At 61.0% G+C, this 55,929-nt stretch carries 55 protein-coding genes and 1 tRNA gene (1 of these 56 running past the window's edge); 18 read left to right on the forward strand and 38 right to left on the reverse strand.

Annotated features, from left to right (window positions below; genetic code table 11):
- The 7 genes from fhuF to I3J13_RS11455 form a co-directional block, all read right to left on the reverse strand.
- On the reverse strand, positions 1-164 hold the start of the coding sequence (fhuF, locus tag I3J13_RS11425; protein WP_236000886.1) for a siderophore-iron reductase FhuF. It extends 682 nt beyond the left edge of the window; only the first 164 of its 846 coding nucleotides appear in the window; its start codon is at positions 162-164; the stop codon falls past the left edge of the window.
- A complete protein-coding gene (locus I3J13_RS11430; protein WP_196378866.1) occupies positions 110-2,515 on the reverse strand; it encodes a TonB-dependent siderophore receptor in 2,406 nt (801 codons plus the stop codon). The genes fhuF and I3J13_RS11430 overlap by 55 nt, the downstream gene beginning before the upstream one ends.
- Positions 2,516-2,697: 182 nt before the next feature.
- Complete coding sequence (locus I3J13_RS11435) at positions 2,698-3,675, reverse strand: FecR family protein (RefSeq protein WP_196378867.1); 978 nt, start codon at positions 3,673-3,675, stop codon at positions 2,698-2,700.
- Positions 3,672-4,190 carry an RNA polymerase sigma factor gene (locus I3J13_RS11440; RefSeq protein ID WP_035264557.1) on the reverse strand — a complete coding sequence of 173 codons (519 nt, stop codon included), beginning with the start codon at positions 4,188-4,190 and terminating at the stop codon, positions 3,672-3,674. Before I3J13_RS11440 ends, I3J13_RS11435 begins: the two co-directional genes overlap by 4 nt.
- A gap of 170 nt (positions 4,191-4,360) precedes the next feature.
- On the reverse strand, positions 4,361-5,314 hold the full coding sequence (locus I3J13_RS11445; protein WP_196378868.1) for a DUF535 family protein: 954 nt from the start codon (positions 5,312-5,314) through the stop codon (positions 4,361-4,363).
- Positions 5,315-5,444: 130 nt separating this feature from the next.
- On the reverse strand, positions 5,445-6,602 hold the full coding sequence (locus I3J13_RS11450; protein ID WP_196378869.1) for an ATP-binding protein: 1,158 nt from the start codon (positions 6,600-6,602) through the stop codon (positions 5,445-5,447).
- Positions 6,599-7,297: a response regulator gene (locus I3J13_RS11455; RefSeq protein WP_137453453.1), complete on the reverse strand. Its 699-nt coding sequence runs from the start codon at positions 7,295-7,297 to the stop codon at positions 6,599-6,601. The genes I3J13_RS11450 and I3J13_RS11455 overlap by 4 nt, the downstream gene beginning before the upstream one ends.
- 445 nt (positions 7,298-7,742) lie before the next feature.
- On the opposite strand from I3J13_RS11455, the gene I3J13_RS11460 reads away from it, so the two are divergent.
- Positions 7,743-8,306 carry a phosphatase PAP2 family protein gene (locus I3J13_RS11460; protein ID WP_236000889.1) on the forward strand — a complete coding sequence of 188 codons (564 nt, stop codon included), beginning with the start codon at positions 7,743-7,745 and terminating at the stop codon, positions 8,304-8,306.
- Between the two features lie 87 nt (positions 8,307-8,393).
- Here I3J13_RS11460 and I3J13_RS11465 read toward each other — a convergent pair whose 3' ends face one another.
- From I3J13_RS11465 to I3J13_RS11505, 9 genes are all read right to left on the reverse strand, one after another.
- On the reverse strand, positions 8,394-8,678 hold the full coding sequence (locus I3J13_RS11465) for a copper-binding protein (RefSeq protein WP_003522073.1): 285 nt from the start codon (positions 8,676-8,678) through the stop codon (positions 8,394-8,396).
- Positions 8,679-8,701: 23 nt separating this feature from the next.
- Complete coding sequence (locus tag I3J13_RS11470) at positions 8,702-9,178, reverse strand: cupredoxin domain-containing protein (RefSeq protein ID WP_174058368.1); 477 nt, start codon at positions 9,176-9,178, stop codon at positions 8,702-8,704.
- Positions 9,179-9,220: 42 nt separating this feature from the next.
- On the reverse strand, positions 9,221-10,570 hold the full coding sequence (locus tag I3J13_RS11475) for a multicopper oxidase family protein (RefSeq protein ID WP_196378871.1): 1,350 nt from the start codon (positions 10,568-10,570) through the stop codon (positions 9,221-9,223).
- 14 nt (positions 10,571-10,584) lie between these two features.
- On the reverse strand, positions 10,585-12,063 hold the full coding sequence (locus I3J13_RS11480; RefSeq protein WP_196378872.1) for a TolC family protein: 1,479 nt from the start codon (positions 12,061-12,063) through the stop codon (positions 10,585-10,587).
- On the reverse strand, positions 12,060-12,290 hold the full coding sequence (locus tag I3J13_RS11485; protein WP_080853909.1) for a hypothetical protein: 231 nt from the start codon (positions 12,288-12,290) through the stop codon (positions 12,060-12,062). Before I3J13_RS11485 ends, I3J13_RS11480 begins: the two co-directional genes overlap by 4 nt.
- 87 nt (positions 12,291-12,377) lie before the next feature.
- A complete protein-coding gene (locus I3J13_RS11490; RefSeq protein ID WP_196378969.1) occupies positions 12,378-12,788 on the reverse strand; it encodes a hypothetical protein in 411 nt (136 codons plus the stop codon).
- 134 nt (positions 12,789-12,922) lie between these two features.
- Complete coding sequence (locus tag I3J13_RS11495; RefSeq protein ID WP_196378873.1) at positions 12,923-13,843, reverse strand: hypothetical protein; 921 nt, start codon at positions 13,841-13,843, stop codon at positions 12,923-12,925.
- Between the two features lie 85 nt (positions 13,844-13,928).
- The gene (locus I3J13_RS11500) at positions 13,929-14,828 is read right to left on the reverse strand and encodes a helix-turn-helix domain-containing protein (protein ID WP_196378874.1); all 900 of its coding nucleotides are present in this window, start codon (positions 14,826-14,828) and stop codon (positions 13,929-13,931) included.
- A 99-nt stretch (positions 14,829-14,927) separates the two neighbouring features.
- Positions 14,928-15,374 carry an acetyltransferase gene (locus tag I3J13_RS11505; protein ID WP_196378875.1) on the reverse strand — a complete coding sequence of 149 codons (447 nt, stop codon included), beginning with the start codon at positions 15,372-15,374 and terminating at the stop codon, positions 14,928-14,930.
- A 234-nt stretch (positions 15,375-15,608) separates the two neighbouring features.
- Here I3J13_RS11505 and bioB point away from each other — a divergent pair, with 234 nt between their 5' ends.
- Genes bioB through I3J13_RS11530 form a run of 5 tightly spaced genes read left to right on the forward strand, consistent with a single transcriptional unit; the run spans position 15,609 to position 20,755 of the window.
- The gene (bioB, locus tag I3J13_RS11510; protein ID WP_196378876.1) at positions 15,609-16,643 is read left to right on the forward strand and encodes a biotin synthase BioB; all 1,035 of its coding nucleotides are present in this window, start codon (positions 15,609-15,611) and stop codon (positions 16,641-16,643) included.
- Positions 16,640-17,785 (forward strand): aminotransferase class I/II-fold pyridoxal phosphate-dependent enzyme, encoded by a 1,146-nt coding sequence (locus I3J13_RS11515; protein WP_196378970.1) that lies wholly within the window; start codon positions 16,640-16,642, stop codon positions 17,783-17,785. The genes bioB and I3J13_RS11515 overlap by 4 nt, the downstream gene beginning before the upstream one ends.
- On the forward strand, positions 17,782-18,420 hold the full coding sequence (gene bioD / locus I3J13_RS11520) for a dethiobiotin synthase (protein ID WP_196378877.1): 639 nt from the start codon (positions 17,782-17,784) through the stop codon (positions 18,418-18,420). Before I3J13_RS11515 ends, bioD begins: the two co-directional genes overlap by 4 nt.
- Complete coding sequence (locus I3J13_RS11525; RefSeq protein WP_196378878.1) at positions 18,417-19,712, forward strand: adenosylmethionine--8-amino-7-oxononanoate transaminase; 1,296 nt, start codon at positions 18,417-18,419, stop codon at positions 19,710-19,712. The genes bioD and I3J13_RS11525 overlap by 4 nt, the downstream gene beginning before the upstream one ends.
- Before the next feature lie 56 nt (positions 19,713-19,768).
- Positions 19,769-20,755 carry a beta-ketoacyl-ACP synthase III gene (locus tag I3J13_RS11530; protein ID WP_196378879.1) on the forward strand — a complete coding sequence of 329 codons (987 nt, stop codon included), beginning with the start codon at positions 19,769-19,771 and terminating at the stop codon, positions 20,753-20,755.
- A gap of 75 nt (positions 20,756-20,830) precedes the next feature.
- Here the strand turns inward: I3J13_RS11530 and I3J13_RS11535 are convergent.
- Positions 20,831-20,904 (reverse strand) — tRNA-Gln (locus I3J13_RS11535).
- A gap of 123 nt (positions 20,905-21,027) precedes the next feature.
- Positions 21,028-21,465, reverse strand: a complete 438-nt coding sequence (locus tag I3J13_RS11540; protein ID WP_196378880.1) for an Lrp/AsnC family transcriptional regulator — start codon at positions 21,463-21,465, stop codon at positions 21,028-21,030.
- 129 nt (positions 21,466-21,594) lie between these two features.
- On the opposite strand from I3J13_RS11540, the gene rocF reads away from it, so the two are divergent.
- Both rocF and I3J13_RS11550 read left to right on the forward strand, forming a co-directional pair.
- Positions 21,595-22,515 carry an arginase gene (rocF, locus tag I3J13_RS11545; RefSeq protein ID WP_035264543.1) on the forward strand — a complete coding sequence of 307 codons (921 nt, stop codon included), beginning with the start codon at positions 21,595-21,597 and terminating at the stop codon, positions 22,513-22,515.
- A 13-nt stretch (positions 22,516-22,528) separates the two neighbouring features.
- Positions 22,529-23,584: an ornithine cyclodeaminase gene (locus tag I3J13_RS11550; RefSeq protein WP_196378881.1), complete on the forward strand. Its 1,056-nt coding sequence runs from the start codon at positions 22,529-22,531 to the stop codon at positions 23,582-23,584.
- A gap of 21 nt (positions 23,585-23,605) precedes the next feature.
- On the opposite strand, the gene I3J13_RS11555 is transcribed toward I3J13_RS11550, so the two are convergent.
- The 5 genes from I3J13_RS11555 to I3J13_RS11575 all read right to left on the reverse strand — a co-directional run bounded on the left by I3J13_RS11555 (position 23,606) and on the right by I3J13_RS11575 (position 29,146).
- Positions 23,606-24,490 carry a DMT family transporter gene (locus tag I3J13_RS11555; protein ID WP_196378882.1) on the reverse strand — a complete coding sequence of 295 codons (885 nt, stop codon included), beginning with the start codon at positions 24,488-24,490 and terminating at the stop codon, positions 23,606-23,608.
- A 371-nt stretch (positions 24,491-24,861) separates the two neighbouring features.
- Positions 24,862-25,854 (reverse strand): inositol 2-dehydrogenase, encoded by a 993-nt coding sequence (iolG, locus tag I3J13_RS11560; RefSeq protein WP_196378883.1) that lies wholly within the window; start codon positions 25,852-25,854, stop codon positions 24,862-24,864.
- 213 nt (positions 25,855-26,067) lie between these two features.
- Complete coding sequence (locus tag I3J13_RS11565) at positions 26,068-27,318, reverse strand: adenylate/guanylate cyclase domain-containing protein (RefSeq protein WP_196378884.1); 1,251 nt, start codon at positions 27,316-27,318, stop codon at positions 26,068-26,070.
- Between the two features lie 232 nt (positions 27,319-27,550).
- On the reverse strand, positions 27,551-27,781 hold the full coding sequence (locus I3J13_RS11570; protein WP_003522093.1) for a helix-turn-helix domain-containing protein: 231 nt from the start codon (positions 27,779-27,781) through the stop codon (positions 27,551-27,553).
- 255 nt (positions 27,782-28,036) lie between these two features.
- Positions 28,037-29,146 carry an RHE_PE00001 family protein gene (locus I3J13_RS11575; RefSeq protein WP_196378885.1) on the reverse strand — a complete coding sequence of 370 codons (1,110 nt, stop codon included), beginning with the start codon at positions 29,144-29,146 and terminating at the stop codon, positions 28,037-28,039.
- Positions 29,147-29,436: 290 nt separating this feature from the next.
- Here I3J13_RS11575 and I3J13_RS11580 point away from each other — a divergent pair, with 290 nt between their 5' ends.
- A complete protein-coding gene (locus I3J13_RS11580) occupies positions 29,437-30,741 on the forward strand; it encodes an MFS transporter (RefSeq protein ID WP_003522096.1) in 1,305 nt (434 codons plus the stop codon).
- A 62-nt stretch (positions 30,742-30,803) separates the two neighbouring features.
- Here the strand turns inward: I3J13_RS11580 and I3J13_RS11585 are convergent, their stop codons facing one another.
- The 5 genes from I3J13_RS11585 to I3J13_RS11605 all read right to left on the reverse strand — a co-directional run bounded on the left by I3J13_RS11585 (position 30,804) and on the right by I3J13_RS11605 (position 36,156).
- The gene (locus I3J13_RS11585) at positions 30,804-32,141 is read right to left on the reverse strand and encodes a sensor histidine kinase (RefSeq protein WP_196378886.1); all 1,338 of its coding nucleotides are present in this window, start codon (positions 32,139-32,141) and stop codon (positions 30,804-30,806) included.
- A 22-nt stretch (positions 32,142-32,163) separates the two neighbouring features.
- Positions 32,164-32,817, reverse strand: coding sequence for a response regulator transcription factor (locus tag I3J13_RS11590; RefSeq protein WP_020010073.1), 654 nt, complete (start codon positions 32,815-32,817; stop codon positions 32,164-32,166).
- 65 nt (positions 32,818-32,882) lie between these two features.
- Positions 32,883-34,550 (reverse strand): phosphoethanolamine--lipid A transferase, encoded by a 1,668-nt coding sequence (locus I3J13_RS11595; RefSeq protein ID WP_196378887.1) that lies wholly within the window; start codon positions 34,548-34,550, stop codon positions 32,883-32,885.
- Between the two features lie 187 nt (positions 34,551-34,737).
- Complete coding sequence (locus I3J13_RS11600) at positions 34,738-35,001, reverse strand: spike base protein, RCAP_Rcc01079 family (RefSeq protein ID WP_059755951.1); 264 nt, start codon at positions 34,999-35,001, stop codon at positions 34,738-34,740.
- 243 nt (positions 35,002-35,244) lie between these two features.
- Positions 35,245-36,156 carry a LysR family transcriptional regulator gene (locus tag I3J13_RS11605; protein ID WP_196378971.1) on the reverse strand — a complete coding sequence of 304 codons (912 nt, stop codon included), beginning with the start codon at positions 36,154-36,156 and terminating at the stop codon, positions 35,245-35,247.
- A gap of 157 nt (positions 36,157-36,313) precedes the next feature.
- Between I3J13_RS11605 and I3J13_RS11610 the strand changes: the two genes are divergently transcribed.
- The 6 genes from I3J13_RS11610 to I3J13_RS11635 all read left to right on the forward strand — a co-directional run bounded on the left by I3J13_RS11610 (position 36,314) and on the right by I3J13_RS11635 (position 43,482).
- On the forward strand, positions 36,314-38,476 hold the full coding sequence (locus I3J13_RS11610) for a TonB-dependent siderophore receptor (protein ID WP_196378888.1): 2,163 nt from the start codon (positions 36,314-36,316) through the stop codon (positions 38,474-38,476).
- 28 nt (positions 38,477-38,504) lie between these two features.
- On the forward strand, positions 38,505-39,407 hold the full coding sequence (locus tag I3J13_RS11615; RefSeq protein ID WP_196378889.1) for an iron-siderophore ABC transporter substrate-binding protein: 903 nt from the start codon (positions 38,505-38,507) through the stop codon (positions 39,405-39,407).
- Complete coding sequence (gene fhuB, locus I3J13_RS11620; protein ID WP_196378890.1) at positions 39,404-41,368, forward strand: Fe(3+)-hydroxamate ABC transporter permease FhuB; 1,965 nt, start codon at positions 39,404-39,406, stop codon at positions 41,366-41,368. The genes I3J13_RS11615 and fhuB overlap by 4 nt, the downstream gene beginning before the upstream one ends.
- Before the next feature lie 34 nt (positions 41,369-41,402).
- Positions 41,403-42,212, forward strand: a complete 810-nt coding sequence (locus I3J13_RS11625; protein ID WP_035263594.1) for an ATP-binding cassette domain-containing protein — start codon at positions 41,403-41,405, stop codon at positions 42,210-42,212.
- A gap of 248 nt (positions 42,213-42,460) precedes the next feature.
- A complete protein-coding gene (locus I3J13_RS11630) occupies positions 42,461-42,988 on the forward strand; it encodes a DUF992 domain-containing protein (protein WP_003522107.1) in 528 nt (175 codons plus the stop codon).
- Positions 42,989-43,083: 95 nt separating this feature from the next.
- The gene (locus I3J13_RS11635) at positions 43,084-43,482 is read left to right on the forward strand and encodes a c-type cytochrome (protein WP_196378891.1); all 399 of its coding nucleotides are present in this window, start codon (positions 43,084-43,086) and stop codon (positions 43,480-43,482) included.
- 18 nt (positions 43,483-43,500) lie between these two features.
- Here the strand turns inward: I3J13_RS11635 and recX are convergent, their stop codons facing one another.
- From recX to I3J13_RS11665, 6 genes are all read right to left on the reverse strand, one after another.
- Entirely contained in the window at positions 43,501-44,091 is a 591-nt protein-coding gene (recX, locus tag I3J13_RS11640; RefSeq protein WP_196378892.1) for a recombination regulator RecX, read from the reverse strand.
- Positions 44,092-44,163: 72 nt separating this feature from the next.
- Complete coding sequence (locus I3J13_RS11645) at positions 44,164-45,084, reverse strand: SMP-30/gluconolactonase/LRE family protein (RefSeq protein WP_196378893.1); 921 nt, start codon at positions 45,082-45,084, stop codon at positions 44,164-44,166.
- 35 nt (positions 45,085-45,119) lie between these two features.
- On the reverse strand, positions 45,120-46,067 hold the full coding sequence (locus I3J13_RS11650) for an ABC transporter permease (RefSeq protein WP_003522111.1): 948 nt from the start codon (positions 46,065-46,067) through the stop codon (positions 45,120-45,122).
- Positions 46,064-47,005, reverse strand: coding sequence for an ABC transporter permease (locus I3J13_RS11655; protein WP_196378894.1), 942 nt, complete (start codon positions 47,003-47,005; stop codon positions 46,064-46,066). Before I3J13_RS11655 ends, I3J13_RS11650 begins: the two co-directional genes overlap by 4 nt.
- The gene (locus I3J13_RS11660) at positions 47,002-48,465 is read right to left on the reverse strand and encodes an ATP-binding cassette domain-containing protein (RefSeq protein WP_196378895.1); all 1,464 of its coding nucleotides are present in this window, start codon (positions 48,463-48,465) and stop codon (positions 47,002-47,004) included. Before I3J13_RS11660 ends, I3J13_RS11655 begins: the two co-directional genes overlap by 4 nt.
- 99 nt (positions 48,466-48,564) lie before the next feature.
- The gene (locus tag I3J13_RS11665; protein ID WP_003522114.1) at positions 48,565-49,581 is read right to left on the reverse strand and encodes an ABC transporter substrate-binding protein; all 1,017 of its coding nucleotides are present in this window, start codon (positions 49,579-49,581) and stop codon (positions 48,565-48,567) included.
- A 304-nt stretch (positions 49,582-49,885) separates the two neighbouring features.
- Between I3J13_RS11665 and I3J13_RS11670 the strand changes: the two genes are divergently transcribed.
- Positions 49,886-51,121, forward strand: a complete 1,236-nt coding sequence (locus I3J13_RS11670) for a GAF domain-containing sensor histidine kinase (RefSeq protein ID WP_196378896.1) — start codon at positions 49,886-49,888, stop codon at positions 51,119-51,121.
- A 1-nt stretch (position 51,122) separates the two neighbouring features.
- The gene (locus I3J13_RS11675) at positions 51,123-51,845 is read left to right on the forward strand and encodes a response regulator transcription factor (RefSeq protein ID WP_196378897.1); all 723 of its coding nucleotides are present in this window, start codon (positions 51,123-51,125) and stop codon (positions 51,843-51,845) included.
- A 3-nt stretch (positions 51,846-51,848) separates the two neighbouring features.
- Here the strand turns inward: I3J13_RS11675 and I3J13_RS11680 are convergent, their stop codons facing one another.
- Positions 51,849-52,865 carry a DNA topoisomerase IB gene (locus I3J13_RS11680; protein ID WP_196378898.1) on the reverse strand — a complete coding sequence of 339 codons (1,017 nt, stop codon included), beginning with the start codon at positions 52,863-52,865 and terminating at the stop codon, positions 51,849-51,851.
- A gap of 104 nt (positions 52,866-52,969) precedes the next feature.
- Positions 52,970-54,196, reverse strand: a complete 1,227-nt coding sequence (locus I3J13_RS11685) for a PQQ-dependent sugar dehydrogenase (protein WP_196378899.1) — start codon at positions 54,194-54,196, stop codon at positions 52,970-52,972.
- A gap of 185 nt (positions 54,197-54,381) precedes the next feature.
- Here I3J13_RS11685 and I3J13_RS11690 point away from each other — a divergent pair, with 185 nt between their 5' ends.
- The gene (locus I3J13_RS11690; RefSeq protein WP_003508485.1) at positions 54,382-54,567 is read left to right on the forward strand and encodes a hypothetical protein; all 186 of its coding nucleotides are present in this window, start codon (positions 54,382-54,384) and stop codon (positions 54,565-54,567) included.
- Here the strand turns inward: I3J13_RS11690 and I3J13_RS11695 are convergent, their stop codons facing one another.
- Together I3J13_RS11695 and I3J13_RS11700 are read right to left on the reverse strand one after the other, a co-directional pair.
- A complete protein-coding gene (locus I3J13_RS11695) occupies positions 54,568-55,194 on the reverse strand; it encodes a class I SAM-dependent methyltransferase (protein ID WP_080853887.1) in 627 nt (208 codons plus the stop codon).
- A gap of 8 nt (positions 55,195-55,202) precedes the next feature.
- Positions 55,203-55,871 (reverse strand): pseudouridine synthase, encoded by a 669-nt coding sequence (locus I3J13_RS11700; RefSeq protein ID WP_196378900.1) that lies wholly within the window; start codon positions 55,869-55,871, stop codon positions 55,203-55,205.
- Positions 55,872-55,929: the final 58 nt, after the last annotated feature.

Genomic DNA, 55,929 nt, shown 5'->3' on the forward strand with positions numbered 1-55,929 from the left:
GAGCCGACGGACGCGAAGTCCGGCAGCTCTTCATGCGCGGATTGCGGGCAGGGCGCAATGGTCTTCGCCATGCGCCCCGCCACCGGGTTGCGGCCTGCGGTCGCCACGGTTACCAGCGATATTTCAGGGACGCCGTGATGTTCCTGCCCTGTCCGAGATAGCAATAACCGTCCGTGCAGGCGACATTGCGGTCGTCGGCGATGTTGCGGACGTTGAAGGACGCGACGAGGCCGTCATAGTCCTTGTCGAGCGCGCCGAAATCGTAGGAAAGAGCGGCGTCGAGATAGATGGCGGCATCGTTCTTCGCGATGTTTTTGGTGCTGGTATAGCTTTCACCGACATAGCGCAGGCCTGCTCCGGCCGAGAGGCCATGGAGAGGCGTATCTTCCTGGAAGGTATAGTTCGCCCAGAGAGAGGCCACATGGGTCGGCACCGAAGAAGGCGTATTGCCGGCATCGTCGCCCGCCGTGATCCTGGAGTGCGTGTAGCTATAGGCGGCGATCACATCCCAGCCGGTGGCGATATTGGCCTTCGCCTCCAGTTCGAAGCCCTTGTTGGTCACCTCGCCGAGCGAGCGGAATATCAGGCCGGCGGGATCGATGGCCACGGGCTTGTTCTTTTCTGCCAGATGATAGGCGACCGCCGAAAGCATGATGTCGGTTCCGGGCGGCTGATATTTCACGCCCAGTTCGAACTGTTCGCCTTCGGTGGGCTTCAGCGTTTCGCCGGTGGCGGAAAGCTTGGTAACCGGATCGAAGGAGGTGGCATAGCTGAAGAAGGGCGAAACGCCGTTGTCAAAGGCATAGAGTGCGCCTGCCTGAACGGTGAAGGCGTCCTTCTGCACGTCTTCGGTCACAGGCCCCTGCCGGGTCTGGTCCACCCAGGTCTGCCGTCCGCCGAGGGTGAAACGCCATTTGTCCAGCTCCATCTGGTCGAGCGCATAAAGCCCGACCTGCCGCAGATCGGCTTCCGACTGATAGGCGCTGTAGGCGGGCGTTGGCCCGGAGAAACCGTAGCGCGGATTGGCGATATCGAAATCGAAGGCGGAGCCGCCGGATGCATAACCATAGGCGAATGAAGACTTCACATTGCTGTAGTCGAGGCCGGTCAGCAGCGTATGGGAAACGGGGCCGGTGTCGAAGCTCCATTCAAGCTGGTTGTCGGCCTGGAAGGCCTTCATGTCGTCGCGGATCGCCCAGGGATCGCGATGGGCGACGGTGCCGGTCCAGCTCGATACGCTGAGATAACGGCTGCGCAGATCCATATGCGAATAACGAAGATTCTGCCTGAAGGTCAGGGTATCGTTGAATTCGTGCTCGAAATTATAACCCACCTGCTGCTGGCGGATTTTCTGATAATCGTAATCGGGATCGCTTCCACGCAGCGGCCGGACATTGCCGGCGGGGTCGGTCAGTGCCGCGACCGAAGCGTCGGTTTCGGTGGACTGGATGAGCCCGTAAACGGTGAGGCTGGTCTGGTCGGACGGCTTCCAGGTAAAGGACGGCTGAAGGAAATAACGGTCGTCGGCAATATCGAAATTGGTGTCGCCGGCGCGCGCCAGTCCGACCACGCGGTATGACAATGTGCCGTCAGCGTCTATCGTGTCGCCGATATCGAAGGCGGCCTGCTTGCGGGTTTCCGTGCCGTAAAGCGCCTCAACCTCGCGAATGCGCGTGCCGTTTGCGAGCTTCGATGTCTTGTTGACGATGCCGGCGGGCGTGCCTGCGCCATAAAGCACCGAGATCGGGCCACGGACGATTTCCACACGCTCCAGCGAATAGGGATCGGTGCGGAACATGCCATAGTTCAAATAGGGCTGACGCAGCCCGTCCTTGTAGTCGCCCATGGTGGTGGCGTCGTAACCGCGAATATAGATCTGGTCGAAGCGCGGGTCGAAGCCGGCGGCGGTGCCGGTGGTGACACCGGCGGAGTAGCGCACGGCCTCGATGATGTCCTGCACGCCGCGCTGCTGCATTTCCTTTTTGGTGACGACCGCGACCGAGCGGGGCGTCTCGATGAGCGGCGTATCGAGCTTGGTGGCGCCGGAGCTGTTCTTGGCCGCCACGGTGGCGTTGTCACCGCCGCCCCTGTTGCCTGTCAGTTCGATGGGCTGGAGCAGGGTGGAGCCCGCAACCGGCGCTGCGGCGGCGCCAGGGTTGCTGAGCCGCACGGTGTTGGCGCTGGTGAAGGTGTAGGAAAGGCCGGTTCCGGCAAGCAGGCGCGTGAGGGCATCCTTGCGGCTGAACGCGCCTGTGACACCCGCCGTCCTTACCGTCGCCGGAATTTCGCCGTTGAACACGACGTCGACGCCGGTGATGGAGGAATAACGCACCAGCGCGCTCGAGAGCGGCTGCGGCGCGATTGAAAATTGCAGCGCGCTTGCCTGCGTCGCCGTCTGTGCGGCCGCCGGCAGAGGGCCGGTCAGGACAAGGCCGGCGACGGTGGCAAGAAGGAGGATACGAAATGATCCGACTGCTGAATGACGGTGGCTGAAATGATTTTTACGCTTAGACACGGTAATATACCTTCCCCTGCTCCTGTTGCCGCAATGACGGCCTCAAAACACGAGTACGATTCCGTTTGCGCAAAACCTCGGTCCCCGGGCAAATTTTTTTTAGCGCGTGTGGAGGCAAATGCCCCTGGAGTGTTTTTGCATTTCCGGACGCAGGCCCGCGCGCCGCTTTTCCTTGAAATGCTCTAGCGCTGGCGGATGACCGACAGCCAGGGGGAATAATCGGTGACCGTGACGGGCAGGCCCTCTTCGAGGATTTGCCCGATTTTTTCCCGGCGTCTGACATCGACGATCATCGTCACCGGCTGTCTGCCGAGCGCATCGCCCAGAACGATCATGCGGCCGCGACGCCATTGCTCCAGTCGCGCTACGACTTCTTTGAGGGGCGTCGAGATGAAGACCAGCTTGCCCTGCCGCCACGCAAGCCGCGTCTCGATATCGGTTGCTTCGGGTCGCGAGAGAACACCGTCGCGGTAGGAGATGCTGTAACCGGCCTCCACCGCCTGCCGCGACTGTCTGGCGGCGACCTCGACGGCATGTTCGGCCACTGAAACCGAGACGGAGGAACCTGCGCGACAGACGGAAAAGGCGGTGCCGAGCGCCGTGGTCACCAGGTCTTCCGTAATGACGGAAAATGGCCGGTTCCGATCCGGCGCGACCCGGAAGAACGCCTCACCCGACAGCAGCGTGATCTGCCGGCGTTGCGGGGTGAAATTCACGGAAATGGCGCTCGATGTGGAAAGCTCGACGGTCGAACCGTCGGAAAGTGCGATGCTGCGGGTCTCGCCAATCGCGGTTTCATAGTCTCCGGCCGGGCGTGTCGCCTGCCAGGCTGCGGCTCCGACGCCGCCTATCAGCAGAAGTCCCGCTGCGCCGTTTTTCAGCAACCGACGGCGGCCAAGCGGCTGCGCCTGTGCAAGCTGCGGCGCCATGCCGGCGCCAAGCCATATGCGCTCGATATCGGCATAGGCGCGTGCATGCCGCTCGTCGGCCTCGATCCAGCGACGGAATTCGCTTTCGTCGGCTGCGGTGGCGCCGGGTTCCAGAAAATGCGCAAACCAGCTTGCCGCCGCATGCGCTATTGCGGCTTCGTCACCTTGGGCTGCGATTTCGCTGCCGGCCGGCGTCTCCGCGGTCGCATCCTTGCCCGCGGCGATCTTCATCTCTCGCCCGGCGGTGTCATGCCGGTCTTCAGCTTTTCAAGAGCGGTGACCATATGGCCGAAAGCGGTTTTCGGCGAAATATGCAGCCGCTGGCCGATTTCCACGAAGGTCAGGCCTTCGATGCGCGAAAGCAGAAACACGTCCCGGCATCGCGGCGGCAGGGCATCGACAAGCATTTGCAGGCGTTCCAGCTCCTGCCGCCCGATCATGCAGGTTTCCTGCGTGGGCGAGGGATCGGCGACGAAAGCAAGATGTTCGATGCCGGTAAAGACCGGGGCGATACGCTTGCGCCGCTCATGGTCTATGGCAAGGTTTCTGCCGGTGATGATGACATAACCGCAAAGATCGCCCGTGAGGCCAAGCAGTTTCCGCCGCTCCCACAATCGCAGGAACGTGTCCTGCACGAGATCGAAGGTGGTCGCATGGCAACGCACGCGGTGATAGATCGCCGCGGCAAGCTTGCTCTTTACATTCAAAAACGCGTCCAGAAGATCCGGGCTGTCAATTTGCTGCATGGTCTCTGGATAACACCGGCCATCCGCGTGCAGCAAGACGGCCGAGCCGATAAAGATGATTTTTTTTATCATATTTATTAGCTGTAACTTTCGCACCACGATGCGGCGCGAAAATATGGCACGGGCGGAGCCTCCCGACCCTTCCCCGCAAGATTTTCTCCACGATATCCCTAGGCGCTTTCGGTTGCCTTGCTCTCGCAGAAGCGTTTGCCGAGGTTGAAAAAAGACAATTTCATGTGGCTGCGCTTGTCTCTCCCCTCGAGGCTAGAGAATGGCACTTTGAAACCGAATGTCTTGTCCGGTTCGCCGGAGCGTTCCCGCCAGAAGGCATCGATGTCTGAAACCATCATTTTTTGCCGCCGGGCGCGACGGTAGCGGATGGGGTGTCTGGAATGGGCGACAGCGAAGTAGCTGAGCGCACCCTCGCTGGCGAGACCTTGCAGAACCATCAGCGTTGCTTCCTTGGGGCGAAGTCCCGAGAGATCGCGCGTCACCGACACCATTTGCTCTTTTGCGGCGCGCGGCCCCTGCATGCCTCCGACGACAATCGTGTGGTGCTGCGTTTCGCATCCTTCCAGAAAAGTAAATGTCGCCGTCCACAAAACGGCGTTGTCATGGGCGCGCACGAGCCTGACAGCCAAAGCGCCCTCGTGCCGGCCGCCACAACGATCCGCCAACGCCAGAATGCATCGATATTCATCGTTCCGGCCGCGAACGGTGCCCATGTCCATGGTTTTTCCCGTCCACAGCCCGGCCGTGGTGCTCCTGGGAAAATGCCGGTCCGCAATTGCGAAATTGTCCATGAGAAAAGCCAGCCGCCTCTTCCGAGAAACTTTATTGATCAGGAATTTCGAAAGCGGTTTTTGGAGAAGGTCGTCATGCGGGAGCGGCAATTCTCGCTCCGCTGAAAACCCGGCCAGAAACCACCACCACCGAAAGGTGACCAATGGATTGGCTGCAAAACGCAGCCAGAAAAGGACGGCGCGCTTCCAGTGGGCACGTCCGATAAAGGTCACAATTCTCCGGAACAACAAAAAATGAGGTGTTTCCGAAACCGTCTGGACCACCTCATCGGTGACCGGGCGTTTCTCTGCCAGAACGGCAGCATCTTGAATGCGCGACATACATGGGCTTCCGGCAGAACATGAGCGTTCAGCCGGGGCATGCGCCGGAATTGTCGAGATTCTGTCGAGAAACAGCCTGTCTTCCATGAAGACCGGTTCGTTGCCGCAGCGGATTGCCCGCGGAAATTTTTCAGGGCGTTTGCGCGAAGAGAACCGTCACGATGGTTCCGCCGTCCGGTCGCGTCTTTATCTGCAGATCGCTGTCATGCGCCCGTGCGATCGCGCGGGCAATCGACAGGCCGAGCCCGGTGCCACCGGTCTTGCGCGCGCGTGACGGTTCCGTTCGCCAGAAGAGTTCGATGCCGTGCGCCTCGACGCCAGGGGGAAAGCCCGGCCCCTTATCCTCAATCGCGACGAAGGGCCGCCCATCCTGAAGCCCGGTCGAACAGCGCAGAAACTTGCCGCTCGCCGCATAGCGGCGCACATTGTCCATCAGGATCAGCAATAGCTGCCGAAGGCGTTGGCGGTCGCCGCAAATGGGAGCGGGCTCCAGCGACATATCGATATCGATGCCGGCCTCATCCATCAGCGGCCGTGCCGCTTCAGCCACGGCCGCGCATTCGGCGGCAAGATCAAGCGGCTGTGTGTCTTTGACGAGGCTGTTGGTTTCCGCCAGGGAAAGTGTGCGCAAATCATCGACAAGACGCGCCAGCCCTTCCACATGGACGATGAGGTGGCGAATGGCTTGCTTGTCGAGGGGGAAGACGTCATCCGCGATGCCGTGCAAACGGCCCTGCAGGATCGTAAGCGGGGTGCGCAATTCGTGGGCCACCGCCATTGTGTTGAACTTCAGCCGGCGCTCCATCATCTGAAGCTCCCGCGTCAGACTCTCGAAACTGTCGACCAGAAATGCGACTTCGGCGATGGGGCTCGCCTTGATCTTTGCGCCTCCGCTGAAGTCGCCGGTCGCCATGCGCCTTGCGGCATCTGCAAGTTCGCCGAGAGGCGCCGCAATGCGTCGCGAGATGAAGTAACCGAGCAAGCTGCACAGAAGGACACCGAGCAATCCGAAGACGAACACCGATTTGATAAGCTCGTTATCCGCCTCGTCTTCCAGGCCCGGCAAAACCTCGATAAGGGCCTCAAGCTGGCGCTGATCCGGCATCACGCCCCGGTCGATATCCGAGAAGGCCTTGGAGGCATCGGGCGAAAGCTGGGCGATGATGCGCTCTTCAATATTGTCCGCATACCAGGAGACGCCGAAATAGACCAACGCGACGGCAAAGATGAGCATCGTGGTGATCGTGATCGCCGTCATCGTGCGCAGGCGCAGTCGCCAGAGCTTCATGGTTTCTGCTCCCCGGCCAGCCGATAACCGACGCTGCGCACCGAGACCAGATAACCGCAGGCGCCATGATCCGCCAGTTTCTTGCGCAGATTGGCGATGTGCGTGTCGATGGTGCGTGCCAGCGCATCGCTTTCCGGCAGGCAGGCATCCAGAATATCGGCGCGCTGAAAGGCGTGGGTGGGGCGGCGCGTCATATGGGCGAGTATCCTGAACTCGCTCAGCGTCAGGGGCAGAACGGTCCGTCCCCTATCGCCGCAAACGGCCGCGACATAGGCTTCGGTGTCCACTTCGATGGCCCCGAAGCGCAAGACCCCACCGGCGGCCGGCTGTCGCGTGCGTTTCAGCACGGCATTCACCCGCGCGATCAATTCGTGGGGATTGAAAGGTTTGACGATGTAATCGTCAGCGCCGAGGCGAAGGCCGGTCAGCTTGTCCATATCCTCCGCAAGGGAGGTGACCATGATGACAGGCGTATCCCGTTCCCGCCGGATGCGGTTCAACACCTCGATGCCATCGAACTTCGGCAGGCGAATGTCGAGGAGAACCAGGTCCGGTCTCAACATGGAGAAATGCGTCAGCGCTATTTCTCCGTCGCTGGCCCTGACGGTTCTGTATCCTTCGCGAATGAGATAGGCGTCCAGAATCTGAATAATATCGGGGTCGTCTTCGACGATCAGAATAAGCCCTTTGTCCATACTCGATCCGCAAATCTGCTTCTATAAGCCTTAGTAACGCCGGGACGCTAAGCGGATGCGAAACATCGGGCAAGAGCCTCCATCCCCGAATAAACACTGTCAGTGCCGCTTTCCTTGCAGTCTTGTCTCTTTCTCCGCAAAGCCTTGACATTTCTGCGGAAGAGAACTGGCCATGCACCAGCCTCTCGCCAGTAAAACCGACCGGAAAAAGCGGAATTGGACCCAGAGGTCGAAATTTCGCGCAGGCGCCATCTATGTCGCCCGTCAGGCCTTTTTGCGTGCCTCCGGCAGTTCCTCCCTGCTGGCCCTTCTGGCCGCTCTTGCGATGATGATCGTCTTCACGATCAGGTCGGATATCGATCTTGAGGTGAGCCGGCAATTCTGGACGGACCGTTTCCACCTTGGCGAGGATGAGTTCCTGGTTTCCGTCCGAGATCTGAACCGCATGCTTCCGCCGGTTCTATTGTCGGGGCTGGTGTGCATGCTTGTCCTCATGCCATTTTCGGGCGGCCTGCACCGGGTTTTTCCACCGCACAAGCTGCTGCTTATTGGTGTCTTTTTTGCTCTGGGACCGGGCGCCTCGGTTCATATGCTGAAAAATGCGTTTGGCAGGGCAAGACCGCGCCATCTTGGCGAGTTCGGGGGAGACCTGTTGTTTACACCGGTTCTTTCCCTTGACGGTGGCTGCGCCCGAAATTGCTCTTTTCCTTCCGGTGAAAGCGCTTCCGCAGCCGCCCTTCTGGCCTTCACCATTCTCCTGCCAGAGAAATTTCGCCTGATCGGCATCGCGATACTGGCGCCATTTATCGTGATTGTCTCCCTGAACAGGGTGGCAATGGGCGCTCACTTCCTCTCCGATGTCCTGATTGCATGGCCCTTGATGCTCGCGGTGTTCCTTCTGCTCCAGCGGCCGTTCATGAACAACCGGCAGGCGATAGACGCCGCCTTCTCGCGCAGGGTCGACGGGACGCGGCCCGCCGCGGAAACAAGGCCATTTGCGGAACTATAAGGCGGAGGGGAATCCCCTCCGCCCAATATCAAAAAGGGCAGCGGAAAACCGCTGCCCTTGCTGTTTCTTGCCGAGCGACCGGAGGCCTTATTTCACCTGGGCGACGACCAGTTTGCCGTCGGCGCGTTCGGCGACGAACTCGATATTGGCGCCTTCCTTGAGCTTGGCGAGGATCGCATCGTCCTTGACGCGGAACACCATCGTCATGGCCGGCATGTCGAGGTTCTTCAGTTCTTCATGGATGATGGTGACCTTCTTGGCTGCGGCATCGACCTTCTTTACCGTTCCCTTGGTGAATTCCTCTGCGAATGCGCTGAGGGGAGCGGTGAGCAGGAGTGCTGCTGCGACGGTGATTTTAACGATGGTCTTCATGGTCAGATTCCTTTGTTGCCGGGTTACTTTGCAGAAACTTTGAGATCGCCGCGCATGCCGGCCTCGTAATGTCCGGGTTTCAGGCAGGCGAATTCGAACATGCCGTCATTGGTGAATTTCCAGATGATTTCGCCGCTTTCGCCGGGCGCGAGGCTGATCGCGTTCGGATTGTCGTGCTCCATCTCCGGAGCCTTCTCCATGGCGGCCTTGTGCTCCAGATTGGCCTTCTGTTCGTCGAGAATGAATTCATGGTCCAGTTCGCCGACATTCTTCACGACAAAGCGAACCGTCTTGCCCTTCTTGAAGTCGAATTTGGCGGGCGTGAACACCATCTTGCCGTCAGGCGTTTCCTTCATCGTCACCTGAATGGTCTGGGTCACCTTGGCCTTGTCGCCCGGTTCGCCGATCGCCATCGCTTCATGGCCGCCGCCGTGGGTGCCCGATGCAAGGGCGGGCGTGGCGAGAGCGGCAAGAAGCAGTGCAATTTTCAGTTTGGTCATTCCATATTTCCTTGATTTTGGTGGGGGTTGGGGTCTGCGCGATCAGCCGTGTTTCATCGGTTTCGGTGTGATCTGCGTTTTGGGGTCATTGGTCTTGGTCGTATCCGGCAACCCGCCGGTCCATTCCCAGGCCTGGGTTCCGGGCGGGTTTTCGTACCAGCCGGGATCGGAGTAATCGCCCGCGGAGATGCCTTCGCGGACCTTCACCACGGAGAACATGCCGCCCATCTCGATGGGGCCGTGCGGACCCCAACCCGTCATCATGGGTACGGTATTCTCGGGGATTTCCATTTCCATCGCGCCCATATCGGCCATGCCGGCGGTGCCCATCGGCATATATTCCGGCCGCACCTTGCGGATTTTCTCCGCGACGGTCTTCTTGTCGACGCCGATGAAGGTTGGGACGTCATGTCCCATGGCATTCATCGTATGGTGCGACTTGTGGCAATGGATCGCCCAGTCGCCGACATATTTGGCGTCGAATTCATAGGCCCGCATCGCACCCACGGGGATATCGATGCTGACCTCCGGCCAGCGCGCCTCGGGCCGCACCCAGCCGCCGTCCGTGCAGGTCACCTCGAAATCGTAACCGTGCATGTGGATCGGATGGTTGGTCATGGTCAGGTTGCCGACGCGCACGCGCACCCGGTCGTCCTTGGAAACCACCAGCGGATCGATGCCCGGAAACACCCGGCTGTTCCATGACCACAGATTGAAGTCGGTCATGGTCATGATCTTCGGCACATAGGAGCCGGGATCGATGTCGAAGGCATTGATGAGGAACACGAAGTCGCGGTCCACCGGCATGAAGGCCGGGTCCTTCGGATGGATCACGAAGAAGCCCATCATGCCCATCGCCATCTGCACCATCTCGTCCGAATGCGGGTGGTACATGAAGGTGCCGGATTTCACGAGATCGAACTCGTAGACGAAGGTTTTGCCAACCGGGATATGCGGCTGCGACAACCCGCCGACGCCGTCCATGCCGGATGGCAGGATCATGCCGTGCCAGTGGATCGTCGTATGTTCCGGCAGCTTGTTGGTGACGAAAATACGCACCCGGTCGCCTTCGACGGCCTCGATGGTCGGGCCGGGCGACTGGCCGTTGTAACCCCAGAGGCGGGCGGTCATGCCCTCCGCCATTTCGCGCTCCACCGGCTCGGCGACAAGGTGGAATTCCTTGACGCCGTTGTTCATCCGGAAGGGCAGGGTCCAGCCGTTGAGGGTGACGACGGGGTTGTAATCCGGGCCGGTGGTGGGCTTGACCGGGGCCTGGGTCGCAGCCGTTTCCATCACTGCCGCTTCCGGCAGGCTGGTGTTGGATGTTTTCGCCCAGGCCGCCGAGGAGACCATTGCGGCGCCGACACCCAGAAAGTTTCTTCTGTTAAACATGGTCGTTTCCTTTCTCAGTGTCCGCCACCGCCGCCGCCAGCGGCGGCAACCTCGGTCTCCGCGCCCGCCGCAGCACCCGTGCCGCCGCCGTAAATGGCGGGAGCGAGGCTGGCCTCGGCGAGCCAGAAGTCACGTTTCGCGTTGATGGCGAGCAGGCTTGAATTGACCTTTTCCCGGCTGTCGGCCAGAAGCTCGAAGGTGTTGGTGATCATGCCGTTATAGGTCAGCAACGACTGCTCCTCGATCTTGGTGCGCAGCGGCACCACGCTGTTGCGGTAATGCCGGGCGATGTCATAGTTCGAGCGATAGGCCTGATAGGCGGAGCGGGCTTCCGAGCGGACATTGACCGCCTTTTCCGCCAGCAGGTTCGCCGCGCGCATATAGGCGAGTTCGGATTCCCGCATGCGCGCCTGACCGGAATCGAAGATCGGAATGACGAATTCCAGCTCGGCATTGCCGGTGGTCTGCTTGTGGATTTCGCCGTCTTCCAGCTCGCGCTCGGTCTCGAAGCCGGAACGGATTTCGAGATCGGTCACGTATCGGGTGGCTTCGGTGAGCTTGAACGACCGGGCGGTCGCCTCCAGATCGAGCTTTGCCATCTGCAGATCCACGCGGCGCTGCAGCGCCTCGGCCTCGATCATGTCCCGTTTGGTGAGAGCCTTCGGAAGCGGGGGCAGGCGGTTGGGAATGGTGTATTCGATATCCGCTCCCCACAGCCCCATCAGCCGGGTCAGTTCCTCCTTGGCAAGACGGGCCTCAAGCCGCGCCCTGGCGATCTGGCCCGTCAACTCGGCGTAAAAGACTTGCTCGCGGGCCTGGCCCTCCTTGTTGAGCGAACCCGCCTCGCCAAGTTTCACGGCAAGTTCCGAGGCGGCATCCGCCGCGGTCTGCGCCTGCGCCAGCTGGCCGACATTTTCCCATGCCGCCACCGCGGTAATCCAGGCGCGGCGGGTATCGGCCGCCAGTTGCAGCGTCTTCAGCGCGGCGCCAAGCTGCGCCTTGCGGAAGCCGGTATCGGCGATCTCGACATTTTTCTTGAGGGTGGCCAGCGCCAGAATATTGGTGACGACGACACCCTCGATCGCCTGATAGGCCCTGAGCCCCGGGGTGCCGATCCCCGTCAGCCCGATGCCGACCCGCGGATTGACCAGCATGGTCGATTGCCATGCGGTGGCGGCGGATTCGCCGAGATCGGCATAGGCTGCCTGAAGGCCCTTGTTGTTCAGGAGCGCAACCTGCACCGCCGTCTCGACATCGAGACTTTTGCCGGCGGCCATCAGCGATTTGACGCGGGCCTGCGTTGCCTGCGCCTCGGTCCGGTTCTGCACCCAGACCGCCTGCTTGCCGGTCGCCTCGGATGTCCTGGCCGAAACATTGGTGAAACCGGCGTCACGCGACGCATATTGGGCGGCCGTAACACAGCCGCCGAGAAGAAACGGCAGGCAAAGGGCGGTCGCGAGTTTCGCTCCGAGTTTGAAGGTAAGTATCGTCATGATGCGTCTCCTTTCGGAGCCTGCGCATCGTTCTGGTTTCGCCAGGGCTTCGGGTCCACCGGCGCGCGGTGCGTGTAACCTGCGACCGGGGTCTGATAGCGGATGGGGGCCGCGCCGAGCGAAGGGTTTGCCGCGTCGTCATAGGAGGCGGCGTCGTTCATCAGGGATGTGGCTGTGCAGCCGCCCAGAAGCAGGGGCGCCGCAACCACAATGTAAATTGGGTTCATGGGTATTTTCCGAACAGGAGATGCAACGGCGCGACGGCGCTAAAGCCGCTCACGCACGGTCATTGCCCAAAGGCGGGCTTTGCCTGTTCAGATATTCGGGGGGCGGTGAAGGAGCGGGGTCTGGCCCAGCGCCTTGCTGTCGTCGAGGAAGGAACGGATGCTGTTGACGACGGGCCTGCCAATGGTGTCGTGGCCGATCAGAACCGCCATGCCGAGACAGAAATCGCCGCAGCATTGCGGCTTGACGGGCTTTTTGACGCCGCCGTCCTGTTCGGCCATATCGTTGTGATCATGGCTGTCGGACATCATGGCTGAGGCGCCATGGTTCATCGTCGCGCCGTGATCCATCATGGCGGACTGATCGTGCTGCATTCCACCGGCTTCGGCAGGATGCATTGCGGCATTGACGGTGGAAACACTATAGCCAGCCAGTGACAATATCATCACCAGTCTAAACAACAGGGCCAGCAATTTCGATGTTCGCAACATCTCACGCATGTTGCGTAGAAAAGCTGTAGTCCTGTGATTTGTCAATGGATATCCCTCATAACCATCGACGAAAGCCGTTATGTCGCATTCATGCGGAGCGACGCCGGCACGCGCAACGGCAGGGCCTGCAGCCTGCCCGCACCTCACACGAAGTCGATGAAGGCTTCATCGAGAATAAGGAGCTTGCGGGCCTGCATGCGGGCATATTCCTCGTAAAAACCCTGCGAAATCCAGAGTGCGGAACGGCCGCGTCGTCCGCTCCAGCCGATGCCGCCGATCAGTTCGGCCGCCGCTAGCTTGCGGCCGATGTGGATACGCGACAGGGAGAGGGATGTCGCCAGTTGCGTCACGGTTTCCACATCGGTCAGGCGCCTGCCCTGTTCGGTCGGCCGTTCCCAGTCAATGCCGGCGATAAGGCGGTCCATCAGCAGTCCGCCCGCATCGAACCAGTTGAAGATGATGGAAAGCGGGCCGGGGCAGCGCACCTCCGGATGCGACAGAAACGCCTGCGATACGCGGGGGTGGATATGGGGAAGCATGGCCTCCGACCGCTTGATGAAACGTGATGCCCTGAAGCCCTCATCGAGCAGATCCAGCGCCTGAAAATGCACGTCGTACCATTGGGCGAGCATCGCCAGCGCGGGGGCTGAAGGCACGACCCCATTGCTGGACCGGTCTGCCGGGCGCGTCATTCCGCGTTTCAGCGCCTCTTTGAAGAAGGCATAAGCGACACTATGGCTGGCGAGTCCATGCCGAAGCGCCAGATGGCCGAAATCTTCCCGCGTCAGGGCGGGTTCTCCCCCACCTGTTTCACAGGCACCGCATTTCTGAAAATAGAGCGCCAGAAGCGCGTGACACAGAAGCCGGCTCTGGCGCGTTGCAAAAAGCGCGGTCATCTCGGGCGAACCTTCGTAGAGGGCGATGAAACTTCCCGCCAGCAGACGCAGCGCCGCCGCGAAGGGTTCTTTTTGCAGCATCGCCTCTATTTCGCCGGGCGCTGGCCTGCGGCAATCGGCTGTCGCGGTCGGCAACCGGGAAATCGCAAAATCGAAAAAATTGGTCATGGGCCGCGCTCCGGGATGGGATGATCCAATCGGCCTTACAGGAGCTGAAATGGCGCGTCTTCTCATTGCGCGCAGAGGTGAAATTTTAAGCCGGCGGCATATCCGCAGCGCGGGCGTCGCCGGGCGTCATGCCATAGGTGCCGGCGAATACCCTGTAGAAAGTAGCGAGGCTGTCGAAGCCGCAGCCATAGGCGATCTGCGTGACCGGCAGGGCGGGGAATGCCAGCAGCAACCGCCTCGCCTCCTCGATCCGCATGGAGGAGAGCGTGCGGGAAAACGACAGTTCGGCACCCTCGAAAACCACATGCAATTGCCGAAGCGAAATGCCCAGTTCCCTTGCGACGGCGGCTGGGGTGAGGTTCTGCCGGGATTTTTTCCGTATCATGATGTCCTGTGCCGCATAACAGAGCCCGGTCCTGAGCGCGGCGCGCACCTCCGGCATGGCGGGCGAAAGCCGCCCGCGCGCCGTCATGGCAAGCCGGGCGATATGGGTGACATCGCGGGTGGGATCGATGAGCCTGCCGGGGTCGGCGTTCAGCGCGTTAAAAAGGGCCCGGAAGGGCAGGGAGAAACTGTTGTTTTCCGCATAACGCGTCGCAAACAGATCATCGGTGGCCTGACCGAGCATGACCTCGTAGTCCACGGGGATCTTCAGCATCCTGTAGTGAAAATCCGCCTCGTTTCCCGGTATCGCGTCATAGGGCAAGTCGGAATAGTTGATGGTGATATCGCCGCCGCCGACCGCGTGAACCTGATTTTTGCCGGCATGCAGAAAGCCGGAGCCCCTGACCTGCAGGCCGATGCAGAGGCTGTCGCCGGCAATGCGGGCAATATCGGCTTCGGTGCGGTTCACCCGGTAAGAGGAAGCGCGCATCTCGGTCACCACGGCGCCGGCGACGGCGCGCGCCTGAAACGAACCCGTGAAGCTGTGGCGAAGGTCCCGCGCAAGCTCGATCGTCACACCAAACAGGCTTTTGCCGCGCACTTCGCGCCATTGGTCGAAGCGGTGTTCGGGCAGAAAATCGTCGGTTGCGAAGCGGACTATGGTGTTCGTGGCTTGATCCTCCCCGACGATCCTGGCGGCCTATTTTTCCGTTGCGCGAAATCGAAGATGAACGAGCGGATAGGGTCGCCCCTGTCCGTCGAGATCGGAGCGTCCCGTCGGTTCGAATCCCAGCCGGCGATAAAACCCTATGGCCCCGGCGTTCTGTTCGTTGACGTCCGTGGTCAATGCGGGGTGGAGCGCAAGCGCCCGCTGGACCAGAACCTTGCCGATGCCCTGGCCATGATGGTCCGGATCGATGAAAAGCGCCTCCATATGCCCTTCATGCAGAAACATGAAACCGAGGGGGCGGTCAGAAACATCGACCGCCAGCGTGAGCGGCGCCTGCGGCAGAAAAGCTTCGACTTCCTGCCCGATTGCGACGCGATCCGCCGGCAGAAGGAACCCGTGGGTGGCGTCGACTGCTTTGCTCCATATGTCGAGGATGCGGGAAGCGTCGCGGCTCTCGGAGGGACGAAGTGTGATCATGCCTCACCCTTAGCAAGTGCGGACTTTTCACGCCATGGGCCGGTCCGATCTTTTCCGTGAGCACGTGCGTATTCAATGAATTTCAGCGTTGAAAGCCGGGGCTTCCGATCCCCGCATATGCCGCCATCTCTCCTGCCGACAAAATTTTCCCGAAAAAAGTGCTTGCAAAAAGCAGTTCGAAAAAAATAGATAAAAAGAACTTCTATCTATTTATTTTGAGGGAAAGATCGACAGATGGACCAGATCGTCACGCAAATCGACAGAAATCCAGCTCCGATTGCGGGTTTCAGCAACGGCTTGTCGCTCGAAGAAGCCAAAATTATCTATAATTTACCTTTTAACGATCTCCTGTTCCGCGCCCAGCAGGTGCATCGCTGTCATTTCGATCCCAATGCCATCCAGATGAGCCGGCTTTTATCCATCAAGACCGGCGGCTGCCCGGAGGATTGCGGTTATTGCAGCCAGTCCGCCCGCAACCCCACCGGCCTCAAGGCCTCCAAACTCATGGAAGTGGAGCGGGTGCTGACTGAAGCGCGCAAGGCGAAGGAGGGCGGCGCGACGCGTTATTGCATGGGTGCTGCCTGGCGCAATCCCAAGGAGCGCGACATGGAGGCCGTTGTGGCCATGGTTGAGGGCGTGAAGGCGCTCGGCATGGAAACCTGCATGACGCTCGGCATGCTGACGCCGGAGCAATCCGAGCGGCTGGCCGATGCCGGTCTCGACTACTACAACCACAACGTCGACACTTCCGAGCGGTTCTATTCGCAGATCATCACCACCCGTACCTTCGAGGACCGGCTGGAAACGCTCGCCAATGTCCGCGATGCCGGCATCAAGGTCTGCGCCGGCGGCATTCTTGGCATGGGGGAAACGGTGGAAGACCGGATCTCGATGCTGGTGACGCTCGCCAACCTGCCGGTGCCGCCGGAAAGCGTGCCGATCAACATGCTGATCCCGATCCCCGGCTCGAAGCTTGCCAAGGCCGATCCCGTCGATCCGATCGATTTCGTCCGCACCATCGCGCTGGCGCGCATCCTCATGCCGCGTTCGCATGTGCGGCTTTCGGCCGGGCGCACGGAGATGAGCGATGAGACGCAGGCGCTCTGTTTCCTGGCCGGCGCCAACTCCATCTTCATCGGCGAAACCCTGCTGACGGCGGATAATCCGGGTGAGGACCACGATACGGCGCTTTTCCGTCGTCTGGGCCTGAAGCCGATGGAACTGCAGTCCACGGAACTGCAGCCTGCGGAGGCGGGAGGGTGCCGGTGAACCTCGCGGCGCTCTCCCCCTATGAGGCGAGGCTTGCCGGCCTGGAGCGCAAATCGCGGCTGCGCGCGCTCGCTCCTCAACAGGGGATCGATTTCACCTCCAATGACTATCTTGGCCTTGCCGATTCACCCCGGCTGAAGGCGGCATTTGCTGACGCTATCGGAAGGGGTGTGCCGGTGGGGGCCGGCGGCTCGCGGCTGCTGCGCGGCAACCACCGGGAACATGAGGCGCTGGAAGCGGAAGCGGCGGCGCTTTTCGGTGCGGAAAAAGCGATCTATTTCGGCAGCGGTTTTGCGGCCAATGTCGCGCTGTTCTCCACATTGCCGCTGCGGGAAGACCTCGTTCTTCACGATACCCTGATCCATGCCAGCGTCCATGACGGTATTGCGGCCGGCAAGGCGAAGGCGATAGCGGTGCCGCATAATCAGGTCGAGGCATTCGAACGGGAAATAATCCGCTGGCGGCAAGAGGGTGGCCGGGGCCGTCCGTGGATCGCCGTCGAAAGCCTTTATTCCATGGATGGCGACCGTGCGCCCCTTTCGGCCCTGGCTGATCTTGCCGGGCAACACGGAGGCTTCCTTGTCGTCGATGAAGCCCATGCCACCGGTGTTTTCGGCCCCGGCGGGCGCGGGTTTGCCGCGGAGCTGGAAGGCCGGGGCAATGTGGTGGCATTGCACACCTGCGGCAAGGCGCTCGGTCTTTCCGGCGCGCTTTTGAGCCTGCCGGCGGTGCTCGCCGATTACCTCGTCAACCGCGCCCGTGGTTTCATCTATTCGACTGCGCCTTCGCCGCTGATGGCGGCGGCGGTGCGGGAGGCCCTGCGCATTGTCGCCGATGAACCATGGCGACGCCTGCGGCTGGCGGAGCTGGTAAACTTTGCCGGCGAGGAGCTTCGCTCCCGGCTCGGCGTTGAGCCCAGCGGTTCGCAGATCCTGCCGGTGATGATCGGTGACAATGCCCGCTCGCTTCGTATCGCCGCGCATCTGCGGGAGGGCGGTTTCGATGTACGCGCGATTCGCCCGCCGACGGTGCCGGAAGGCACGGCGCGCCTGCGCATCGCCATCACGCTCAATGTGGATGAGAGCCAGATCGCCGATATGATCGGATTGCTTACCCTTTCCTTGGCGGAGGAGCGGAGATGAGCCCTCGTTTTGTCATCTCCGGCACCGATACGGGTATCGGCAAGACGGTTTTCTCCGCAGCGCTGACCCATGCCCTGCAGGCTTGTTACTGGAAACCCGTGCAATCCGGGTTGGAGGAAGAAACAGACGGCGAGACGGTGGAGCGGCTGGGTGGCGTGCCGCGCGCGCGTATTCTACCGGAGGCCTATCGCCTGAGAATGCCGGCTTCGCCGCATCTGTCCGCCCGCCTCGAAAATGTAACGATCGAGCCCACGCTGCTGCTGCCGCCGCAAACGGATGGACCGCTGGTGATCGAGGGGGCGGGTGGGCTTCTGGTGCCGCTGACGGACACGGTGCTCTTCGCCGATATCTTCGCCCGCTGGCAAATTCCGCTTGTGCTGTGCGCAAGGACGTCTCTCGGCACCATCAACCACACGCTGCTCTCGCTCGAGGCGTTGCGGCACCGCGCCATTCCGGTGCAGGGCGTGGTCTTCATTGGCGATGAGAACCGGGAAAATGAGCGCGTCATCGCCAATATCGGCGCCGTTCGTTCGCTCGGCCGTCTGCCGCGCCTGCCGGAGATGACATCAGAGGCGCTGCATCGGGCATTTGCCCGACACTTCAATCTTGCTGATTTTCTGGAGGCGCCGGCATGAGCCGTTCCCCTGTCTGGCATCCCTTCACCCAGCATGGGCTGGAACCGCCGATGAAACGCGTCGTATCAGCGGAAGGCGCATTTCTCGTCGATGAGGACGGCAATCGCCTGTTTGACGCCATTTCCTCCTGGTGGGTCATCACCCACGGGCACCGGCATCCGGCGATCATGGCGGCCATCCGCGCCGCGACAGAGGCCTTCGATCAGGTCATTTTCGCCGAGTTCTCCCATGAACCCGCCGAAACGCTGGCGCGCGGGCTGATCGAGCTTGCGCCAGCCGGGCTAAGCCATGTGTTTTATTCCGATAGCGGCTCGACGGCGGTTGAGGTGGCGCTGAAAATGGCGCTGGGATATTTCCACAATCGCGGAGAAAAGCGCGACCGTATCGTGGTGATGGAGCACGGCTATCACGGCGATACCATCGGCACCATGTCGACCGGTGAGCGGGGTGTCTTCAATGCCGCTTACGAACCGCTGCTCTTCGGCGTCGACCGGCTGGCTTTTCCGGAAGCGGGCAGCGAACAGCACACGCTGGATATGTTCGAAGACTTCTGCCGTTCAGGCCGCATCGCCGCCCTGTTGGTCGAGCCGCTGGTGCTTGGGGCGGGCGGCATGAGAATTTACGGCGCGGATGTTCTGGCCGGGCTGAAACAGATCGCCGAACGCCATGGCTGCCTCTTTATTGCAGACGAAGTGATGACGGGCTGGGGCAGAACCGGAACCATGTTCGCCTGCGAACAGGCCGGCATTTCACCGGATATTCTCTGCACCTCCAAGGGCCTGACCGGCGGCTCCCTGCCGCTGGCGGCAGCGCTGTGCAGCGCGGAGATTTTCGACGCGCATTTTTCGACGGATCGCCGCAAGACCTTTTTCCATTCCAGTTCCTATACCGCCAATCCGATTGCCTGCGCCGCGGCCGTCGCCAATCTTCAGGTCTGGCGGGATGAACCCGTGCTTCAACGCATCGGGCAATTGGAACAGGTGCTGCGTGACAAGCTCCGGCGATTTGCGAATGACCGGCGTTTCACCGGTATCCGGCAGATGGGGACCATCGCGGCCCTCGATCTCGTGGTGCCCGCCGGCGGGTATCTCGCCGAGGCGGGGCCGCGCATGCGGCAATTGTTCCGCGAGCGCGGGTTCGTCATCCGCCCGCTCGGCAATGTGCTTTACCTGATGCCGCCCTATTGTTCGACGGCGGAAGATCTGGCCAGCGCCTTTGACGCCATTGATGAGGTGGCCGGAATCATCATCGAAACCGCTTCGCTAAAATCGCTCGCGCGCGGCATCGCGTGAAAGCGGGGTGTGGCCATGTTCAGCCTGTTCCAGAACCGTTTCCGAAAGTCCTGACAATGCAGACCCGTTCTTCCCACATGGCCGGTTTTGGCCATGCCGTGCCGTCACGATGCGTCGACAATGCCGAGATAGAGACCAGTCTTGGGCTGGAAGCCGGCTGGATCGAGCGGCGCACCGGCATCCGCACGCGTTATTGGGCGCAAGAGGGCGACACTCTGAGCGGCCTTGCCACGAGCGCCGGCCGCATGGCGCTGGAAGACGCCGAAATCGGCTCCGACGACATCGCTCTGACGCTGCTTGCGACTTCCACGCCGGATCACCTCTTGCCGCCCTCGGCGCCCCTGCTCGCCCACAGGCTGGGCCTTGCCCGATCCGGCGCGATCGATCTCGCCGGGGCCTGTTCTGGCTTTCTTTATGCGCTTACCCTTGCGGATGGCTTTGTCCGCACCCACGGCCGCGCCGTCCTCATCGTTGCCGCCAATATATTGAGTCGCCGTATCAATCCGGCGGAAAGGGCAAGCGCGGTCCTGTTCGCCGATGCCGCCGGCGCCGTCGTACTCAAGCCTTGCCGCGAGGCGCAGCGTGGGCTTTTGTCGGCCGATCTCGTTGCGGATGGCGACGGTTACGATCTGATCCAGATAGCGGCGGGAGGCAGCAGCCAGCCCTTCTCTGCCGATACACCCACTGAGGAGGTGCTGATGACGATGCGTGACGGCCGCGAAGTCTTCTCCCGTGCCGTGGCGCTGATGACCGCGACCTCGCAGCGGGTGCTGCATCAAGCCGGAATGACAGCAACCGATATCGACCGTTTCGTGCCCCATCAGGCCAATGCCCGCATGTTCGACGCCGTCTGTGGTAATCTCGGCATTGACAGGCAAAAGACGGTTCGCACCATAGAAAGCTTCGGCAATTCCTCCGCCGCAACCATTCCGCTTTCGCTCTCCGTCACCAATGCCGAAAGGCCTCTCGCGGAAGGCGAAATCCTGCTTCTGACGGCCGCCGGTGCTGGTATGACGGGTGGAGCGGTGGTTTATCGCGGGTGAACGATGCCGGGCACGGGATGTCGCGATGCCATGCGATATTCAAAACTCAAGAAGCTGATTTTATTTGGAGAAATTTGGCTGGGGAACCTGGATTCGAACCAAGATCGACGGAGTCAGAGTCCGCTGTTCTACCATTGAACTATTCCCCAAAAGCTTTAAAGCGCGTGGCGCGTTCGCTTTGGTGGGTCGTCATATAGATGATTTATTCCGGGGCGCAAGTCGAAAAAATCGAAAAATGCGTTTTATCCCTGTTTTGCGTTTTGCTCCCCGGTTCAGAGCCGTGCCCGGGTGGAGCGCGGGGTGGAGAGCAAAAGGCTGGTCTCGCTGCCGGTGATGCCCGGCACCAGGCGGATGCGGCGCAGTACCGCGTCGAATTCGCTGAGCGTGGCGGCGTTGAGTTCCACGATCAGGTCCCAGCGGCCATTGGTGCTGTGGATTTCGGAGATTTCCGGAAAACCGCCAAGGGTGCGGATGACGCGGTCCGTCACATGGCCTTCAATCTCGATCATCATGATTCCGCGGATCGCGGCCTCCACCGCATCAGCGCGCAGGATGACGGTGTAACCGATGATGGTGCCGTTATTCTCCATTCTTTCGATGCGCGAGCGCACCGTGGCGCGCGAGGTTTCCGTCTCGATTGCGAGATCGGAAATGCTGCGCCTGCCATTGTGTCGCAAAAGGGTGATGAGCCGTTCGTCGAGATTATCCATGATGACCAATTCGATAAATCAATTTTATCAGATCGATAGCTTATTTCGATAATATTGCCAATATTTGATGTTCATTTCGCCAGATCACTGTGGTGAACTGGGATTGTTGGCAGGAAAGCGAGGACGGGAATGGAAATCAGGTTGATCGGTGCGCCGCTGCAGATCGGGGCCGGGCAATTGGGATGCGAAATGGGGCCGAGCGCCTATCGCGTCGCGGGGCTTGCTCATGCCCTTGAAGAACTGGGGCATCGCGTTGTCGATACCGGCAATGTGACGCCGGCGACCTTCCGCGAATTTAACCATCCCAATCCCGCCGTGCATCATCTGTCTGAAACCGTGGCCTGGACCGAGGCGCTGACGGAGGCTGCCTATCGTGAAAGCGCGGATGCCGTGCCGATCTTTCTCGGCGGCGACCATGCGATTTCCGCGGGGACGGTCGCCGGCATGGCGCGCCGGGTGGCTGAGACCGGCCGGCCGTTTTTCGTGCTCTGGCTCGATGCCCATACCGATTACCATACGCTTGAGACGACGCGCAGCGGCAATCTGCACGGCACGCCGGTCGCCTATTTCAGTGGTCGAGAGGGATTTGCCGGTTATTTCCCGCCGCTTTCCCATGCGGTTCCAGAAGACAATATCGGCATGATCGGCATCCGCAGTGTGGATCCGGCCGAAAGGGCCGCACTGGAAAAGAGTGGCATCACCGTTCACGACATGCGCTCAATCGACGAGCATGGCGTCGCCGTTCTGCTGCGGGCGTTTCTGGCGCGGGTTCAGGCGGCAAACGGGCTTTTGCACGTCAGCCTCGATGTCGATTTTCTCGAACCGTCCATCGCGCCGGCCGTCGGCACCACGGTTCCGGGCGGCGCGACGTTCCGCGAGGCGCATCTGGTCATGGAAATGCTGCATGATAGCGGGCTGGTCTGCAGTCTCGATCTGGTGGAGCTCAACCCGTTTCTCGACGAGCGCGGCAGAACCGCGACGCTGATGGTGGATCTCGCCGCCAGCCTGATGGGCAAGCGGGTTATGGACCGCCCGACACGGGCCGGCTGAAAGGGGTGATGCGATGACCGTGATACCGAACCTCAATATCGTGCCCTTCGTCAGCGTCGATCACATGATGAAACTCGTGCTGCGCGTGGGCATCGATACGTTCCTGCGCGAGCTTGCCGATGCGGTGGAAGAGGATTTCCGCCGCTGGGAAAGCTTCGACAAGACGCCGCGCATCGCCTCGCATTCGAAGGAAGGCGTCATTGAACTGATGCCGACCAGCGATGGCACGCTTTACGGCTTCAAATATGTCAACGGCCATCCGAAGAACATGAAGGAAGGCCGCCAGACGGTGACGGCTTTCGGCGTGCTTTCCGATGTCGGCAATGGTTATCCGCTGCTTCTGACCGAGATGACGATCCTGACGGCGCTGCGCACCGCCGCCACCTCCGCCGTCGCCGCGAAATATCTCGCCCGCAAAAACTCCCGCTCCATGGCCATCATCGGCAACGGTGCCCAGAGCGAATTCCAGGCGCGCGCCTTCAAGGCGATTCTTGGCATAGACACGCTGCGGCTATTCGATATCGACCCGTCCGCCAGCGAAAAATGCGCCCGCAATCTCGCCGGGCAGGGTTTTGCCATCAAGATCTGTGAGAGCGCACAGGAAGCGGTCGAAGGGGCGGATATCATCACCACCGTCACCGCCGACAAGCAATATGCGACGATCCTGACCGACAACATGGTCGGACCCGGTATTCACATCAACGCCGTTGGCGGCGATTGCCCCGGCAAGACGGAGTTGCATCGGGATATTCTGCTTCGATCCGATATTTTCGTCGAATATCCGCCCCAGACGCGCATTGAAGGTGAAATCCAGCAATTGCCGGCGGATTATCCCGTCATCGAGCTTTGGCAGGTCATAACCGGTGAAAAGCAGGGGCGGGCAAGCGATCGACAGACCACGCTGTTCGACAGCGTCGGCTTCGCGACGGAAGATTTTTCGGCACTGCGTTACGTGCGCTCGAAGCTGCCATCCACCGGGCTTTATACGGAGCTCGATCTGCTGGCCGACCCGGATGAGCCGCGTGATCTGTTCGGTATGCTGCTGCGGTGTGAGGCGGCGCTCGTCTAGGGTCTTTCCAGCGCCGGCTGCCTATTTCGTCTCCCGGCGGTTCTTGCGGGCAACAACATGTTCGCGCCAGATGGTGAAGAGGCCGGCGGCAATGACGATCGCCGCACCGATGACCATATTGGACGTCACCACTTCGCCATAGACGGTGACGCCAATGATGGAGACGAGCACCAGCTGATAATAGGAAAAGGGCTGCACGGAGGCTGCATCCGCCAGTTCGAACGCCTTTATCAGACAATAATGGCCGCTCATGCCGGTAATGCACAGCGCCAGCATCCAGCCCCAATCCTGCGGCTCGATGCTGACCCAATAAAACGGGCCGACCAGCGTCAGGGCCGCCGCACCGGCCACGCCGGTGTAGAAGAAACTTGTCATCGCCGAATCGCTTTTGCTGCCGAGGCGGGTCAGGACGCTGTAGAGCGCAAGCATGAAGGTGGCCACGAAGGTGATCATCAGCCGGTTGTCGAAACCGTCTCCCTCCGGCTTGAGGATGACGAGAACGCCGATGAAGCCGACAAAAATGGCGCTCCAGCGCCGCCAGCCCACATGTTCTCCCAGCAAAGGCATGGACAACGCCGCAACGATCAGCGGTGCGGAGGCAAGGATGGAATGGCTGTGCGCCAGCCCGACGACGGCGAAGGAGAAGATCGAAATGACGATCTGCACGGCGAGAAGCACGCCGCGGCCGATTTGCAGCCAGGGACGATTGGCCATGACGGCGCCCCGAATGCCGCCCGCCGACCTTGCGGCCATCAAAAGAACGAAGACGGCAAAGGCCCAGTATCGCAGCATGGCGATAAAAACCGGCGGATAGACGCTGCCCAGATGTTTCGATATGCCATCCTGCGCCGCAAAGATCGTGAAAGCGACAAGCGCATAAAGAAAGCCGGTCCTGGGTGATGGCATGAAAAAACCGCTATCCGACTGCCGTCGGCAAAAGAGTATTCGGGGTGAATGAGGTGGGTAACAGCCATATGTTACGGCCGTACCTTGTCAGACAACCTTATTTTCCGAATAGCTGCCATGCAAGTGTGGAAGCTGCGTTTTCGGCAGGCGGATTGCCGGCTTAGCCTGCGCTACTGTCTGGTTTAGATTTCTCGAAAAGGCGCAAGTCTTTAATTCATGCCAATTGCACCGACGTCATCCTCGGGCCTGTCCCGAGGATCTGCGACTTGCTGGTTGTATTCGACGTGTTTAGATCCTCGGCACAAGGCCGAGGATGACGGCAACATGTCTGGTGGGGTTCATGCCCACATGCGGCGTCGCGCTTAAGGCCTTCAGCCGATCTTCACGGCCGCCTTCGAGGTCGCGGATTTCAACGCGGCGTCGGCCAGTTTCAGCGCGATCAGACCGTCCTTGATGGAGGGCGACGGCGCGACATTGTTTTCGATGCTGTCGATGAAGGCGGTGATTTCCGCGGCATAGGCCGCCGTGTAACGCGTCATGAAGAAATCATGCAGCGGCGGGCGGGTGTAGCCATCCGCATTGGCGATTTCGATGGAAACCGGACGCTGGTTTTCGGCCGCTGCCGAACCGAGCGAACCGTGCACTTCGATGCGCTGGTCGTAACCATAGGTCGCGCGGCGGGAATTCGAAATGATCGCCTGCCTGCCGCTTTTCGTCGTCAGGATGATGCTGGCGCTGTCGAAATCACCCAGCGCGCCGATCTCCGGATTGACGAGGACGGAGCCGGTGGCGAATACGCTTTCCACTTCCTCGCCGAGCAGGAAACGGGCCATATCGAAATCATGAATGGTCATGTCGCGGAAAATGCCGCCGGAGACCTTGATATATTCGGCCGGCGGCGGGCCGGGGTCGCGGCTGGTGATGGTCACCATTTCCACCTTGCCGATGCGGCCATCGTCGATTGCCTTGTGAACGGCCTGGAAATGCGGGTCGAAACGGCGGTTGAAACCGAGCATCACCTTCGCGCCGGTTTCCTCGACCACCTTGGCGCAGGCTTCCGCGCGGGCGACATCGAGATCGACGGGCTTTTCGCAGAAGATCGCCTTGCCGGCGCGGGCGAAACGCTCGATCAGGTCGGCATGGGTGTTGGTCGGGGTGCAGATGATGACGGCGTCGATCGTCTTGTCGGCCAGAACCTCATCGATCGTGCTGACCTTGCACTGCGCCTCGCGGGCGATTGCTTCCGCAGCACCGGCCATGGCGTCCACAACGGCCACCAGCTGCGCACGGCTGTCGGTGGTGATCGCCTTGGCGTGGACCTTGCCGATCCGTCCAGCGCCGAGCAGTGCCAATTTCGTAACCATCTTTCCTCCGGTTTCTCACACCCGTCTCTCACTCCCGGAAAGACAGAATATGAATGCAAGCAATATTTCGATATGGAATATATGTTCCATTTTGCTAGATCGACATCGCAGACGTGTCAAGCGTTTTGACGATGATCCAGACGGCCGAAATCACTCCTTCGGGAAGGTCATGCGGCGCGGATGGCCGGTGTCGTTAAAAGCCCCTCGCGATATTCAATCGGCCGAAGCTGTCAGGGCCGGATTATGGGGCAGGGCGTATACCTCGACCGGGGTTTCGAGGCCGCGCAGCAGCCATGGGCCGAGATTTTCCAGCTTTCCCTGATATCCGGCCATGCGCACGAACTCTTCGGAGAAAAGCACATTGCGCCCGGTCTCCTTGGTCAGCGTTTCCAGCCGCGAGGCGATATTGACGGCAGGGCCGATGACGGTGAAATCGAGGCGGGTTTTCGAGCCGATATTGCCATACATGACATCGCCGACATGCACGCCGATGCCGTAACCCAGGGGATCGTGGCCCTTGCGGCAATTGATTTCATTCAGCGCAACGAGGCTCTTCTGCGCGCTGGCGATGGCTTTCAGCAGGTTTTCGCAGGCCTGCGGGTCACTCAGCGGGAAAATCGCCAGCAGCCCGTCGCCCATGAATTTCAGGATTTCGCCGCCGAATTCCTCGATGGGATCGCACATGGCGTCGAAATAACCGTTCAGAAGCTCGATGACATCGTCACGCGGCCAGAGGTCGGAAATATGGGTGAAATTGCGCAGGTCGCAGATCAGGATCGCCGCACCCACCGTCATGCCGCTGCCGCGCGTGGTGGCGCCATTGAGGATCTTTTCGCCCGCATGCGGCCCCACATAGGTCTCCAGAAGGGTGCGCGTCATGCGGTTTTTCAGGCGTATTTCGCTGACGAGTGCGAGCGCCGGAAGCAGGTTTTTCAAGGCGAGGATTTCGCTGTCGGAAAAACCGCCGGGCCGGTCGCTGGAGAAGGTGGCGACATGGCGCTTGCCGAAAGTGTGCTCGATCGGCCAGGCGCAATAATCCGTCAGCCCCTCGGCCCGCAGGTCTTCGTAGATCGTATAGCCGGGCTCATCGATGTCCTCTCCGTTCAGCCGGTGGCGAACTTCGGTGGCGCCCTGATGAATGTCGTTGATCGGGCTGTTCAGATATTCGGGCGTATTTTCAGACCCATAGCCATAGGTGGCGATCTCAGCGGTGGACAGACCGGCTTTCCACAGAATGCGCGCGCCAAGCCATTGCGGATGGCGAATGCGGAAAGCGAGCACGCCCCGGGCCACGGAAATTCCACTCGCCCGCAGCCTGTTGCAGAGCTCGACGAATATCTCGTCGATAAAGCGTTCGTCCTTGGTGCCGGTGATCAGCCAGTCGAGAATTTCCGTCTTTTCCGCTGGCCACAATTCATCCAATGCTGAAGAAACCCGTTCTTCGGTGTCGAGACTTAGTGTCATGGCAGGATTCCGGAGGTTGTTGCTGCTCTCGCACAAGCGGGGCGCATGTCGCACTCGGCCGAACATGGTCGCTCGTGAACCCCATGTGGTGCCGGATAACGAAAATGTTAAGAGAGGGGCGCGGAAAATGTTCCGGAAGGGATAGGCGGCATCGGGCCACGCGCGCCGCCCGGATGTTCCCGGGAACATCGTCCCCGGCGGCGCTGAGATTTTTGATGATCGCTAAGGTGGATCAGATAACGGTTTCGACAGGAATATGAAGTGCTGCGGCAACGCGTCTGATGCGCAGCGGATCGCTGTCCGTGCCGTCTTCGAGCGCGCGTATTTCGCTGGTCGTCAGGCCGCAGGTCACGGCAAGCTGTTCGACCGTATATCCGGCGAGATTGCGCGCGGTGAGAACCTTTTTGGCAAAAGGAGCATCGGTTTCGTGATCGGAATCGGGTTGTGAGATTGAAATTGTCATTATTGCATCTCCCTCAGAATGGACACTTAAATGCGGGCGGCAAAGAAAAGTTGCCGGGGCCGAATGCGACCGCGTTGCCGGAGAAGAAAATCGGTGCTGCAACGCAGCGAGGAACATAGCGGCTTCATCGACCTACGCAATAGTTAAATTTTGTTAAGATTCGTGATCGCTGCATCCCTGCGGCACGTCTTTGCCGGAAAAAGGCCGAAATACTGCCGTTTTCCGGGCTCTCGCGAGGGGCGGGGGCGGCTTTTGCTACAGCATGCCCCAGGCGCGAAACCGGCCGCGACCCGTCACTTCCCGCAGTTCCAGCTGGTTGGCGAGCCCGATCGCGCCCTGCGGCGTGGTGCCGAGTTCCTTGACGATCATCGCCGCCGAAACCACCGGTCGGGAGACGACAAGCTCCACGAGTTCCGGCAGGCGCGAGGAGGAGCGCCGGCCGGCCAGCTTGCGCATCATGCGTTCTCGCGCATGGGCCAGCCGGTCATGTTCCTTCATGCCGGCCTGCGCCGCTTCGTAAAAGCTGTCGAGAAGTGCGAGAACGCGCTGCGTCTGGTTTCGGGCGTGCCGGCGCTCCCGCGGGACCGCGCGGAGACCGGCGCTGAGGGCCGGCAGGTGATCGGGCGTGACGGCGCCGTCGCGCAGAAAGGCGGAGGCCAGAAGCCGGCCGAGCCAGGGGCTGCGTTGCAGCACCTCGATCATGTTCCAGGCGTCGAGAAGGATGGCGGTGCGAAGAATCGCCGGCAGTTCCTCCGTCCGCGCATGGACGTCCCACCATTCTTTCAGCCGCTCATCCTCGTCCCAGTCGGGTTCGTTGATGATCGCATGGCTTTCCTCCCTGTGCATCGCCGGAAGCGAGCTGCCGGTGGTGATCGCGTCGAGCGTTGCCGCGCTTCGCGCCAGAAGCGCATCCAGCTCGGAAAAAGCGCCATCCAGCGATGTTTCCTCCTCCGCATCGGCTTCTTCATCGCGGGAGTGATCGAGTGTTTGTCTGGGAGATACTGGCTCTTCGGCAAGTGCCGCCCTGCCGCGTAGCCGTGAAAGGCCCGGCGCGGTAAAGGCCCAGCCGGGGGCATTGGAAAAGATCAGCCGTCTCGAGCGGAGAATCCGGTGCGCCGCCGTCATTTCATGGGTTGGTGCGCGCACATCCATATGCGCGTCATGCAGCACCAGATCTTCCATGTGGACGAGTTCGCCATCCACCCACATGGAGGAAATCGCATCGGTGAAATCCTGTCTTTCGATGAAGCCGTGTTTCATCGGTGATCGGTCGATCCGCTCGTCCAGCCGCGCCAGCGCCTCGCCCGCACGGGCGGCGGCAATGAGGAGCTTTTCGATCTGGACGTCCGATATATCGTAAATCATTGATATTTTTTAGTTTGAGCGCGGGCGGCTTACAAGGCGGATCACAGTCGGGCGGTTTTACTTTTGAGGTTTCCACCCGAAAATCCGCTGAAAAAAGGGTGGCGGAAGGCCGGGAATCCGCAGGGTTTCAGCCGCCATGGCTGGTTTTTCGGCAATATCGCGACGCGGTATAAACTTGCGCACTGCAACATGACGGGTATATACCCCCACCGAGAGCGACAAATTATCACACCTTCCGTTCGCCCTTCCATCTCCAGACGAAGATGAATTGGAGTTTACCCGTGAATATTATGGCAAATGGTCCCGCCACCGCGCCGGACCAGAAAACCCGTTTGAAATCCATTATCGGCGGATCGGCGGGCAACCTCGTCGAATGGTACGACTGGTACGTCTATTCGGCCTTCACCCTTTATTTCGCGCCGGTGTTTTTCCCTTCCGGAAACCAGACCGCCGAACTCCTGAGTGCAGCCGCCGTTTTCGCCGTCGGATTTCTGATGCGGCCCATCGGGGCCTGGTTCATGGGCACCTATGCCGACCGCAAGGGCCGCAAGGCCGGTCTCACCTTGTCCGTCACGCTGATGTGTCTCGGTTCGCTGCTGATCGCGATTACGCCCGGCCATGAGGCGATCGGCATTGCCGCGCCGGCCATTCTGGTTTTCGCAAGGCTTCTGCAGGGCATCAGCGTCGGCGGCGAATATGGCGCCAGCGCAACCTATCTCAGCGAAATGGCCGGCAAGAACCGCCGCGGTTTCTTCTCCAGCTTCCAGTATGTGACGCTTATTTCCGGTCAGCTTCTGGCGCTGGCGGTGCTTCTGGTGCTGCAGCGGGTCCTGACGCCGGAACAGCTCGGCTCTTGGGGCTGGCGCATTCCCTTCTTCATTGGCGGCCTTCTGGCGATTGCGGTGTTTTATATCCGTCGCGGCCTTGTCGAGACGCAGTCCTTCGAAAATGCCAAGACCGGCGCTGCCGACAAGCCGAAGTCCAGCGGATGGGCGCTGTTCAAGCACTATCCAAGGGAGGCGCTGATGGTCATGGCGCTCACCTCCGGCGGCACGCTCGCCTTTTATGCCTATACGACCTATCTGCAGAAATTCCTCGTCAACACCTCCGGCTTCAGCAAGGAAAGCGCCACGGAAATCACCACGGCGGCGCTCTTCGTCTTCATGCTGTGCCAGCCGATTGCGGGTGCGCTTTCCGACAAGATCGGCCGCAAGCCGCTGATGGTCGGCTTCGGCATTCTCGGAACGCTGTTCACCTATGCGATCTTCAGCACGCTTTCGACGACGACCGATCCCATCATGGCTTTCGCTCTCGTGCTGGTCGGCCTGTTGATCGTCACCGGCTATACCTCCATCAATGCGGTGGTGAAGGCGGAAATGTTCCCCGCCCATATCCGCGCGCTTGGCGTGGCTCTGCCCTATGCGCTGGCGAACACCATATTCGGCGGAACGGCGGAATTCGTGGCCCTGAAGTTCAAGCAGATCGGCCACGAAAACTGGTTCTTCTGGTATGTGACGATCATGATCGCCCTGTCGCTGGTGGTTTATGTGAAGATGCGCGACACGCGCGATCACAGCCATATTCACGAGGATTGAGCGACCGCCATCCAGACCGGAAAAAGCCCCGTCCTTCCGACGGGGCTTTTTCTTTTCAGCATTCAGGCGGTTTCGGCGGGAAGGACGATGCGGGCCTCAAAACCGTCCTGCCGGCCCGGCGCCGGAGAGGAAAGCACCAGCTCTCCGCCGGCCTGCTCCACCAGGCTCTTGACGATGGCAAGGCCAAGCCCGGTTCCGTCCGCCGTGGTCTGGCCCCTGGTAAAACGCGTTGTCAGCTTGGGTAGAAGCGCCGCGTCGATCGCTGCCCCGGAATTGACGATGCGGATCGTGCCGTCCGCTTCGGCGACGACCTGCACCGGGCTTTCCGCCGGGCTGTGGATCAGCGCGTTTTCGAGGAGGTTACGGATGATGATGCCGAAGGCATCCGCGCCGATCCTGCAGGACAGGCCGCCTTCACAGCGATTGGTGAAGCGGATGCGGGATGAACCGATGGCCGTTCTCATCATGTCATCGATAACCAGTTCGAGAACGGGGATGAGATCGTTTGCCGTGTCGGTGACCCCGATCCTCGCTTCCGCGCGCGACATCTGAAGCAGTTTTTCGGCCAGGTGGGCGAGATGCTGAAGGGATTTTTCGATGTTTTCCACACGCGGCGCAAGTTCCGGCGGAATGTCGGCATGCAGCCGCTGCGCCTGCGCCAGCGCGCCGGCAATCGGCGTGCGCAATTCATGGGCGCTGTTGGCGGTGAATTCCCGTTCCGCCTCGATTGCCGATCGCAATCGTCCGAGCAGCAGATTGACCGAACGGGCAATGGGATGAAGCTCGCCCGGAAAGGGTTGCGTCGGCAGCGGCGCGAGATTGCCGCCGTCCTTTTTGCCGATGTCGTCGCGCAGGGTCTGTATCGGTCGCAGCGTTCTGCGCACCACGACAATGACGGCGAAAATGCTGGCGGGAATGAGGATGAGAACGGGGAGAAGCAGCGCGGTACCCGCCTCTTGGATCGCCTCGCGGCGATTGGCGAAGGCATCGGCGACCTGCAGGAAATAATTACCGTCCGGTGTCGCAACCGTAAAGATGCGCTGGGTCGCGGTTTCGGAAAAACCGGGTTCGAGCGAGACCTCGAAAGGCTCCGTCGAACTGTCATGCGAATGCAGCACCACCTGTCCTTCCCGGTCGCGCACCTGATAGGTCAGATATTCCGCCCGTTCCGACGTCTGGTTGAGCTTTTGCGCGGCAGGTGCGGTATTGTTTTCCCTGAGGTCGTCCACCAATAGCGGCAGCAGTCTTTCGGCGGTTTCCTCAACGCCGGCGTCGAAAATCTCGGCGAACTCGTCCTGCATCACCATGACGCCCAGCCCGCAGGCGAGAAGCCAGGATATGGCGACAACGCTGGTCAGCGCCGTCACGAGCTTGCGGGTCATGCTGGTCGGTCTGGCCATTTCTGCCTGCTTGTAATTCTGACTATCTGATGGTGTAGCCGACGCCGCGCACGGTTTCGACGCGGTCATGGCCGATTTTCTTGCGCAGCCGGCTGATATAGACCTCGACCGTGTTGCTTTCTATTTCCGCGCCGAATTCGTAAAGCGTGTCGTGCAATTGCGCTTTCGAGACGACCGCGCCGGGATGTTCGACGAGTTTTTCCAGCACGGCCCATTCCCGGGCGCTCAGCGTCTGCGCCGTTCCATCGACCGTGATATTGCGTGCCACCTGGTTGATCTCGATGCCGGGCAGGCGGATGACGGGAGCGGAACGCCCTTCGTAACGGCGCGAGACCGCCAGCATGCGGGCCGAAAGCTCATTGAGATCGAAGGGTTTGACCAGATAATCGTCCGCACCGGCGTTCAGCCCGGCGATCCGGTCGGAGACCTGGTCATGGGCCGTCAGAATGATCACCGGCGTTGCGTCGTCGCGCTGGCGCAAGCTTTGCAGAAGGGTGATGCCCTCGCCATCCGGCAGGCGCATGTCGAGCAGGATGAGGCCGTAACCCATCGTCAGCGTCGCCGCCATGGCGTCGCCCAGCGTCTTGAACCAGTCGACAGCATGACCCGCCGCCGCGACATGATCCCGCAGCGCTTCGCCCAGCACATGATCGTCTTCAACAAGCAGAACCCGCAAGACAGCTCCCTCTATCGCTTCGTCCTGCGTATCTCTTTCTCCGGATAAGCGTCAAGCACGGTGTTTCAGCTGTTCTGCCGCTGGGTGCAGCCGCCGAACACATCGAGCGAGGGATCGTAGACCGAAGTGGAGATGTTCATCATGCCAAGAATGCTGTGGAAATAATTGTCGTGCGAGCGCCCGCCCTCTGCCGCGGTTTTTGCGAGGCAGGCTTTGTTGAGCCCCATGGATTTCGCAAAGTCATCGTCGAACCAGACGAGAAACGGCACATGGGTCTGCTGGTCGGGCGCCAGCAGATAGGGCGCGCCATGCAGGTAGACGCCGTTCTCGCCAAGCGATTCGCCGTGGTCCGAGGCATAGATCATGCCCGTCGCCAGCCTGTCGGAACGCGCCTTCAGCTTGTCGATAACGGTCGAGAGGAAATGGTCGGTATAAAGAAGCGTGTTGTCGTAGGAGTTGACGATCTCCGCGTCGGAGCAGTTGCCAAGCTCGGCCGTGCGGCAATCCGGGGTGAATTTACGGAATTCGTCGGTATAGCGCAGATAATAGGTCGGCCCGTGGCTGCCCATCTGGTGCAGCACGATGACGCTGTCCCTGGTGACGTTGTTGAGCCAGGAGTCGAGCTTGTCGAAGAAGATATCGTCGCGGCATTCCCCGCCGGTACAGAAGCGGCTGTCATTGGTGGAGGGCAGGTCGAAATAGGGGATGCGGTCGGCCACGTTCTTGCTGCCGGTATTGTTGTCCAGCCATGTCGCACTGACCCCGGCATGGACGAGAACATCCATGACGTTTTCATTGGCGAGCGCCTTTTTGTGGCTATATTGCGAACGCGGGAACTTCGAGAACATGCAGGGAATGGAAATCGCCGTCGCGGTGCCGCAGCTGGTCGTGTTCGGAAAATAGATCACGCCGCGTTTTGCGAGTTCGGGATTGGTATCGCGCCCATAGCCGTTCAGGGAAAAGTTCGCGGCCCGCGCCGTCTCGCCCGCCACGATGACGGTGATGCGGGGTTTGCGGACGCCGCCCAATGAAGGCAGGACCTTCGCATCCCCGCCGACCGGGCTGACCTGAATATCGACTTCCTTGCCCGCCAGCGTGAAATAATGAATGGCGGACATGATCGGCGACAATGGATTGACGCTTTTGACGATATCCTTGTGCTGGCGCACGGCGGTGGTGAAGGTCTTGGAATTGGCGAAGCTGATGATGCCGGCGATGGAAAGACAGATCAGGATGCTGATCGTGTTCCACAAAAGCTTGTCGAGGATCGGCCGGTGGCGCACACGCACGGCGACGATGAGGAGGGACGGCACCAGTCCGTAAATCGCCATGTGCCAGAGAAAGCCGGGCGTGATCAGATTGCCGGCTTCCGCCTGTGTCGTCTCCATGGCGTTGCGGATCATGTCGCTGTCGATGACGATGCCGTAGCGATCCATGAACCAGGAAGCGGCGGCCGCCGCGAAGATAAGGGCGATCAGAAAAGGCTTGATGAGATATTTGGCGGAAAAAATGATGATGAGGGCGCCGAGAAAGGCGGCCATGGCGGCATAAAGCGCGACAATGGCGACCGGATAGGCTGAAAGATAGGTGTGAACCTTCGACCAGAATGTCCGGTTCGTGAAAAACAGCAGATAGGCCGCCGTCAGCAGGCTGAGCGGCACGCTGCCGATTTCTGGACGATATGTTACTGTTCCCGTCGCTTTCGCGGTAAAAAGAGCCACTGTCAGATCCACCAGATTTCCAATAGGCCGGCGGCAACGGAGACGGGGCGAAAACGCCGCCGTCCAGGCTGCCGCATGGGCCGATCAATGGCGGATGCGTCATTTTGCTGACATCAACCTGAAAGCTTGTCATGAAAGTGTCACACTCCGTCGTGGCCGCTCGGTGGTGGTGTTTCAGATCGTCGAGACGATAGAGCCCTTAATTGAGGCCCACGATGCCTGTGGCGGTGGTGCGCGTTGCGAATATGCGCGTGGCCCTGACCGGCAGCAGGCTGCCTGCGGGCAGGTTCTGGAAGGTCACCGTCGCCCCGGAAAGCAGGGTCAGGCAGAGATGGCCGCCATTGCCCACATAGATGGCGCGGGTGGGGGAAGGAAGCGGGCTCGTATCGTCCGGAACCACATCGAAAGCGTGGGACGCCGGGGATTCGAGGCCGGCGGCGTGGTGTTCGTAAGTCTCAGCCATTGCTGTCTCCCGTAAATCGAAATCTGCCGCGATTATGGGGTGCACTGCGGCCGCGGGGAAAAGCGGGGACAGGAAATATCCGGACAGGATTTCGGCCTCGTGTTGGGCCTGCCTGCAATAGCGTCATTCTTTTCGCAATCCCATGCGGTTACGCCGCCCCCGCCTGTTGCTACCGATGCGGCGCAAACGGATGATGGTGGATTTTTCGTTCACGGGATCGACAGGCGGGCGGGTGCTGCCGCTTCAATTGCGCATATGGAGAATGAAGGCCCTGACGGCGGGAGAGGCTTCCGTTTTCCGGTGGGCGATGGCGAGGTCCGAGGTCGTGGAATTGGCGGCAAGCGGCACGTAGTGCACACCGGGCAGCCTCAGGCAATTAAGCGAGCGCGGCACCAGCGCGACGCCGAGGCCGATGGCCACCATGCTGGCAATCGTGGTGTAGTCCCTGCCTTCCGGGGTGATCGCCGGCTGGAACCCGGCTTCATTGCAGGCCTCTATCGTATTGTAGTGAAAGCCGACATCCGGCGGTTGCCGAGGAGTAATGAAGGTCTCGCCGGCAAGGTTTTTCAGATCGACCTGCAGCGCAAAGGCCAGAGGATGGTTTTCAGGAAGTGCGGCCATCAGCGGTTCGCGCAGCACCACATGGGTTGTCACACCTTCCGGAACAGGCGCGGGCGGGCGGATGAAGGCGAAGTCCAGATTGCCGTCGGCAATCTTGGCCAGTTGCAGCCGCATCTCCATCTCGATCAATTGCAGCTCCACATCGGGATGGGAAGCGCGGAAACTGGCGATGGACCGGATCATCAGGCCGGAATAGGCGGCCGAGGCGACATAACCGATGGAGATGCGCCCGGTTTCGCCGCGGTCGACGCGTTTGAGCGCCGCAAGCGTCGCCTCGGCATTGGCGAGGATCTTCCGGGCGTCCTCGTAGAGAAGCTGGCCGGGCGTGGTCAGCTTCACCGAGCGGCGCGTGCGGTCGAGAAGCGGCATGCCGACAATCTGTTCGAGCGCCATGATCTGCTGGCTCAAACCCGGCTGGGCAATGCCGAGGCGGGCGGCGGCGCGCTCGAAATTGCGTTCATCCACCAGCGTGGTGAAATAGCGCAGGTGGCGTAATTCGAACGTTTCTGCCCGGCTTGCCGGTTTCCTGCCCATCGTCACGGCCTTTCCGGCAGATTTGAATAATTCCAAGCTATTATCGCCGTGAGTTTTCATAATCAATAGTTCTGAAAAAAACCGGCTGCGCTTATTGGATCGCAATCCGTCCCTTGCGTAATAAGATGACTTAAATTCTCCAGAAAAATACCGCCTTATGGTGGCGCGGGTGAAGAAGGGTCTTGGGGTGCAGGGAAAAACCAAACACATTTCCATTCTGGCTGGCGGTTGCGCCGTCGTCGCTTATGTGGCCTTTTTGGCCCCGGCTTCCGCCTTTGCGCAGGAGGCCGGTACGACGGTGCTGCAGACCATCACCGTGGAGGGCGCCAAAAATCAGGATTCCAAGGCGCCCGTGAAAGGCTATGTGGCGAAAACCAGCGCCAGCGCCACCAAGACGGGGCGATCCCTGATCGAGACACCGCAATCCGTATCCGTCATCACCAAGGACCAGATGGATGCTCAGAACGTTCGCAATCTCAGCGAGGCGCTGAATTATGTTCCGGGTGTCGTCGCGCAGCCGTTTGGGGCGGATCCGCGTTTCGATGCGCCGCGCATTCGCGGGTTCCAGGGAAACCAGTTGCAGTTCCTGAACGGTCTGCGGCTGATGCGCACCGCCGGTGCGCCCTCCTATGAGGTTTACGGTCTGGAGCGCGTGGAAGTCATTCGCGGGCCTGCTTCCGTTCTTTTCGGTCAGGGCAATCCCGGCGGCCTCATCAATCTCATCAGCAAGCGGCCGACCTTCGAACGGTTCGGCGAAGTCGGTGTGCAGATCGGCAGCTTCGACTATTACCAGTCGATGTTCGATATTGGCGGCCCGGTGGCGGATAACGACAGTTTCGCCTATCGCCTGACCGGCCTTGCGCGCAACGCCCATGCCCAGACGGACAATTTGCAGAACGACCGTTATTTCATCGCACCGGCGCTGACCTGGCAGCCGGACGAGGATACGAAGCTGACGGTTCTTGCCTCCTATCAGCACGACAATCCGAGTTCGCCCTCCGGCCTGCCGCCGGCGCTGACCTATCTCAGACCCGGCAATATGCTGGACCGCAGCTTTTATGTCGGCGATCCGTCCTTCGATACGTCGAGCCGCAAATTCACCAATATCGGTTATGAATTCGAGCACCGTTTCGACGAGACCTTCACCTTTCGGCAGAATGCGCGTTATTCCAATTTCGACTGGTCCTACCGCGCGCTCGGCATGTCTTCGACCAATAGTGGCATGATCGGCAATCTCATCCGCCGCAATGCGACGTTCCAGGACGAGCTGCTGAACACTTTCAACATCGACAACAACCTGCAGGCGGAGTTCTCCACGGGGCCGATCGACCACACCCTGCTTGTCGGGCTGGACTACCGTTATTTCGACAATAACGTTAAAACCGAATTCTGGGCCGCGACGCCGCTCAATCCCGTCAATCCGGTCTATGGCGGGCCGATCAGCCTCACCTCGCGCACGCTTTATGCCGATGTGAAGACGGATATTTCCCAGATCGGCCTTTATGCGCAGGACGAGATGGCCTTCGAGAACTGGCGCGTCACCGCCGGCCTGCGGCAGGACTGGGCAAGCACCAGCGGCACGACCTTCAACGGCACCGCCTACCGTTCGCTCGACAAGGACGATCACAAGCTGACCGGCCGCGTCGGCGTCAGCTATCTGTTCGATGGCGGCATCGCGCCCTATGTCAGCTACGCGACCTCCTTCGAGCCGGTGCCGCAGCCGGCTGTCGGCGATGCGCCGAAACCGACCACCGGCGAACAATGGGAAGCGGGCGTCAAATACCAGCCCGAGGGTTTCGACGGTTTCTTTTCCGCCGCGATCTACGATCTGACACAGAAAAACGTCACGACAACGGTGGGCGGCGTGACGCAGCAGATGGACGAGGCGCATGTGAAAGGCCTCGAGCTTGAAGGCGTCGCAAGCCTTGCCGACGGGCTCGACCTGCGCGCGGCCTATACCTACATGGACAGCGAGGTCTCCGGCCGTGTGAACAACGGCAAGGAGCTGGACAGCACGCCCCGGCACGCCGCAAGCCTCTGGCTGGATTACACTTTCCCGGAAGATACCGCCCTTGAGGGTTTCGGTATCGGCGGCGGTGTGCGTTATGTCGGAAAACGCTATGGCGATGCCGCCAATACCTTCGAGATGAAGGGCCTCGCCCTGCTCGATCTCGGCGTGCATTACGAGAAAAACGGCTACCGCGCCTCGCTTCTGGTGCAAAACTTGACTGATAAAGAATATATTTCTAGTTGCTCCACTTTCGGATGCTATTACGGTGACGGAAGAACGGTTATGGGCAAGCTGACCTATCGTTGGTGACGCCATATCAAAGTGAAGCAGCAGGGGCATGACGCGCAAGGATCGATGGATGTCCCCCCTTTGGGGGCGGCGGGAATTTTTAGGCCTGCTCGCTGCTTCGGCTCTTGCTGGCAAGGCGCGCGCGGCGGTCACGCCACGCCTCGCCGCCATCGACTGGGCCATGCTGGAAACCGCCGTTGCACTCGGCGTCATGCCGGTGGCGGCGACCGAACTCATCCAGTTCCGGGTGGATGCGGTCGAGCCGGAAATCCCTGCAACCGTCGCCGATCTCGGCCTGCGCGGTGCGCCGAATTTCGAGCTTCTGCAACTGAGCCGGCCCGATCTCATTCTGATTTCGCCCTTCTACACCCGCTATACCGGCAGGCTGGAAGCGATCGCCCCGGTCTTCTCGCTGCCCTTTTACGTGAAGGGCGAACCGCCTTTCGCAAAGGCGCTGGCGGCGGTTTCAGCCCTTGGCGACAAGCTCGGCAGGGCCGATGAGGCGCGCAGGGTGCTGGGCGAAACGGAAGCGGCGCTGCAAGCCATGCGGACCCGCCTTGCCGGTTTCGCGGCGCGGCCGACCTATGTGATCAATATCGGCGACGCCCGGCATTTTCGCGCTTTCGGTGCGGATAGCATGTTCGGGGATGTTCTTGGCCGGCTGGGGCTCGCCAATGCCTGGGTGGATCGTTCGCAATTCACCTTCGCGGCCCCGGTGCCGCTTGAAAACCTCGCCGCTTTGCCCGATGCGCGCATCGTCATCGTCTCCGATATTCCGGTCGAGGCGCGGGAAACCTTGCGCAGCAGCGCCATATGGCGCGCGCTGCCTGCCGTGCAGGAAAACCGGGTGGTCACGCTCGGCAATGTCGGCCCCTATGGCGGCATCACCGCCGGCATGCGCTTTGCGCGGCTTCTGACCGAAGCGCTCTCGGCGCAGGGAGAAGCCCTGTGACGGCGCGGCCTCTCCAGCTTTTCTTCGGGCTGCTGTTCGTTCTGGCCTGCGGCCTTTCCCTGCATGCCGGGCTGCTGCGGCTGCCTTTCGGTGCATGGCCCGGCCTGCCGTTCGATGCCGCCACCATGTCGATGGATCAGGTGATTTTCGCCTTCAGCCTGATGCCGCGCGTGGCGGTCGCCATTCTGGCGGGCGCGATGCTCGGCCTGTCGGGCGCGTTGTTCCAGCAATTGCTGCGCAATCCGATTGCCGACCCTTCGACGCTCGGCATCTCGGCCGGCGCGCAGCTGGCCATCGTCATCGCCACGCTGTTCTTTCCGTCGGTGCTGGATGGCAACCGCGTCTTGGTGGCGCTTGCCGGTGCGGCCGGTGCGGCCGGCATTGTGTTTCTTCTCGGCTGGCGACGCTCCTTCGAGCCGGTGACCATGGTGGTGTCGGGGCTGCTGGTCGGCATCACCGCCGCGTCCGTTTCGGCCGCGCTGACCTTGGCGCAGGGCGAATATCTGATGTCGCTGGTCGTCTGGAACGGCGGCTCGCTCAGCCAGCAGGACTGGTCGAACGCCCTGTCCCTCGGTTTCCAGCTTGTTGCCGGGCTCGTTCTGACCGGCCTGCTGATTAAGCCGCTGACGGTCCTCGGTCTCGGCGATGCCGGTGCGCGATCGCTCGGCGTCTCGCTGTTCTCAATCAGGCTGGCGGTCGCCGCCGTCGCGGTCATGCTGGCCGCCTTCGTTGCCTCGGCGGTCGGTCTCGTCAGCTTCATCGGCCTTGCAGCACCTGCGCTCACCCGGGCGCTCGGTGTGCGGCGTTCATCTTCGGTGCTCCTGGTTTCCCCGCTTCTGGGCGGCCTGCTGCTGTGGTTCTGCGACGGTCTCGTGCAGCTTCTGGCAAGCACGACGGCCGAAGTTTTCCCGACCGGCGCGGTAACGGCCCTGATCGGCGGCCCGTTGCTTCTGTGGCTGCTGCCGAAAATCCGGCCGACCGATGTGCATCGCGGTGAAGGCGTCGAGCTGGCGACAAGACGCCGGCTTACGGCCCTGCTGCCGGTACTGGCCGTCATGGCGGGGCTGGTTTTTGCAGCGCTCGCCATCGGCAAGGGGCCCGATGGCTGGACGGTGCTGAAGGCTGACGATCTGCAAAGCCTGCTGCCGTTCCGCTGGCCGCGGCTGGTGGCGGCCGTGGCCGCAGGCGGACTTCTGGCCATGGCGGGAGCGCTTCTCCAGCGGCTTACCGGCAATCCCATGGCAAGCCCGGAGGTGATCGGCGTCAGCGGCGGTGCAGGCCTCGGTTTTGCCGCTGCCATCACGATTTTTCCGGCCGCCGGTCTTTTCGAACTGTTTTGCGGCGCCGGCATCGGCTCTGCGGCCGTCATGATCCTCGTCCTGCTGTTTTCCATGCGCCGACACCTCGCGCCGGAAAAAATCCTGCTCGCGGGCATTGCCATCAGTTCGCTCTGCTCGGCCGTTCTCTCGGCGCTGCTTGCCATTGGCGACCAGCGGGCATGGCAGATCCTCGCCTGGCTCAGCGGCTCGGGTTCGACGGCGACACCGGCTTCAGCGATCTTTCTCGCCATTCTTTCCATCGTGCTGCTGGCGGGCGCGTTGTCGGTCACGCGCTGGCTGACGATCCTGCCGCTCGGGCGGGATGTGCCGCTCTCCCTCGGCCTGCCGCTCGGCGCGGCGCGCATCGCCGTCATCGCGGTGGCGGGCATTGCCACCGGGGCCGCCTCGCTGCTCGTCGGTCCCTTAAGTTTCGTCGGGTTGATGGCGCCGCATATTGCACTTCGCGCCGGTTTCACCACGCCGCGCGACCATCTCTTCGCTTCCTTCCTGTTCGGCGCGGTGCTGATGGCGCTTTCCGATCTCGGCGCACGGACAGTCACCTTTCCCTATGAACTGCCGCTCGGGCTTTTTGCGGCGCTTGCCGGCGCGCCCTATCTGATCTGGCTTTCAGGCAGGCGATGATGAATTTTTTGAACGATGTACGGAGATGAGAACCATGGGTCAGGCAGCACTTGCCGTCGATTATGACGATATTCCGCTTTTTTCTCTCGACGGCGTGACCATGGAGGTGCCGGGCAGGACATTGCTGCAGCCGCTGACAGCCAGTTTTGCGACCGGCAAGACCATCGGACTGATCGGTCATAACGGTTCGGGAAAATCCACGCTGCTCAAGATTCTCGCGCGGATTCAGGAGCCGACGGCGGGCAGGGTCTCATTCGAAGGCAAGGCGCTCGGCGCATGGGGCAATCGTGAATTTGCGCGAAAGCTCGCCTATCTGCCGCAATATACGCCGGCCGCTTCCGGCATGCTGGCCAAGGAACTGGTGGCGCTCGGCCGTTATCCCTGGCACGGCGCGCTTGGGCAGTTCACCAAAGCCGATCAGGAGAAAGTGGACGAAGCGATCGAACTCACCGACACCGTCGCCTTCCGCGACCGGCTGGTGGATACGCTTTCGGGCGGCGAGCGCCAGCGCGTATGGCTCGCCATGCTGGTGGCCCAGAACGCCGAAAGCCTGCTTCTCGACGAACCCATCTCCGCACTCGATATGGCGCACCAGATCGAAGTGCTTTCGCTGGTGCAGAGACTGTCGCGCGAAAAGGGTCTCGGCGTCATCGTCGTGCTGCACGACGTCAACATGGCGGCGCGCTTCTGCGATGAGATCGTCGCGCTTCATTCCGGCCAGCTTATCGCACGGGGAACGCCGCAGGAGATCATGACGCCGGAGACGCTGCAGCGCATCTATGGCGTCCGCATGGATGTCATGACCCATGCCGCCACCGGCTTTCCCGTCGCCCTGCCGCTTTGAGGTTGTTGCAGCAAAACAACGGCCGGCAACGCTGGCTGTTGATGGCGATTCCGCACGCATTTCCCGCCCTAACAATGTCTTAATGGCATCCTACCGCCATCAGACATTGTTAACCGTTCCGCTTTCATCGCCTCCAATTAAGTTGTTTTGGATCGATTTCAGGGAACAAACGTTAACAGTGCGGAATTCAATATCCGGAGAGGGCAAGAAGGGCTGCTGCGGGTAGGAATAAAACAGGAGAAAATCAGATGAAAAAGGCTGTTGCCGTAACTTTTGCCGCATTGACGATGGGCCTCGGCGGAACCGCATCCGCGCTCGCTGCCGACCTTGCAAGATATGAGCCGGCTCCGCAGGAGCAGGACGATCGCAACGGCGTCAAGATCGGTTACCTCACCTGCGATATCGGCGGCGGCGTCGGTTACGTTCTCGGCTCGGCCAAGGAACTGGATTGCACCTTCCAGTCCACCATGGGCGCCCGTCGCACCGACCATTACACCGGCGCCATCCGCAAGATGGGTGTCGACCTCGGTTTCACCACGCAGGGCCGTCTGGTCTGGGCCGTTTTCGCCCCGACCGCCGGTTACCATCGCGGTTCGCTCGGCGGCCTTTATCAGGGCGCAACGGCTGAAGTCACCGTCGGTCTTGGCGTCGGCACCAACGTTCTCGTTGGCGGCACGTCCGGCTCCATCCAGCTGCAGACGGTCAGCGTGACGGGTCAGGTTGGTCTCAACCTCGCCGCCACCGGCACCTCCGTGACGCTCACGGCCATGAACTGATCGGCAAAGTGCCCGGCCCCTGCCGGGCATTCTGTCGCATGTCAAAAAACGCCCTCTTCGTTGTCAGACGGAGAGGGCGTTGTATTATCCGGGCCATGATTTCCATATTCAGAAGTGTCGCGGCGGTTACCGCCTGTTCTTTCCTTTTGGCGACAGCCGCTTTTGCCGAGGGCGATGCGGCCCATGGGGAGAAGGTCTTCAGCCGCTGTTCCACCTGTCACAGCGTCGACACCCCACGCACCCGCATGGGGCCGCATCTGATGGGTGTCGTCGGCAGGCCGATGGCTTCCGTGACCGATTACGGTCATTATTCGCAGGCGCTGAAGGATGCCGGCGCGGCTGGCCGGGTGTGGTCGGAGGAGGAACTGCAAAAATTCATCGCCAGCCCGAAGAAGGCGATACCCGGGAATGCGATGCGTTTTTTCGGCCTATGGAGTGAAACCGATATTGCCGATCTGATCGCCTATCTAAAAACGCGTCCGATGTCGCAATAACCGTTGTCGCAATAACCGTCAGAGCGGTGCTTCAGCAATAATCTCCTCCGCCTCTTCGAAGGTCATCGCCATGACCTTCGCGCCGATCTCGAAGCCGAAGCCGTTGCGGGCAAAGGCGGAGAATTCCCTGGCATTGCGCTTCTCGTCCAGTTCGACACGGCGAAACGGCCCGAAGGCGCGCTTGCGGGCGAAGATGACGGCTGCGACCAGATCATCGGTCTCTTCAAGCGCAACGGCGGCCGTTTCCCGTGCAATGCCCTTAACCTGAAGTTTCTGCGCGAGCCCGCGCTTCGACTTGCCGCTGCGCTGGCCGCTTCGCACGGCGATTTCCGCATAGGCGGTGTCGTCGAGCGCCTTGATGCCATAAGCGAAGGTTACGGCAAATTCCCCGAGCGCCCTGACCTGCGCCGGGCTGATATCCTCGAATTTTTCCCGCGCCTTGCGCATGATGGCGTCGCGCAGCTGCTTTTCCGTCATCATGCGCTGTTCCAGCCGGTAGAGGGCGGAATTGCGCGCCCAGGACAGCATCCGGCTGGTGGGCTCGACAGCCGGCGCTTCGCCGTCCACGGCCATGTCGTCGGTCAGGAAGGGGCTGGAATCGTCATTCATTCCGCTTTTATAGCGCGGTGAAGCCGTCTTGCCAGTTCCTTCCCGGCCCGTTTCCTCCGGTTTTTCAGTAGCTCAGGGCGTTTGCGCGCCGGTTGCGGCGACATAGACCGAATAAAGCGATTTCGTCGCGGTGATGAACAGGCGGTTCTTTTTCGGGCCGCCGAAGGTGAGGTTTGCGACCGTCTGCGGCACCCTGATCTTGCCGAGGAGCGTACCTTCGGGGGAAAAGCAGTGCACGCCATCGCCGGCGCTGGTCCACAGGTTGCCGGCAGTATCCAGACGGAAGCCGTCCGGCAGGCCACTGTCGAGATTGCAGAATTCCCGGCCGTTGGTGAGCTTTACGCCATCCACCACATCGAAGACGCGGATATGGCGCGGGCGGGAGACATCGTGGCTGTAGGAACTGTCGGCGACGTAGAGCTTTGTCTCGTCAGGCGAAAACGCAAGCCCGTTCGGCTGCATGAAGTCGTCGATGGCGATCGTGACCTCTCCCGTTGCGGGATCGAGCCGGTAGACACTGCGCGTCTTCTGTTCGGGTTCCGCCTTGTAGCCCTCGTAATCGGAAAGAATCCCGTAGGTCGGGTCAGTGAACCAGACGCTGCCATCGGATTTGACCACCACGTCATTGGGTGAGTTCAGCCGCTTGCCGCCGTAGCTGTCGGCAAGAACCGTGATCGAGCCGTCCACTTCGGTACGGGTGACGCGGCGGCCGCCATGTTCGCAGGAAACGAGCCGTCCCTGCCGGTCGCGGGTATTGCCGTTGGTGAAGTTGGAGGGCTGGCGGAACACCGAGATCCCGCCATCCGGCACCCAGCGCAGCATGCGCTCATTCGGAATATCGCTGAACAGCAGGCAGTTCAGATCGGCAAACCACACCGGGCCTTCGGCCCAGCGGCAGCCGGAATAAAGCTCTTCCAGCTCGGCATTGCCGACGATCAGATGGCGGAAGCGGTCATCGTGGATTTCGTAAGGGGAGGTCTTGTCTGTGGTCATGAGCGTGGTCCGCTTGGGGGCTTGTCGTTATGGGTTCAGCGCGTGGCCTTGGGGCCGCTTGCCAGAAGAATGACGGAGATGATGATGAGGCCGGTGAGGATGAGGCGGATGCCGGCGCCGAAACCATAGGTATTCAGCATCGACACCACCAGGAACATGAAGAGCGATGCCCCCCATATGCCGGGAACATTGGAATCGCCGCCCGCCACCGCCGTTCCGCCGATGACGACGACGGCGATGGACATCAGCAGATATTCTGAGCCCATATTGAGCGCAGCACCGCCGGAGAAGCTGGCGAGCAGATAACCGGCAATCGCCGCCAGCACCGCGCAGAGCACATAGGTGACGAAGCGTGCACCGTCCACCGGAATGCCGGTCATGCGGGCGGCGAAGGTGCTCTGACCGATGGCGGAAATCCAGCGTCCGTAAAACGAGCGGTCGAGCAGCAGCCAGGCGATGACCGAGAGCAGCAGGGCCACGAGGGCGACATTCGGAATGCCGAAGAAACTTGACGTGGCGAATGTGGCCAATGTTTCCGGCGGCTTGATGCGCAGGCCGCGGTTCGACCAGATGGCGATGGATTGCACGATGAAGCTCATGGAGAGCGTCGCGATGATCGGCGGGATGCGCAGGAGCTTGATCAGCGCATAATTGCCGATGCCGATGGCGATGCCGATCAGGATGGCGATCAGCAGTCCGGGCAGGATGAGACCGTCGGACACATCCATGAATTTCAAGGCCAGCGTGCCTGACAGCGTCATCGTGGCGGGAACGCAGAGGTCGATATTGCCCGGCCCGAGCGTGATGACGAACATCTGGCCGATGCCGACGATGACCGAAAAGGCCGCGAAGGTGAGTGCGGCATGCGACAGGCCGAAGGAGCTTGCACCGCCGGTGAAAAGCACGGTGACGATCCAGACGACGGCGGTTGCTGCGAAAGACCATATCCATGGTTTTCTGGTGAGGGAAGACAGCCCGTTCATTGGTTTTTCTCCCGCTTTTCAAGACGGTTGAGCAGGATGCGCAGCGCCAGCACGATGATGAGGATCGCCCCCTGCGCGCCGATCTGCCAGTCCGGTGAAATGCGCATGAAGGAGAGGAACGAACCGGCGAGCGTCAGCGTCAGCGCGCCGATGACCGCGCCGATGGGCGATACCCTTCCGCCGACGAATTCACCGCCGCCGAGAATGACGCCGGCAATCGAGAGCAGCGTGTAACGCAGCGCGATATTGGCGTCGGCCGATGTCGTCAGCCCGACAAGGGCGATACCGGACAGCACCGCGAAGAAACCGGCCAGCGCAAAGGTGCCGGCGCGAATGCCGACGACCGACCAGCCGGAGCGTTCGACCGAGCGGAAATTGCCACCGACACCGCGCATCAGCACGCCGAAGGAAGAGCGCATGACAATGTAATGGGCGACGACCGCGATCAGGATGCTGGCGACGATGGCGATCGGCACGAAAGGCGGTTTTGCCGTCATCAGCGCCCGGATGAAGGCGGGGGCCTGGCCGCCGGGCGAGGGCAGAATGAGGACGGCAAGGCCGCCCCAGACGAAGCTCATGCCGAGCGTGACGACGATGGAGGGCAGGGCGCGGATATGGATGATGGCGCCAAGCAGTGCATAAACCGCAATCGCACCGGCAAAAATCGCAATTCCGAGGATGGGCGTGGTTTGCAGGAAAGTGGCGGTCACACAGGCGCAGAAACTGACGAAGGTGCCCATCGACAGATCGAGATCGTTGACCGACATGATCAGCATCTGCGCAATGGTGGCGAGCGCAATCGGCACCGCCAGATTGAACAGCAGGTTCATGCCGGTATAGCTCATGGCGCGCGGCTGCATGTAGAAGACGGCGGCGAGCAGGAAGGCGAGCGAGGCGGCGGGAATGATGAGGCGGAGCGCGTTTGCCGAGAGTTTCATGCGTGGTCTTCTCCGGCAAAGGAGGCCGCCAGCACATTCTGCTCGGTAATATCGTCGCCGACGAGTTCCGCCTGGATGGCGCCGTCGCGGAACACATAGACCCGGTCGCAGAGACGGATTTCATCCATTTCGGTGGAGTACCAGATGAAGGTGCGGCCGTGGGAAGCTTCGGTTCTCAAGATGTCATAGACCTCCTGTTTGGTGCCGATATCGACGCCGCGCATCGGGTCGTCCATCAAAACCGTGCTGGCGGTGGTGGCAAGCGCACGGGCGAAAAGCACCTTCTGCTGGTTGCCGCCGGAGAGGGAGAGGATTTTGTTGCCCATGTCGGGCGTGCGGATTTCGATGCGCTTTTTCCATTGCGCCCCAAGCTCGGTTTCCTTGGCTCTGTCCACCATGCCTGCGGCTGAAATATCCCTGAGCGAGGCGATGGACAGGTTTTTGAGGATGCTCCACAGCGGAAAAGTGCCGTTCAGGCTGCGGTCGCCCGCCACGAAGGCGAGATCGGTCTTGCGCGCTGGTATCCAGCTATTGTTGCGGGCGAGATAAAGATCGAGAAGCGCTTCGGTCTGGCCATGGCCGCCGAGACCGGCAAGGCCGACGATCTCGCCGCGAAAGGCCTCGAAGGCAAGGCCTTCGCCCCGGCGTGCCGGCATGGAAAGCACCTTCTCGCCCGCCTTGCGGCTTTCACCCCGTCGTCTGTCCTGTTCCTTGACGACGCTGCCCATGGCCTCAACCAGCGAGCGGGTGGTGAAGTCGACGGCCTTCCGGTCGGCCACGACCCGGCCATCCTTCATCACCACGATACGGGTGGCCGTCGAAAGAATTTCTCCGAGAATATGCGAGATCAGCAGAACCGAGCCGCCCTCACGCACGAAACGGCGGACATAATCCATCAGCTGCTCGGCAAGACCGGCATCCAGCGAAGAGGTGGGCTCATCGAGGATCACCAGTCTCGGCGCGTGCGGTATGCGGCAGAAATTGATGGCGATTTCCACCATCTGGCGTTCGGCGATGGAAAGTTCGGCGATGGTCAGCTCGCAATCGATACCGTGGCCGGGAAAAATCTCGTCGAGCGTCTGCCGGATCGTCGTCAGCGCACGGCCGCGCCAGTTTCGCCCACCCGTGGCGGCATGCATGATGCGGACATTTTCGCTGATCGTCAGGTTCGGGCAAAGCGACAGTTCCTGAAACACGCAGCGAACGCCGTTCGCGCGCGCGGCGGCAATGCCATGGCGGTTTTCGTTGCCGCCATAGGAAACGGAACCCTCATGCGGCGTCAGCCCGCCATTGATGACGTTGACGATGGTGGACTTTCCCGCGCCGTTATGGCCGACGAGCCCGAGGCATTCCCCCGTGCGGATGACGAGATCGGCCCCATCCAGCGCCCTTACCGCGCCGAACACGACCTTCACGCCGCGCGCAGCGACGACTTCTTCCGCCTCGATGATGTCATTCATGAGCAACTACGCCAGTGATGTGAAAATCGGATAATATGGTGGCTATTGCGGCGCCCGTTCCGGGAGCGCCGCAATAGTCAAGCTCTGGGCCGATCCGGCCTATTTGGCCGATGCGATGGCCTTCTGGGCGTCTTCCTGCGAATATTCCACATTCGCCACGCCGCCCTTCTGGGTCGTCTTCAGGTTTTCCTCGAGATTGGCCTGGTCGATGCGCAGGAAGGGCACGGTCAGATCCTTCTTCACATCCTTGCCGTCGAGGATTTGCTGCGCCACCCAGAAAGCCAGCGTCGAGACGCCGGGAGCGATGGAGACGGACATGGTCTCGTAACCGCTTGCATCCTTCTGCTGCTTCCACCATTGCAGCTCGTCTTCGCGGTTGCCCATGACGATGGTGGGTGTCGGGCGCTTGGCGGCGGCGAAAGCCTGTGCCGCGCCGTAACCGTCGCCGCCCTGCGTCACGACAGCCGCGACTTCGGGAAGGCTCGGCAGAATGCCGGCGACGGCGCGCTGGGCGACGTCCTGCGCCCAGTCGCCATTGACAGAACCGACGATCTTGAACTGCGGGTTCTTGGCGACGCCGGCGGCGATGCCGGCATGGATTTCATCATCCACCGAAACGCCCGCGAGGCCGCGAATTTCGAGCAGGTTGCCGCCCTTCGGCATGGCCTTGGCGAGATAGTCGATCTGGCTTTCGCCCATCGCCTTGAAATCGACGGCGATGCGCCATGCGCAGGGCTCGGTGACGATGCCGTCGAAGGATACGACGGTGATGCCGGCATCGCAGGCTTCCTTCACCGCGCCGTTAAGGGCGGTGGGCGAAGCGGCGTTGATGACGATGGCGTCGTAACCCTGAAGAATGAGGTTCTGGATCTGCGCGGCCTGTTCGGTCGCCTGGTTTTCGGCTGTGGTGAAGGCGTCAGCGGCGGCGACCTGCTTGTCGGCAACCGCCTGCTTGGTGATCTTGTCCCAGCTCGTCAGCATTGCCTGACGCCAGGAATTACCGGCATAATTGTTTGAAAGCGCGATTTTTTTGGCCGACGTATCGGCATGAGCGGTGATCGGCAAAGCTGCGCATGCGACAGCGGCCGATGCCAGAAGCATCTTCCTGAAAGCCATTTGATTTCCTCCCTCGTGGCTTGCCCTTTTCGAGCCCGGAATTCACGCACGCCGCAAATCTCCTCGGCGGCAGGTGGAATTCCTTTGCACTGGAGCTCCTTTCCCCAGTAGAAGCGAGAATGACCAAGAAGATTTGGCTTGTATAGGCGGATCGCGGCAATCTTCCTGCGGGTTTCCGCAGAAAGCATGCGGGAACCCGCAGGACGAAACGCCACTGCCGGGCGCAGAATGAATGATGCGGCGCCCTAGGGGTTGAAGCTTCGCCGCGATGGTCGAAGGCAGGCGCTTGGGAGGGCGTCCGCACATGCTGGATACGCCGAAAAGCGCTCTTTTTCATCATTATATGGGCATTTCGCGGCTGCTTGCCGGGCAGCTCGAATTTAATGCCATCATCCAGGCGGTCGCCACCGAGATCAGCCATATCATCCCGCATGACCATATGGATGTCTGCATCAAGCAGCTGGATGACAAATATCACATCGCCTATGAGAGCGGTCTCGTCAGCGCCTGGAGCCGGCAGCCGCCCGCCCTTCTGACGGGTAGTCCTATCCGGACACTGCTGTCAGGCGAGGTGGAATATCTCTTGAGCGGCGACGCCTGCGCCGATCCGCGCTTTCATTTCGAAGGGTCGTTTTCAAGCCCGATCATCGAACTCAACCTGCATAGCCGCCTGCATGTGCCGATGAAGGTGCATGGCGATATCATCGGCGCGCTGAGTTGCTCCTCCCACCAGTCGGACGCCTATACGATGGAGGATGTGGCGAATGCCCGCGCGGTCGCGGATTTGCTGGCGCCCTATTTCTACGCCATCCGCGCCGCCGAGCAGGCCAAACGCTCTGCCATCGAGGAGGCGCGCGCCAATGCCCGCGAGGAGGGCCTGCGTTTAGGCGCGTTGCAATTGACCGAGGCGCTGGAGGCCGAACGGCAGCGCATCGGCATGGATCTGCACGACCAGACGCTGGCGGACCTGACGCGGCTTGCGCGGCGCATCGAGCGCATGAGCCATACCCCCGACCTGTCGGGCGAGATGCTGGAGTCGGTGGTGCGCAGCCTGCAGCATTGCATGCAGGATTTGCGCGAGATCATCGAGGAGGCGAAACCCTCGATCCTGCAATTGTTCGGCGTCGTTGAGGCCATCGAGACCTATGTGGACCGCTCCGTGCGCGATAGCGGATCGGCAATCGACTGGTCGGTGACGGATGAGACGGACGGGCTGGTGGAAAGGCTGGACAAGACGGTGGCGATCTCGCTGTTCCGCATCGTGCAGGAGGCGGTAAACAATGCCATTCGCCATGCCCAGCCCGAAGCGATTGCCGTGAAACTGACCGCAATCGACGGTGGGTTGCGGGTGACGGTCAGCGACGACGGCAGCGGTGGTGGCGAAAGCGGGGCCTCCGGCGGCCTCGGCATCGGCAATATGAAGACGCGGGCGCGGCTGATTTCGGCGAGATTCGATATTGGCGGCAATGGCACGGGAGCGGGAACCCGCATCACCGTCACCTTGCCGGCAGGCGCTTTCGACCGGCGGGAGGAGTTGTGACATGGATGTGCTGATCGTCGAAGACGATGCGCTGCACCGCGCCTATCTGAACGAGGCTGTGCGTGCCGCGCTGCCGGAATGCGACAAGGTGCTGGAGGCGGCAAATGGCAGAACCGGCGAAAAGCTCGCGCGGGAAAACCGGGCCGCCCATATCGTCATGGATTTGCAGATGAACGAGCGCAACGGCATCGAGGCGGCGCGCACCATCTGGAAGGAAAGGCCGGATACCCGCATCCTGTTCTGGTCCAACTATTCCGACGAGGCCTATGTGCGCGGTGTCTCCCGCATCGTGCCGGAAGGGGCCGCCTATGGCTACGTGCTGAAATCCGCCTCCGATGACCGCCTGCGGCTGGCGCTGCGCAGCATCTTCATCGAGGCGCAATGCGTGATCGACCGGGAAGTGCGTGGCCTGCAGGAAAAGAGCCTCGGCAAGGCGCATGGCTTTACCGATTCCGAATATGAAATTCTTGTCGATGTCGCGCTCGGGTTGACCGACAAGGCGATTGCCCGCCGCCGCAACCTGTCGCTGCGCAGCGTACAGAACCGGCTGCAAAGTCTCTATGAGAAGCTGAACGTGCATCAGGCCACCGGCGATGACGAGGCGGAAGGCCGGTATAATCTCAGAACCCGCGCCGTTACCGTCGCTTTCCTGCGCAAGCTGTTAAATTACAGCGCGCTGGAAAGGGCCGAGCGGGAGCTGTCGGAATGGGCGGGCAGCCGCTGATCCTCAGGGCAAAAAGGCAAGCAGCCGTCTTTCATCCGCTCTGAGGCCGGAGACGGGCTTTGCCCCGACTTTCAAGATGCGGCCAAGCTTTTTCTGCGCTTTCTCTTCCGTCGCTATATCGAGGACGGCCGGGTGCACATAGCTCTTGCGGCAGATGGCGGGCGTGTTGGAGAGCTCCGCCGCCGCTGCCTCGCACATGCCCTTCATGCTCGGCTTGTCGCCCGCCGCCACATGTTCCATCGCGTTGCAGAAGGCGGCGAGCGTTCCGCCCCAGGTACGAAAGGTCTTGGCGGAAATGCCTTGCCCGCCGATGCGGGAGAGGTAAGCGTTAAGGTCGCTGGAATCGACCGAATGCACCCTGTTTTCGCTATCCTGCCAGACGAAGAGTTCCTTGCCGGGCAGATCGGCGATCTCCTCGAGGATTTTCTGAAGGCGAGGGTGGCGCAATTGCCGTTTAACCTTCTGCCCGCCCTTGGCGGCAAATCGCAACTCGATGGTTTCACCGAAGGAGACGTGTCGCTTGAGCAATGTCGTTGCGCCATAGGTGCCGTTGGTTTCGAGATAGGAGCGGTTGCCGACGCGCAGATAGGCGGCATCGAGCAGCAGTGTGAGCGCTGCGAGCGTCATTTCCTGCCCGTGATCCTGTTTTTCTATATCGGCTATGGCGCGGCGGCGAATGGCGGGCAGCGCCCTGCCGAAGCTTTTGAGCTGGAAGAATTTCGTCTCGCCCCGGAGCGCATGCCAGTCGGGATGATAACGATATTGTTTTCGCCCGCGGGCATCGAAACCCGTAGCCTGCAGATGGCCGGTGGGGTCAATGCATATCCAGACGTCCTTATAGGCGGGCGGCACGCCGAGCGCTTTGATGCGCTTCAGTTCGACGGTGTCGGACAGAAGCTCGCCGCCCGGCAGACGGTAACAGAAACCGCGTCCGCGTTTTTCGCGGGCAATACCCGGCTCCTGATCGTTGACATAGGCAAGTCCGATTTTGGCAAGAAGGCGGGTGGGCGGCTGTGGCATGGTTTTTTCCGGCAGGTTTCACGCTGCGGCAAACGAAAAACAGGCCGCCTTCGTTCCGGCGGCCTGTCGTTCCAGTCGTGAGTTTTCTCAGCCGGTCTTTTTAATCAGCCGGCCTTGGCGATCCGCAAAATCTGCGATTCACCGCCGCCGCGCTCTTCGGTCACGGCATAGATCGCGCCGTCCGGACCGACCTTCACGTCGCGAATGCGCGCTTCCAGCGGCAACCGGCTTTCGGTGGCAACCCTGTCGCCATCGATATGCAGGATGACGAGGCCCTGGCTTACCAGACCGCCGACGATGAAGGCGCCCTTCCATTCGGGAATCTGGTTGCCGTCATAATAGGCCATGCCAGAGGGGCCGATGACCGGGTCCCAATAATAGACCGGCTGTTCCATGCCTTCTTTTGCGGTAACGCCTTCGCCAACCGACCTTCCGCTATATTCGACGCCATAGGTGATGACCGGCCAGCCGTAATTCAGGCCGGCTTTCGGCATGTTCAGCTCATCGCCGCCGCGCGGGCCGTGTTCCACGGTCCAGAGCCTGCCTTCTCCGTCCAGCGCTGCCGCCTGCAGGTTGCGGTGGCCATAGCTCCAGATTTCGGGGAGGGCGTTCTGCTGGCTGGCGAAAGGATTGCCTTCAAAGGCCTTGCCCTGTGTATCGATGCGGAAGACCTTGCCAAGCCCGCTCGACAGGTCTTGCGCCTGCACGCGCGGTTTTGAATCCGAACGTTCTCCGACGGTGACATAAAGCTCGTTGTTCGGCCCGAAGACGAGGCGGGAGCCGAAATGTTTGTCGCCATCATAGGTCGGCATCTGGCGGAAAATCACCGAGACATTGTCCAGCTTTGCCGCGCCTCCCTCCTCGGTCAGTTTCGCCGAGGCTACCGACGTGCCGTTGCCGCCATCGCGCGGTTCGGAGAAGGAGAAGAAGATGGTGCGCGATGTTTCGAAATCGGGAGCCAGCGCGATGTCGAGAAGGCCGCCCTGTCCGTCGGATGCCACCTCAGGCACGCCCGCGATCGCCGGGCCGGCCTTGCCGTCTGCGACGATATGGATGGCGCCTTCCTTGGCTGCGACGATCATGCGGCCATCGGGCAGAAACTCCATCGACCACAGATGCGGCAGGCCGTCCGCGATCACGGTTTTTTCGACGCTTGGCTGGGTGGCGGCCTGCGGCGCGCGGGTCTGGCCCTCAAAAGCCGGTTTCTGATCCGGCGCATTCGGCCGTTTCGTTTCGGCGGCCGGGGCCTGGGCCTGTGCAATGCCGGCAAGCGGCACGGCGAGCAACGCACACAGGATCGTCGAACTCAGAAATCGGTTGTTATGGAACATGGGACTCCCTTCCTTCGTTTACGTCAGGCAGAGAACCATTTGGGGAGGATTTCGTTTCCTGCGATAGTTTCAAGAAAACTTGATCACGCCGTGTGCAGGCTGCACGCTCTTTTCTCATCCATGCGAATTCATAAGGAACCGCCGGCCTGCGCTCACGTTTTCCCCTTTGTTACACGGAGGGCGCCATGCAGATCATCGACAACAAGACCATAGACGGGAACAGAACCAAGCCGATCCTCAACGTTGCGGAATTCTGCAGGCGTTACCGGCTGGACAAGGCCGAGGAAACCCGGCTCAGAAAGCTGTTCGGCGAGTTCGCCTCGCGGCACGAGCTTTTGATGAATGCGCAGCGCAAGCCGAGCTTCCGTTGATCATTCCTCCGGGTCGATAGATTTTCCGAATATCATGAAGACATCATAACGGGTGTTCTTGCCCATTATCTGATGCGAAGGCTTGCGAATGCCCGGCATCGGCTCGGCGCGCAGGGGCCATTTCAGAACCACCCGCTTCGTCGCATTCTCCAGCGCAGCTTCCATCAGCTCCACCTGGTCCGGGTCGGAGCCAACCAGTTCCCTCAGCACCCGCATCTCTTTTTTCACCAGCGCCGTGTTATGGCGCGGCGGATGCATGGGGTCGACGATCACCACTTCCGGTGAAAGCTCTTTCAGCAACTGGCGTGAATCTCCGTGAAGCAGCGTCATGCGCGCCGCCGCCTCGGCATAGGCGCCGCCAGCCTCCAATGCGCGGCGAATGCCGTCTGCAAGATGGGCATGCATTCCCGGCGAGCGTTCGATCAGCGTTACTTCCGCTCCCAGTGAGGCCAGCAGAAAAGCGTCGCGCCCGAGGCCTGCGGTCGCATCCACGATTTTCGGCGTGCGGCCCTTCGTGAAACCCGCGGCTTTCGGCAGGGCCTGTCCGCGCCCCTCGCCGGAGCGGAAACGATGTCCGACTGCACCGCCGACAAAATCTACTACGAAGCTTTCGTCTTTTTCTTTCATCGCAGGCCTCAGAAGGGGCAGGGCACGGTATAGGTGACGTCGCGGCCATCCGGATGGCGGAACCCGACCTCCTGCGCATGCAGCATCAGACGCGGCGCGGCGGCAAGCGCTTCGCCCTCGGCATAAAATTCATCGCCGAGAATGGGGTGGCCAAGCGCCTTCATATGCACCCGCAATTGGTGGGTGCGGCCGGTAAGCGGGGTCAGCGCCAGCCGCGTTGCCGGAAGCGGCAATCGTTCCAGCACCCTCCAAAGGCTCTGCGCCGGCTTGCCGTTCTCGTGGTCGACCCGGTGGCGGGGCTTGTTTTCGGGATCGATGGCGAGCGGCAGGTCCACTTCTCCCGCTTCTCCCGCAACCTCTCCCCAGACAATGGCGACATAGGATTTGCGTGTCTGGCGGTTTTCAAACTGCGACGCAATCGCCGCATGCGCCTCGCGGTTCAGGGACATCAGCACGATGCCGGAGGTGTCCTTGTCCAGCCGGTTGATCATCAGCGCTTTTGGGAACTGTTTCTGCACCCGCGTCATCAGGCTGTCCGAAAGCGCCGGATCGCGCCCCGGCACCGATAAAAGCCCGCTTGGCTTGTCGAGCACCAGCAGATCGTCGTCGCGGTGCACGATGGTGAGCCAGGGGTCGAGTGGCGGATGATAGACGGGGTTGGAAAGCTCGGATGACATGTCGCTTCCTTAGCACGAATTGCGCATTCGGACAGGCGCTAGAGCATTTCCAGGAAAA

Source organism: Agrobacterium leguminum (assembly GCF_015704895.1).
Taxonomy (GTDB): domain Bacteria; phylum Pseudomonadota; class Alphaproteobacteria; order Rhizobiales; family Rhizobiaceae; genus Agrobacterium; species Agrobacterium leguminum.

What these genes read in the sequence shown, in the direction of transcription:
- I3J13_RS11570 (WP_003522093.1), bottom strand. Translation starts at nt 27,781, where the DNA reads ATGACAATTTCAATCTCACAACCCGATTCCGATCACGAAACCGATGCT.
- I3J13_RS11470 (WP_174058368.1), bottom strand. Translation starts at nt 9,178, where the DNA reads ATGACCAAACTGAAAATTGCACTGCTTCTTGCCGCTCTCGCCACGCCC.
- I3J13_RS11565 (WP_196378884.1), bottom strand. Translation starts at nt 27,318, where the DNA reads ATGACACTAAGTCTCGACACCGAAGAACGGGTTTCTTCAGCATTGGAT.
- I3J13_RS11690 (WP_003508485.1), top strand. Translation starts at nt 54,382, where the DNA reads ATGCAGATCATCGACAACAAGACCATAGACGGGAACAGAACCAAGCCG.
- I3J13_RS11645 (WP_196378893.1), bottom strand. Translation starts at nt 45,084, where the DNA reads ATGACCACAGACAAGACCTCCCCTTACGAAATCCACGATGACCGCTTC.
- I3J13_RS11700 (WP_196378900.1), bottom strand. Translation starts at nt 55,871, where the DNA reads ATGTCATCCGAGCTTTCCAACCCCGTCTATCATCCGCCACTCGACCCC.
- I3J13_RS11695 (WP_080853887.1), bottom strand. Translation starts at nt 55,194, where the DNA reads ATGAAAGAAAAAGACGAAAGCTTCGTAGTAGATTTTGTCGGCGGTGCA.
- I3J13_RS11670 (WP_196378896.1), top strand. Translation starts at nt 49,886, where the DNA reads ATGCTGGATACGCCGAAAAGCGCTCTTTTTCATCATTATATGGGCATT.
- I3J13_RS11625 (WP_035263594.1), top strand. Translation starts at nt 41,403, where the DNA reads ATGGGTCAGGCAGCACTTGCCGTCGATTATGACGATATTCCGCTTTTT.
- I3J13_RS11525 (WP_196378878.1), top strand. Translation starts at nt 18,417, where the DNA reads ATGAGCCGTTCCCCTGTCTGGCATCCCTTCACCCAGCATGGGCTGGAA.
- I3J13_RS11600 (WP_059755951.1), bottom strand. Translation starts at nt 35,001, where the DNA reads ATGGCTGAGACTTACGAACACCACGCCGCCGGCCTCGAATCCCCGGCG.
- I3J13_RS11575 (WP_196378885.1), bottom strand. Translation starts at nt 29,146, where the DNA reads ATGATTTACGATATATCGGACGTCCAGATCGAAAAGCTCCTCATTGCC.
- I3J13_RS11635 (WP_196378891.1), top strand. Translation starts at nt 43,084, where the DNA reads ATGATTTCCATATTCAGAAGTGTCGCGGCGGTTACCGCCTGTTCTTTC.
- I3J13_RS11505 (WP_196378875.1), bottom strand. Translation starts at nt 15,374, where the DNA reads ATGATCACACTTCGTCCCTCCGAGAGCCGCGACGCTTCCCGCATCCTC.
- I3J13_RS11610 (WP_196378888.1), top strand. Translation starts at nt 36,314, where the DNA reads ATGGTGGCGCGGGTGAAGAAGGGTCTTGGGGTGCAGGGAAAAACCAAA.
- I3J13_RS11485 (WP_080853909.1), bottom strand. Translation starts at nt 12,290, where the DNA reads ATGAACCCAATTTACATTGTGGTTGCGGCGCCCCTGCTTCTGGGCGGC.
- recX (WP_196378892.1), bottom strand. Translation starts at nt 44,091, where the DNA reads ATGAATGACGATTCCAGCCCCTTCCTGACCGACGACATGGCCGTGGAC.
- I3J13_RS11650 (WP_003522111.1), bottom strand. Translation starts at nt 46,067, where the DNA reads ATGAACGGGCTGTCTTCCCTCACCAGAAAACCATGGATATGGTCTTTC.
- I3J13_RS11450 (WP_196378869.1), bottom strand. Translation starts at nt 6,602, where the DNA reads ATGAAGCTCTGGCGACTGCGCCTGCGCACGATGACGGCGATCACGATC.
- I3J13_RS11465 (WP_003522073.1), bottom strand. Translation starts at nt 8,678, where the DNA reads ATGAAGACCATCGTTAAAATCACCGTCGCAGCAGCACTCCTGCTCACC.
- I3J13_RS11655 (WP_196378894.1), bottom strand. Translation starts at nt 47,005, where the DNA reads ATGAAACTCTCGGCAAACGCGCTCCGCCTCATCATTCCCGCCGCCTCG.
- I3J13_RS11455 (WP_137453453.1), bottom strand. Translation starts at nt 7,297, where the DNA reads ATGGACAAAGGGCTTATTCTGATCGTCGAAGACGACCCCGATATTATT.
- I3J13_RS11475 (WP_196378871.1), bottom strand. Translation starts at nt 10,570, where the DNA reads ATGTTTAACAGAAGAAACTTTCTGGGTGTCGGCGCCGCAATGGTCTCC.
- I3J13_RS11495 (WP_196378873.1), bottom strand. Translation starts at nt 13,843, where the DNA reads ATGACCAATTTTTTCGATTTTGCGATTTCCCGGTTGCCGACCGCGACA.
- I3J13_RS11480 (WP_196378872.1), bottom strand. Translation starts at nt 12,063, where the DNA reads ATGACGATACTTACCTTCAAACTCGGAGCGAAACTCGCGACCGCCCTT.
- I3J13_RS11680 (WP_196378898.1), bottom strand. Translation starts at nt 52,865, where the DNA reads ATGCCACAGCCGCCCACCCGCCTTCTTGCCAAAATCGGACTTGCCTAT.
- iolG (WP_196378883.1), bottom strand. Translation starts at nt 25,854, where the DNA reads ATGGTTACGAAATTGGCACTGCTCGGCGCTGGACGGATCGGCAAGGTC.
- I3J13_RS11440 (WP_035264557.1), bottom strand. Translation starts at nt 4,190, where the DNA reads ATGCAGCAAATTGACAGCCCGGATCTTCTGGACGCGTTTTTGAATGTA.
- I3J13_RS11550 (WP_196378881.1), top strand. Translation starts at nt 22,529, where the DNA reads ATGACCGTGATACCGAACCTCAATATCGTGCCCTTCGTCAGCGTCGAT.
- I3J13_RS11460 (WP_236000889.1), top strand. Translation starts at nt 7,743, where the DNA reads ATGCTTCCGCCGGTTCTATTGTCGGGGCTGGTGTGCATGCTTGTCCTC.
- I3J13_RS11660 (WP_196378895.1), bottom strand. Translation starts at nt 48,465, where the DNA reads ATGAATGACATCATCGAGGCGGAAGAAGTCGTCGCTGCGCGCGGCGTG.
- I3J13_RS11445 (WP_196378868.1), bottom strand. Translation starts at nt 5,314, where the DNA reads ATGTCGCGCATTCAAGATGCTGCCGTTCTGGCAGAGAAACGCCCGGTC.
- I3J13_RS11540 (WP_196378880.1), bottom strand. Translation starts at nt 21,465, where the DNA reads ATGGATAATCTCGACGAACGGCTCATCACCCTTTTGCGACACAATGGC.
- I3J13_RS11615 (WP_196378889.1), top strand. Translation starts at nt 38,505, where the DNA reads ATGACGCGCAAGGATCGATGGATGTCCCCCCTTTGGGGGCGGCGGGAA.
- I3J13_RS11555 (WP_196378882.1), bottom strand. Translation starts at nt 24,490, where the DNA reads ATGCCATCACCCAGGACCGGCTTTCTTTATGCGCTTGTCGCTTTCACG.
- I3J13_RS11585 (WP_196378886.1), bottom strand. Translation starts at nt 32,141, where the DNA reads ATGGCCAGACCGACCAGCATGACCCGCAAGCTCGTGACGGCGCTGACC.
- bioB (WP_196378876.1), top strand. Translation starts at nt 15,609, where the DNA reads ATGGACCAGATCGTCACGCAAATCGACAGAAATCCAGCTCCGATTGCG.
- rocF (WP_035264543.1), top strand. Translation starts at nt 21,595, where the DNA reads ATGGAAATCAGGTTGATCGGTGCGCCGCTGCAGATCGGGGCCGGGCAA.
- I3J13_RS11630 (WP_003522107.1), top strand. Translation starts at nt 42,461, where the DNA reads ATGAAAAAGGCTGTTGCCGTAACTTTTGCCGCATTGACGATGGGCCTC.
- I3J13_RS11490 (WP_196378969.1), bottom strand. Translation starts at nt 12,788, where the DNA reads ATGCGTGAGATGTTGCGAACATCGAAATTGCTGGCCCTGTTGTTTAGA.
- I3J13_RS11435 (WP_196378867.1), bottom strand. Translation starts at nt 3,675, where the DNA reads ATGAAGATCGCCGCGGGCAAGGATGCGACCGCGGAGACGCCGGCCGGC.
- I3J13_RS11685 (WP_196378899.1), bottom strand. Translation starts at nt 54,196, where the DNA reads ATGTTCCATAACAACCGATTTCTGAGTTCGACGATCCTGTGTGCGTTG.
- bioD (WP_196378877.1), top strand. Translation starts at nt 17,782, where the DNA reads ATGAGCCCTCGTTTTGTCATCTCCGGCACCGATACGGGTATCGGCAAG.
- I3J13_RS11665 (WP_003522114.1), bottom strand. Translation starts at nt 49,581, where the DNA reads ATGGCTTTCAGGAAGATGCTTCTGGCATCGGCCGCTGTCGCATGCGCA.
- I3J13_RS11580 (WP_003522096.1), top strand. Translation starts at nt 29,437, where the DNA reads ATGGCAAATGGTCCCGCCACCGCGCCGGACCAGAAAACCCGTTTGAAA.
- I3J13_RS11675 (WP_196378897.1), top strand. Translation starts at nt 51,123, where the DNA reads ATGGATGTGCTGATCGTCGAAGACGATGCGCTGCACCGCGCCTATCTG.
- I3J13_RS11530 (WP_196378879.1), top strand. Translation starts at nt 19,769, where the DNA reads ATGCAGACCCGTTCTTCCCACATGGCCGGTTTTGGCCATGCCGTGCCG.
- I3J13_RS11605 (WP_196378971.1), bottom strand. Translation starts at nt 36,156, where the DNA reads ATGGGCAGGAAACCGGCAAGCCGGGCAGAAACGTTCGAATTACGCCAC.